We start from the raw sequence: 57671 nt of genomic DNA on the forward strand, positions 1-57671 counted from the left end.
AGAACAGTTGACTACCGGCTCGAGATAACGCAATCACTGCGAGTAACCCACCAACCAGCAACACCGGCCAGAGCCAAAGCGCTTGCTTAAATGGTGTAGCGCTGAGTAACAAAATCTTACCGACAAAGCCTGAAAATGGTGGCAATCCAGCAATTGAAATCGCCCCGACAAAAAACATCAAGCCTAGGGTACGGGCATTATCCATCAGTGGGCCACGCTGTAATAAGTCGGCTTTCTCGCCACGCTGGCTAATAATTAAGCCAGCCAATAAAAATAAGCCGGCACTGACTAAGGTACTGTGAATCAGGTAAAACAAGGTGGCGGCAATGACTTCAACACTGGCCATAGCAAAACCAGCCAAAATAGTACCTACCGACAACAACACTAAATAGGCAATTAACGTATTTAACCGCAACGCAGAAAAAGCGCCAATGGCTCCCACTAGCAAGGTCAGCAAACCCAGCACCCAAAATGCGTCTAAACCTAAGCCCTGAGACTGTGCAGCTTGCGCACCAAAAACCAAGGTGCTAAAACGCAAAATCGCATACAGCCCGACCTTGGTCATAATCGCAAATAACGCTGCGACTGAAGCCGTCGCGCTGGCATAGGCTTTGGGCAACCAAAAGTGCAGGGGTAAAAACGCTGCTTTTAGCCCAAACACAATAAATAACAATAAGCCCGCCGCATTTAACAAATAACGCTTATCCCCTTCGGCTACAGCCACAGCCTGGGCTAAATCCACCATATTTAAAGTGCCTGCAATGCCATAAAACACACCGGCAGCAATTAAAAATAAGGAAGAGCCTATTAAGTTCAAAATCACATAGTGTGTGGCCGATTGCACCTGTTCTTTACTGCGACCATGGAGCAAGAGCGCGTAGGAGGCAATCAGTAAAATTTCAAAAAATACAAACAGGTTAAATAAATCGCCAGTTAAAAAGGCACCATAGATCCCAGCTAACTGAAACTGAAAAAGCGGATGAAAGTACTCACCCTTTTGATCATCACCGCGCAGCGCATACAGCAAAGTGATAGCTGCCAACACCGCTGTGAGTAGCACCATTACTGCACTTAAGCGATCAAGCAATAAAATAATGCCAAAAGGCGCCGACCAATTACCGAGCGCATAGTATTGAATTTCACCACTGGCAGCCTGGATTAACAGATAGATAGCCACCGGCAGCATCGCTAAGGTTGCCAGTAAGGAAATTAACTGCGCCGTACGTTGCTGTAAACGTCCCAACAGCATTAAGGCTGCCCCAGTGAACAGCGGTAAAATAACGGGCACCACCAAGGTATGCATCATAAGGACGGCTCCTTCTGCTCAGGCTTGCCATCGACATGGTCACTGCCCAAGTCGGTTTGCCCACGTAGCGCTAATACCAAAACAAAAGCGGTCATGGCAAAGCCAATCACAATCGCCGTCAAAACCAATGCCTGAGGAATAGGATCCGTGTAACTGCTCCCCGAACCAATTACTGCCGGCTGGCCCGTCACTAAACGGCCCATGGAAAACAGCATAATATTGACTGCATAGGAAAAAAGCGTCAGGCCAAGAGCAACAGGAAAGGTGCGGGCCCGTAAAATCAGATAAATCCCGCAAGCGGCTAACACGCCGATTACGCTTGCTAATAACAGCTCCATAATTAGAGTTCCTCCTCAGATGAGTACCCTAGGCGGCCGACACTACTTAAAATTAGCAAGGTGCCCCCCACCACAGTGCAATACACGCCAAAGTCAAAGGCCATGGCCGAGGCAAGCTCTACCTCACCCACGAGTGGAATATTGAAATGGCCAAAGGTTGAAGTTAAGAACGGGTAACCCAAGAACCAACTCGCTAAACCAGTCACTCCAGCAATCAGCACACCGGCCCCGGCTAAGCGTACAGCACTGAATGGCAAACGCTCCATTACCCATCGTTGACCATAAGCAACCTGCAGCAACACTAAGGCCACAGATGTCACTAAGCCTGCCACAAAACCGCCACCTGGCTCGTTATGTCCACGTAAGAAAATATATACTGAGACTAACAGCGCCAAGGGTAAGGTAAAACGCGCCAGCACCTGCAACATCAGTGGCCGAGTTTCTGGTGACCAAGGGTTACCTGCAGGATCCAAGCTGGCTCGTGGTAAACGTAATCCTTGCAGTAATGCAGCGATCGCAATCGCCGTAATGGCTAATACACTAATTTCGCCCAAGGTATCAAAACCACGGAAATCAACTAAAATCACGTTCACTACGTTAGTCCCACCACCGCCGCTAACACTGTTGGCGAGGTAATACTCAGCAATACTGCTGAAATCGCGGGTCAGCACGGCATACATCAGCACACCAATTAACGTACCGCCAGCGACAGCAATCACAAAATCACGCGTGCGTTGCAAGCTACTGGACTCTACCGGCGTTTTATCCGGTAAAAAATACAGTACCAACAGCATCAGCAAGATGGTGACGACCTCAACCACTAGCTGAGTTAACGCAAGATCGGGCGCAGAAAAACGAGCAAATAACATCGCGGCCAATAGTCCAACCACACTCAACATCAGCAACGACAATAAGCGTTGTCGATGGTAGTACACGGTTAATAACCCTGCAGCGGCCATCACCAATAGTCCTAAACCCGTTAGCGGATCAATCACACTTAACGGAATATCACCCGTCATACGACTTAAAGGGGTCAGCGCCCAAGCTGTGACTACTATTCCAGCAATCAACATCCAGCTGGCGTAACGCTGTAATGAGCCATTTTCAAAGATTTGCATAATGCGCAAGGTCATCCGTCGCAGGCGAATAATACTGCGCTCAAACATCACCCGTGCGTTCATTGGCGGTAAGCCGTCATACCAGCGAAATAAAGGCGCACGTAAAGCGTAGACCAAGATTCCACCCAACAAGGCTAAAAAGCTCATTAACAGCGGCATATTAAAGCCATGCCAAATGGCCAAGTCATAAGCTGGCAAGCTATGGCCTAAGCTAGCGCCAGCAGCGCTGGCTAATAATGAGGCAACGGTAAAGGCTGGAACCATACCCACCAATAGGCATAAGAAAGCCAACACCTCAACCGGTACTCGCATATAGCGTGGCGGCTCATGGGGTGGAAACTTAGGTAAATTAATCGGCTCGCCATTGAAAAAGACATCATGGATAAAGCGCAGCGAGTAAGACACAGAAAACACGCCGGCTAAGGTGGCCATAGCAGGAATCAGCCAACTAAAACTACCCAGTAAGTGTTGGTGTAAAGTTTCTGAGAAAAACATTTCTTTACTTAAGAAACCATTAAGTAACGGCACCCCCGCCATGGCTGACGAAGCAACCATCGCCAGCACGGCGGTATGCGGCATATATTTCCACAATCCATTAATCCGCCGCATATCACGGGTACCGGTTTCATGATCAATAATCCCGGCCGCCATAAACAACGAAGCCTTAAAGGTGGCATGGTTAATAATATGGAAAATAGCTGCGACTGGCGCCAAATCTGAGTCCAGCCCAAATAGCAGCGTAATCAATCCTAGGTGACTGATAGTGGAATAAGCCAACAAGCCCTTTAAGTCGTGCTGAAATAGTGCCGTTACCGCACCGACTAGCAAGGTGGCTAAACCAGTAAAGGTGACTAAATAAAACCACCACTCGGTGCCCGACAATACCGGATAAAGCCGCGCCAGCAAAAACACCCCAGCTTTGACCATGGTAGCTGAGTGCAAATAAGCGGAAACAGGCGTCGGCGCGGCCATTGCATGGGGCAACCAGAAATGAAACGGAAACTGCGCTGATTTAGTAAATACCCCTAGTAGCACTAACACCAAAGCCACTGGATATAAGACATGACTCTTTAATAAGTCACCGGCGGCCAGCACCTCAGACAATTCAAAACTGCCTACCACTCGCCCAATAATTAATACCCCAGCTAATAGGGCTAAACCACCGCCGCCAGTAACCGCCAATGCCATCCGCGCGCCTTGACGAGCATCGCGACGATAACTCCAAAAACCAATCAATAAGAATGAAGATAAACTGGTCAACTCCCAGAAAATCATCATTAATAGCAAGTTGCTGGCCAGCACCACACCAAGCATCGCGCCCATAAAGAGCAATAAAAAGGCAAAAAAGCGCCCGGCCTTTTCTTGCGCGGATAAATAGTAGCGCGCATATAAAATGACTAATAAGCCAATACCAAAAATTAGTAGGGCAAATAAGAAACTAAGTCCATCTAAGCGCAAGCTAATGTTTAGCCCTAACTGACTCACCCAGGGCACAAAATAGGTGAGTACTTCGCCTCCCAATACCGCCTGACTTTGCATCAGCAGTAAAATAAGGCCTAGCGCAGGCGCTAAGGCAACCCCAGCTGCTAATACATTGCGTGAGCGATTGGCCAACACTAGAGGAATAACAACCGCCAAAAAAGGCAATAAAACGAGTAGTGGTAGAACCATGGGGGCTCCTTTTTTATTGTTCTGCCGGACGAACAGGAAACACCCAGCTTGCTGAAAAACGTAATCGCGCGACAGTATAAAGAAGCAAATTCAAGATTGGCGCGCAAATTAACCGGAAATTGTAACAAAAACCCTCGGCGACTTTATTTACTGCGACATTTTGAATCAGAAGCTTAAACATCTAACGTCTAAAATGCTTAGCTAATCATTGAAGACCTACACTTCATCTATTACACCGTTAAGACAATTCGCGCCCCTGGTGCGGTCTCTGCTTGCCAAGCTTGTGCCACTGCCGATAAGGGATAACACTGATATTCTGCCTGAAACAATCCTTCGGCTGCCTGGGCAAACAACTGGGGTAACTCCTGCTGCTGATAAGCCCGTAACTGCTGCGCTGAAATACTACCAATACCCGAGCCAAGCAAACAAATAGGCTGACTACGTAAATAGCTGGAAGGCAGATTGAGCTCAACCCCAGCCATTTGCCCGATGGTAATTAAGTTAACTGGTTTTGGACAATGTTTAGCTAACACCTGCAACAGGTACTCTGTGGGTGCGCCCCATAAATAATCGATGATTTGCTCAATCGGTGTTTCTTGCTGCACTAACGTCAGCTGACGTAAAATTTCAGTTGGCGAGGCGCACAGGGAAATAATTACATCCGCACCTAACTGCTGCAAATACGCTAAAGATTCTGGGTTACGGCCAGTCACAATAATTCGACTAGCACCACGGTATTTTGCTGCCTGTACCGCCATCCGCCCCGATACGCCCGTTGCACCATTAATCAACACCACCTGCCCTGGCTGCATCTGTCCACGACAAAGCAAAGCTGCATCCGAACCCAATAAGGCATTAGGTAAAATCGCCGCCAACTCTGGCGATAAGCCCTCGGGCACCTGCACACAGTCGGCGGTATTCACTAGCGCATATTCAGCCATCATGCCGGTAATGCCCATCGCATATACTCGCCGCCCATCAGCTAACCGCCCCACCCCATCAACACCCACAGCGCAAGGAAACTGGTTATAAGCGGTGTAGTGCCTGCCACTGACTTTAAGCTTATCGAGCTGTTTAATACTGGCAGCCTCAACTCTAATCAACTGCTGCTCCGCAGTTTGCACCTCAGGCTTAGCCAAGGGCGCGTAACAAGGAGTCTGTCCTAACTGATTTAATACGGCGGCGTACATAGCGGTTCTCTGGTCATGGTTTATCAGCAAAATAGAGTACCAAGCTTAGCTGCAGAGCTGTAGCTAAAAGAAAAACAAATGAACTGTCTTGCGCATGCCTAAGTTTTCACCCAGAAAAAACCACATACCCACTACCCAAGCGAGCTTATTATATCGCGCCTACGGCTATTATTCGCTAAGATAATCATTTCAAACAATCAAGTAACACTATCATCACCACATAATTACAGCGACTTCGTTTTTTTATCAATTGAAATGAGAATGTAGCGCTTAGAAGATGCATCGGCAGGTGGATTCTCAACATCCTCTACTTTTACTTTTAGCTTATAACGATAACCAGGCTCGTAATTAAACCCCTGAATATTGCTATAAAAGTAAGTCCACTCTTGATTACTATCGTCTCGAACCTGCATGCACTTCATTGGAGCAACCCCAACGCAATCAACCAAGCTTTCCTTAACGTAAAGTGTTTTATGAATACCATCAGAGTTACGCGGATTATCCCCGCTAACCTGACAACCCGCCAAGCTCCCCAAAAGAGCCGCTGTAATAAATAGACTGCGCTTTACCATGTCATTTCCTAATAACTAAATTTGATCCCGCTAAGAACCTTCAGCCTGCACAGTTGTTCACGCTATAGCAAGAGCGCCCCATAAGCTTTCTATGGCTCCTAAAGTAGCACAGCAGACACCCGTTCTGAACGCTAAAGAATCACTAACAGCTATTAATTATCCTTGACTTATGCAACTCCTGAAAACACTTTTAGCTAACACAATTAGACCAGCTATCTAGCTAATCCCTGCCCTTTTATAAACTCACTACTTTAAAGCACACACTAGGATTATAGAACGCAATGAATCTTACCTAATGAGCTGAGAACACGTAACGGATGCTTACTTGATAAGTAAAAAGCCTAGTAAGTACGCAGTCACTTTACGTTGATATCCCATAGAAAATCGCAGGCGTCCCAACGTCTGCATTTTAATTGCTAGGCTTGTGCGCCAAAGCCGGCACTAATAAAACAGAAGGCAGCGATGGTATTTGAAAGCAAGGAATCAATTAAGATATGCCACCGCCACAATGACAGAAGCTTATATTTGGCGACAGAAAAGGTAAAAAAGTTACCTCAATCTGATAAAAGCGCGGAAATAAATTAAGCATAAAAAAACCCGCTTACAATGTAAGCGGGTTTTTAGAATCCGTTCAACTAACCATGTTAGTTGATGGTGCCCGGGGCCGGAATCGAACCGGCACGGTATCAAATACCGAGGGATTTTAAGTCCCTTGCGTCTACCTATTTCGCCACCCGGGCTATTCGTTTAGCTGCTGCTTTCGCTGCGTTGCTTTGGAATGCGAGGTACTATAGCGGTTTATTTTTTTCGTGCAAGCTTTTTTTTCAAAAAACTGCAATTATTTTCAAAAAAGGCTAAAACTGCTTATTTATTAAACAGTTAGCCTGAATTTTGATTAAATTTCGATCAACCTCTCTCGCAGTTGCTGAATTTGATCTCGCAGGTTAGCTGCCTGCTCAAACTCTAAGTTTTTAGCCGCAGCGTACATTTGCTCTTCTAAAGCAGCAATTTGTTTTACCAACTGAGCGGGTGTTTTTAAACTTTGCTGATACTCAGCTAAAGCTTCGGCTGCTTGATCCTGTTGTTTACGGCGATTGGCCCGTGATCCAGAACCTGGCACCACGGCCCCTTCAAGAATATCTTGAATATCACGCACCACCCCTTTGGGCACAATGCCATGTTCTTGGTTAAAGGCTAACTGCTTCTCTCGGCGGCGCTCCGTTTCACTAATGGCCCGCTCCATTGAGCCGGTTATACGGTCAGCATACAAAATCGCTTTACCATTTAAGTTACGCGCCGCGCGGCCAATGGTTTGAATTAACGAACGCTCCGAGCGTAAAAAGCCTTCCTTATCAGCATCCAAAATCGCCACTAATGACACTTCTGGCATATCCAAGCCTTCACGCAGTAAGTTAATTCCGACCAGCACATCAAACACGCCAAGACGTAAATCTCGAATAATCTCAACACGCTCAACCGTATCAATATCCGAGTGTAAATAACGCACTTTCACCCCATGTTCGGCGAGATAATCACTTAAATCTTCCGACATCCGCTTAGTTAAGGTAGTCACCAGCACCCGCTCGCCCAACGCCACTCGCTGATGGATTTGTGATAACAAATCATCCACTTGTGTAGTGGCGGGACGCACTTCAATTTCCGGATCGACCAATCCCGTAGGACGCACCACCTGCTCTACAACTTGCCCCGAATGTTCAGCCTCATAGGGCCCAGGCGTGGCAGAGACTAAAATAGCTTGGGGGCTAGCGGCTTCCCATTCATCAAAGCGCATCGGCCGGTTATCCAATGCTGAAGGTAAGCGAAATCCATAGTTGACCAAATTTTCTTTACGTGAACGGTCACCTTTATACATAGCACCAATTTGCGGTACCGAAACGTGCGACTCATCAATGACCATTAAGGCATCGTCTGGTAAATAATCGTACAGCGTCGGTGGTGGCGCACCTTGTGGCCGCCCTGATAAGTAACGGGAGTAGTTTTCAATTCCGGTGCAATACCCCAACTCTAAAATCATTTCGATATCAAAGCGGGTACGCTGCTCTAAACGCTGTGCCTCGACTAACTTATCTTCTGCTCGCAAATACTCAAGGCGCTGCTTTAACTCCAGCTTAATTTCCTCTACCGCTTCAAGTAATGTCTCACGCGGCGTCACGTAGTGTGATTTGGGATAAAAAGTAAAACGTGGCAACTTACGAAAAACTTCACCGGTCAGTGGATCAAAGGCTGAAATACTTTCCACTTCATCATCAAATAGCTCGATCCGCACCGCCTCTAGCTCAGATTCCGCTGGATAAATATCAATCACATCACCACGCACACGGAAGGTTGCGCGGGCAAAATCCACATCATTGCGGGTGTATTGCAAGCCTGCTAAACGCTTTAATAACTCTCGCTGATCTAAATGATCACCGCGATCGACATGCAGCACCATTTTCAAGTAGCTTTCAGGGCTACCTAAACCATAAATTGAAGAAACTGTAGCAACAATTATGGTATCGCGCCGTTCCAAAAGTGCTTTAGTGGCAGATAGGCGCATTTGCTCGATATGGTCGTTAATTGAGGCATCTTTTTCGATAAAGGTATCGGAAGCGGCGACATAAGCCTCGGGCTGATAATAATCGTAATAAGAGACAAAATACTCAACCGCATTATGTGGAAAAAACGACTTAAATTCGCCATACAACTGCGCTGCCAAGGTTTTGTTAGGCGCTAAAACAATGGTCGGGCGCTGCACCTGCGCAATCACATTAGCAATACTAAAGGTTTTACCTGAACCGGTTACCCCCAGTAAGGTTTGATGCGCTAAGCCTGCCTCTAACCCCGCCACTAATTGCTCAATCGCTTTAGGCTGATCGCCGGCTGGCTGAAACTTAGTGACTAACTGAAACTCTTGCATCTGATCCTCTCTTTTGCCTATGGATTGCCAAAAGTTCTCTGGCCTACTCGCATTCATAATTTTTACAGCGCTATAATAAGCGGTATTTTTCTCTGCGTCCTACCGGCGAGTCTGGTAGGCTAAGTTCTTCCACCCTAACTTGTCGAGCTACCCGAACATGAGTCTGTTCTCTGCCGTTGAGATGGCCCCCCGCGATCCGATTCTCGGTCTGAATGAAGCCTTTAATGCCGACCCACGTCCTAACAAAGTAAATTTAGGCGTAGGTGTTTACTACGATGAAAATGGCAAGATTCCTTTATTAAAAGCCGTTGCTGCTGCTGAGCAAGCACGCGCTGCTGCACATGCACCCCGTGGCTACCTGCCCATTGATGGGATCAATAGCTATGATCTGGCGGTGCAGAAACTATTATTTGGGAACGACTCACCCCTTATTCAAGCTAAACGCGTGATTACCACCCAAGCCATCGGTGGGACTGGCGCACTAAAAATTGGTGCCGACTTTTTACAACAACTGAGCCCCCAGTCTCAGGTGGCTATCAGTAATCCTAGCTGGGAAAACCACCGCGCACTCTTCACTGCCGCCGGCTTTCCGGTCAGCCAATACCGTTATTACGATGCCAGCAGCCACGGGGTAGACCGCGAAGGGATGCTGGACGATCTGCGCCAACTGCCTGAGCAGTCGATTATTGTGCTGCATGCCTGCTGCCACAACCCAACCGGAGTGGATCTAACCCTCGATGATTGGCAAGCAGTGATCGAGGTTCTGGCAGAAAAAAATCACATTCCCTTTTTAGATATTGCTTATCAAGGGTTTGCTGAAGGTATTGCTGAAGATGCAGCGGCCGTACGTTTATTTGCCGAAACCGATTTGACCTTCTTTGTTTCCAGTTCTTTTTCTAAGTCCTTTTCATTCTACGGTGAGCGCGTTGGTGCGCTATCGATTGTGACGGGTTCAGAAGAAGAAGCCAGCCGCGTACTCTCGCAAGTTAAACGTGTGATTCGCACCAATTACTCCAATCCCCCGACCCATGGTGCAACCATTGTCGGCAATGTACTGAACAATCCCGAGTGGCGCCAGCTCTGGGAAGATGAATTAGCTGCGATGCGTGGCCGAATCAGGCAAATGCGTGAACTGTTAGTGCAACAATTAGCGGCTAAGGGAGCTAAACGTGATTTTTCCTTTGTTGCTAAACAGCGCGGCATGTTCTCTTACTCAGGCTTAACCCCCGAACAAGTTGAGCGCCTGCGCCACGAGTTTGGCATCTATGCGGTCAGTAGTGGACGTATCTGTGTTGCTGCGCTCAACCTGCACAACATTGATGCGGTGACCGACGCCATTGTACAAGTGCTTTAAATCATCTTATACAACTAGGCCGCCAAGCTTATCAGTTGCACCAATAAAACCGCCTACGGGCGGTTTTATGCTGTTAACTCGTCAGCCCTAGCGAATCACCATCATAAATCACCTGCCCATCCTTTAACTGCACAGTCCGCGGACATTGCTGGGCAATGCTTAAATCATGGGTCACCACCACAATTGAACAGTCTAGCGTTTGATTTAAGCGCTTAAATAAGGCAAATACCTCTGCTGAGGTTTCACTGTCTAAGTTTCCCGTTGGTTCATCGGCCAAAAGTAATTTAGGTCGATTAATCAGCGCCCGGGCAATCGCCACCCGTTGCTGCTGACCACCGGATAACTGTAACGCCGAGCGCTGCAGCACATCGCCCAGCCCCACTTCGGCTAACAGCTGCTTGGCATACTCAAGGTGTGCAGGTTTAGGTTTACCTTGGCGCAGCATCACAGGCAACAGCACATTATCTAACACACTAAAGGCGCTCAGTAAGTGATGAAACTGAAACACAAAGCCAATCAGTTGATTACGTAACTGGGTTTTCTCGGCATCGCTGAGCCCGCTAACCGGCTGCTGCTGAATATACAGCTCGCCACTGCTGGCTTGATCTAACAGGCCCATAATATTGAGCAAGGTCGACTTGCCTGATCCCGACTGGCCAATTAAGGCCACTAACTCGCCTGGCATCAGTGTTAAATTGATCTGGCTTAATACTGGCTTAAGCAAAATGCCCTGGTTGAAACTTTTACTAATATCACTTAACTGTAAAATCGGTAGCGTCTTAGACATAACGTATTGCCTCTACTGGATTTAAGCGCGCTGCACGCCGTGCTGGCAACCAGGCCGCTAGCAAACCACTGAGCATCGCAATCCCGATACTGGCCGCTACTAATGAGCCAGTTAATCGCACGCTAAATAATTGCGTCCCCCACTGGTTAAACAAGCCAATTAGTCCTGCCGCTAACCCACTGCCTACTAGTGCGCCCAAGAATCCCAGCACGGTTCCTTGCACTAAGAATACCCGCAAGATTTGTTGCTGATAAGCACCCATTGCCCGCAAAATACCGATTTCTCGGGTGCGCTGGGCGACACTGACGGCCAATACACTGGCAATGCCAAACGCCACAGAAATGGCAATAAAAAATCGAATTAAGCCGGTGGCCATTCGCTGCGACGTTAAGGCATTTAAAATTTGGGTATTTTGCTGCATCCAGCTTTCCACCTGTAAACCGGTGATGCGCTGCAACTGCTGGGCTTGTTGCTGAGCGGAAAAAATTTCCGCAGTTTTCAATTCAATCCGTGTCACGCCACCAGGCAAGCTCTGAATCGCTTGGGTTTGCTTTAAATTAAGGTATAAATAACGGCTATCCAGCTCTTTGCTGCCCGCATTAAAAATCCCTGCGATAGTTAACAGGTGTAGCTGCTGATTAGTCCCTTCAAGACGTAGTTTATCGCCAACCTTAACCCCCAAGTCTTCAGCTAGCTGCTGACCAATCAGGGTATAACCTGAACCGACGGCTAGCTGTCCGGCAATTAAATACTGATCTAATGGCGTTACTTGGATATAGCGCGCCAAATCTATACCAATGGTGGTTACCGCAACCCGTGCTTTACCCCGCAGCACGATCGCCGGCCCAGCAATAATCGGCGACACTGCAGTCAAACCAGCGGTTTGCTCTAAGCGTTCAACCACCGCCTGCCAGTTATAAATTGTACGCAGACGTTTAGGCCGTAAACTTTCATCGGTAAATACCGTGCTGGCAGCGCTAGACGGTGGCTGATGATTGATTTCTTGAGGCATTTCCAAACTGATATGTGGCAAAGCACCAAGGGTCCGCTCGACAATATTGGCCTGTAGTCCGCCCATCAGTGCGCTAATAAAGATAATTACCGCGGTTCCTAGGGCAATTCCCAGACTAATGAGCAATGTCTGCTGGCGATTTTGTTTCAGAAAATGCCAGGCAATCAGCCGCTCAGTCCATAACTCATTGAGTGTCATAGCGCACTCGCTGCCCGGCGCGCAAAGAGGGCTGGGGAATCACCACCCGCTGCTTGGGGGCTAAACCTTTAACCACCTCAACCGACTGCTGATTAGCTAAACCTAACTCAATCACTTGCTTATGCAAGCGCTGCGCTGCATCCAATACCCAGACGAAAGGCTGGTGCTGATCCCAAGCCAGCAGCGCTCGATCCAGCACTACGGCCTGCTGACGCTGGGCCACCTGTAAAGTAACCGAGGCGGTCATACCGTGTTTGGGTGTGATGCTAGCGGGCAACTGCTGCAATTGAATATGGATATCCAAGGTGCCACGACTGGCATCTACTTGCGGCGCAATAAAGCTGACCTGCCCGGTGAGTAGCTGTTCCGGCCAAGCGTCAATAATCACGCTAGCTCGCTGCCCTAAGCTAACCGGCGCGCTGTACTGCTCATCAAGCGCCATGATCACCTCTAAACTGTCGGTATCGGCTAAAGTCAGCAAACGCTGGCCAGGCTGTATCACATCACCCTGCTCGACTTCTTTACTTAAAATGACGCCGCTAAAAGGGGCGGTAATCTGAGTTTTATCTACGCTGAGTTGCGCCGCCGCTACCTGCTCTTGCAGCCGCTTTAATTCGGCGCCCTGTAACGATAAATCTTGATTGGCCAGTCGCGCTTGTTGCTGTTGCTGCTGTAAACGCTGTAACTGCAAACGCGCCTGTTCGACCGCTTCTTGACTTAAAAATCCGCGCTTTGCTAAATCAAGTCGCCGATCCAATTCTCGTTGGGCTTGCTGGCGCTGCGCAGTTGCCTCAGTTAGCGCAGCTTGCAACTGTGGCTGGCGACTTTTTAAGGCCTGGGTTAATAGCGCCTGCGCTTGCTTGAGCGCATTGTCTGGCTGTTGGCGGTCCAGCGTAATCAACAACTGTTCAGCCTGCACTTGATCTCCCTCACGTACCTTCCGCGCAGTGACTATACCTGTGATTTCTGCTGCCACCTGATGCACTTGCTGATAGCGCAATTCGCCACTGGCTACCACGCGCTGCTCAATCGCTGTTAGCTCAGTGGTGATCAACTCCACCCGTGTCAGGCGATAATGCCAAATCAGCGCCACAGCAACCACTAAGCTTAAGACAAGTACTGCCCATGCAAAGCGTTTTTTGGCCATGGCTTGATTCCCGTGCTGCTAGTTAAGCCGCGCTTAACTGTCTGTGCGCTCAATATAAGTGGGGTAGATGCTAATCAACTGTTGCTTATATAACCCCCCTAAGGCTTTTTTAAAGTTGCCCTTACTGACCCCAAATGCCTCAGCAATTTCAGCCGCGGGTGACTTATCGCTTAAAGCTAAACGTCCGCCTGCTGCATCAATTGCCTGCAAAATACGCTCGGCTAACTCATCTCGCATCTCAGCACCTTGGGGCTGCAAGCTTAAACTAATGCGACCGTCTTCACGGATTTCACGAATATAGGCGGTTTCTTGCATACCAGGGCGAATAAACTTAAACACTTCATTGTTATGAATAAGCCCCCAGTAAGTTTTATCAATAATCGCTTTATAGCCTAAATCGGTGCGCTCAGCGATCAACACCGATACCGCCTGCCCTTTGGCATAGGTATCGGCTTCAGCGGTATCTTGCAAAAAGCTATCAAGGTGGGCAGTCGCTACTAAACGGCCCGTGCGCTCATCTTGGTAAACATAAACCACCACATAATCATCTACCTGCAAGGGCTTTTTTTCTTCTGAGTGGGGTAACAGTAAATCTTTGCTCAGCCCCCAATCTAAAAAGAGCCCAACGCGGTTAATATCAACTACCTTTAAACTAGCAAACTCACCCACTTGAGCTTTGGGCTTACGCGTGGTGGCAATCACTCGATCTTCACTGTCTAAGTAAATAAATACATTCAGCCAGTCTTCTAGCTCTACCTCTGCATCTTTCGGCATTTCACGGTTGGGTAACAAAATATCCCCGTACTGATCACCATCTAAATACACGCCAAATTCAACCTGACGAATCACTTGCAGTGTATTCATGGTTCCCAAAACTGCCATATCAAACCTCGATTGGGTGCTTTGCACCCGAAAAATAAATTTATGCTAAGCCTAGCGCACGCTTCACTGGAGCAAAAGAACGACGATGAATCGGCGTTGCGCCTAAGGCTTTTAATGCGGCTAAATGCGCCGCAGTTGGATAGCCTTTATGTTGCGCCATGCCATAACCGGGATACATCTGATCCCAGTGCTGCATTTCCCGATCGCGGGCTACCTTGGCCAAGATCGATGCTGCGGCAATCGCTGGCTCTTCACTGTCACCCTGCACCACCGCACGACAAGGCACACTCAATTGTGGACAACGATTGCCATCAATTAATGCCAGCTTTGGAGTAATAGCCAAACCTTCGACTGCACGCTGCATAGCTAACATAGTGGCATGTAAGATATTTAGCTGATCAATTTCTGCCACTTCTGCTCGAGCAATATGCCAAGCAAGGGCTTTTTCTTGAATTTCGGTAAATAACAACTCGCGTTTTTTTTCACTGAGTTTTTTTGAGTCATTTAATCCGTTAATCGGTCGTGCTGGGTCAAGAATTACCGCTGCGGTGATGACTGGGCCACACAAGGGGCCACGCCCTACCTCATCTACCCCTGCCACCAACGATTCGACACGTTCAAAGTCTAAGCCGATTTGCATTACAGCAACTCCAGTACCGCTTTAGCTGCTTGATTTGAAGCATCTTTACGTAGCCCTTGATGGAGCTGCATAAAATGCTGGGTTTGGTGTTCAGGCTGAGCTAATACCTGTTGCAGGGCCTTAGCTAAGTGTTCTGGAGTGGCTTGCTGTTGAATAAACTCAGGCACCAAGGCTTGATTAGCCAATAAATTTGGCAGCGCAATATAAGGCGTTTTAACTAAGCGCTTTAAGATCGCAAAGGTTAAAGGTGCCAGTTTATACGCCACCACCATCGGTTTTTTAAACAGCATGGTTTCTAAGGTGGCTGTACCGGAGGCTATTAATACCGCATCACTGGCCTGTAACACTCGCTGCGACTGCCCTTGCACTAACTGAATATTAGCTTGGGCTTGGCTACGGGCTTCGAGTAAGGCGCTTATTTGCTCATAACGGGCAGCATTAGCGGCAGGTAAAACAAACTGTAGATTGGGTTGCTGCTGCGTTAAATACTCTGCTGTTTGAATAAACAACGGCGCTAGCTTGCCAACCTCTCCACCGCGACTCCCGGGCAACAAAGCAATCACCGGTTGCTCGAGAGACAGCCCCAGTGCTTGCTTAGCCGGCTGGCTATCATGGGTTAAGGCAATTGTGTCGGCTAGCGGATGGCCTACAAACTTCACCGGCACCTGATGGGCATGATAAAACTGCGCCTCAAACGGCAGCAGAGTCAGCATCAGATCACAGGCCTGCTTAATTTTAAACACCCGTTTTTGTCGCCATGCCCACACCGATGGACTGACATAATGCACGGTTTTAATGCCTTGCTGTCGCAGCTGCAACTCGATCTCTAAGGTAAAATCGGGAGAGTCAATTCCAATAAATACATCGGGACGCTCGGCCAACAAGTCTTTAATCAGCTGTTTACGACGCCGCGTCAACTCGCGAATCCGCCCTAGAATTTCGACTAATCCCATGACGGCTAAGCGCTCCATGGGAAAATAACTCGTTAGTCCTTGTTCTTCCATTAACGGCCCGCCGATTCCAACAAACTCAATGGGCGCTTGAGTTTGTTGTTTAAGTGCCGACATTAAGCCTGCACCTAAAATATCACCGGAAGCTTCGCCTGCTACCAAGGCTATTTTAAGCGGACGCATTACTAGCGAATAATGCCTCGCGTGGAGTTGCGAATCGAATCGCAAAACAAGTTAACTTCTGGAAACTCAAGGCATAAATCTTTCAGCTCCAGCAATGCTGCCTCAACGGTTAAACCATTGCGATATACAACCTTATAGGCGCGACGCAGTGCATGCATCGCTTCTTCGCTAAAACCACGGCGACGCATCCCTTCAAAGTTCATGCTGCGGGCTTCACCTGGGTTCCCAGCGGCGGTCACAAAAGCTGGCACATCTTTACCAATCGCTGTGCCCATGGCGGCAAAACTATGGGCCCCAATGTGACAAAACTGATGCACTAAGGTATAGCCAGACAAAATAGCCCAGTCATCGATATGCACATGCCCTGCTAGCGCCGTGTTATTCACTAAAATGCAATGATTGCCCACTACACTGTCATGACCAATATGGGCATAAGCCATAATCAGGTTACTGTTACCGATGGTGGTTTCATTGCGATCTTGAATGGTGCCACGGTGCATGGTCACCCCTTCGCGAATAATATTATCGTCACCGATAACTAAACGCGTAGGCTCGCCTTTGTATTTTCGATCCGGGGTATCTTCACCTAGGCTAGCAAACTGATAAATGCGGTTATTTTTACCAATGTGTGTTGGTCCCTTAATAATTACATGGGGACCAATCACACAACCGGACTCGATGACTACATCAGGACCAATAATTGACCAAGGGCCAATCTCGACGTCGTCTGCAATGTTAGCTGCAGGATCTATAATTGCACGAGCGTCAATTTCACTCATAATTTTCGTTCCGCACAAATAATTTCAGCTGAACAAACCAGTTTCCCTTCAACGCTTGCTTGGCAAGCGAACTTCCATATTCCGCGTTTGGCACTTAAGAAACTTGCCTCAAGTACTAATTGATCACCCGGCATCACAGGATGACGAAAGCGCAATTTATCTGAGCCCACAAAGTAGTACAGCGTACCTTCTTGGGACTCGGTATCCATCATTTTAAACCCGAGCACACCCGCTGCCTGTGCCATGGCTTCAACGATTAAAACACCCGGCATAATCGGATGCTGTGGAAAGTGTCCGGCAAAAAACGGCTCGTTAATACTGACATTTTTATAGCCACGGATAGACTTAGCGTCTAAATCAATCTCCGTCACCCGATCAATTAATAAAAACGGATATCGGTGAGGAAGGAGTTGGCGAATCTCATTAATGTCCATCATTTCAGCAGTAGCCTTAAAAAAAGCACAGATCACTGTGCAAAAATACTAATCAAACACACAAAATATAAAAGATGCTAATCACTTTAAGCTTAAGTGTCAGCTTGTTTTTTCTCTAATGCGCGTAAACGCTTGGCAAAATCATCCAGTTGACGAAAACGTACTGCATTCTTTTTCCATTCTTTCGCGGGCTGCATTGCTGTACCCGACGAGTAAGCCCCTGGTTCAGTAATCGAATGCGTCACCATGGTCATACCTGAAATAAAGACACCATCACAAATTTCGATATGTCCAACCAAACCAACGCCACCGGCGAGCATACAGTGCTTACCAATTTTCGCGCTACCGGAAATTCCCACGCAAGCAGCCATCGCGGTGTGATCACCAATTTGCACGTTATGGGCGATCTGAATCTGGTTATCAAGCTTAACGCCATTACCAATGACGGTGTCTTCAATGGCGCCGCGATCAATGGTGGTATTGGCCCCAATTTCCACATCATGGCCAATACTGACGCCACCTATTTGAGCAATTTTGTGCCATTGCCCTTGATGATTGGCAAAACCAAAACCTTCACCACCAATCACCGCACCACTTTGAATCGACACTCGATCACCCATGCTGACCCGGTGATAAATCGTGACATTCGGTGCAATCCAGCAGTCAGCACCCACCACAGAGTGCGCGCCAATCACTGTTCCAGCACCAATATAACTGCCAGCGCCAATTACTGCGCATGCTTCAATGACCGCATGCGCGGAAATTTTGGCCTCAGGATGCACCTGTGCTGTTGCATCCACCACCGCCGATGGATGAATCCCAGTCAAAGCCACGGGCTTATCATCAAACCAATGGGAAACCTTGGCATAGGCCAAGTATGGATCAGCCACAATCAGGCAGGGTCCCGAGTATCCCTCTGCGTCGTCTGCGGTCAACAACACACAACCTGCTTGGGTACTGTCTAGACTTTTACGGTATTTGCTACTGGATAAAAAACTCAGCTGATCAGGCTGAGCATGATCCAGTGCCGCTAATCCTGAAACGGTTGTCTCAGGATTAGCCTGTAACTTGGCCTGCAAAAATTCTGCTAGTTCGGCCAAGGTAATTTGCTTTTTTTTCATAATCTATTAGCGTGACTGGTTCATCTTCTCAATAACACGCAAAGTGATGTCATATTGTGGTTTAACATCAACCACCGCTGCACTATCAATCACTAAATCGTAATTACCGGCTTTTAAAATAGTCTCCACCGCTTTATCTAGCTGTGGTTTGAGTACTTGTAGCATATCGCGATCAGCTACGGCTTTGGCTTCATTTAATTGCTGCGACTTAATTTGAAAATCACGGGCTTTTTGTTTGAAGTCTAGCTCTAAGCGCTCAGCATCGGCTTGCTTCATCTTATCGCCTTCTTTAACTAAGCGATCTTGAATTTTTTTAGCATCCTGCTCGAGTTTTTTTAATTGGTTGAGCTGCGGACCGAATTTTTTCTCCGCATCAACCGCGTATTTTTTCGCTGCATTCGACTCCAGCAAAGCCATTTGGTAATCCAGTACCGCAATTTTCATCTGAGCAAACGCAGGGGCTGCCATAAGCGCCAAAGATACGACGACTAACTGAGTTAACTTACGCATGTATTACTCCTTCCTTTATTTAACTTATTCTACGGTTAAATTGACGCTTAGAATGTTTGACCCAGTGAGAACTGGAAGACTTGGGTATCGGCATTGTCAGGTTTCTTAATCGGTGTCCCTAAGCTAAAGCTTAAGGGGCCTAAAGCGGTCACCCAAGTTAAGCCAACCCCCACCGAACTGGCGACGTTGTCATAACTAAAGCTACAACCTGACTCATTTCGTTTTTTCTGCCATTTACTGCAGTTGGTATCAAATGCATTCCCCACATCCCAGAACAGTACAGTGCGGAATGAGCGCTGATCCTTAACAAAGGGCATTGGGAACATTAACTCCACTCCACCTTGCACCAACACGTTACCACCGAAGGGTAAAGGATCATTATCTGGATCAGCTTTATCGCCACGATCAATAGATCCATATCCATACGGAGTACTACGCGGGCCTAAGGTGCCGTCTTTAAAGCCACGGATTGAGCCAAAGCCTCCAGCATAGTAATGCTCATAGAATGGCAGTTCAGAAGTTGAGCCATAACTATCGGCATAGCCCAAGTCAGCATGGAAACGTAGCCCGTAATTTTCCGATAATGGCTTAAAGATTTGCCCACTATAGTCCAGACGATAAAACGACAGATCACTACCCGGCACAGTGGTTTCTAAGCTTAAGCTTTGTGAGTGACCGCGGGTCGGCAATAAACCACGGTTCAAGGTGGATTCAGACCAGCCAATAGAGGCTTTAAAGTTAGTGTAACTTTTGCCCTCTTCCTCGATAAACTCAGCAATTTCTTCTACTGGGTAGCGGCCAGTTTTAATCTTATCTTGCTGTACGGTTAAGCCATAATTTAAACGCGAAGTTTCACTGATTGGGTAACCAAGATTAACCCCAGCGCCTAAGCTATCGACCGAGTAGTTAGAAAGGTCAACATCAAGCTTATCGTAGTCAGTTTTACGGTAGTACATGTTGTACCCCAGACTCACACCATCTTGAGTCCAGTAGGGATCAACAAAGCTGAAGTTATAACTCTGCTGATATTCACTGCGCGTAAGACCTAAACTGACCTTATTACCGGTACCTAGGAAGTTACTCTGGCTAATCGAGCCACCTAAGATCAGCCCCGCATTCTGCGCATAACCAATACTGGCGGTAATCGAGCCAGAGGGCTGCTCTTCCACACTGATATTTACATCAACCTGATCATCAGCACCGGGTACTTGCGGGGTTTCAACTTTGACTTCCTTAAAGTAGCCTAAGCGCTCTAAACGAGTCTTTGACTGATCAATTAAATAAGCAGAAGCCCAGCCACCTTCCATTTGTCGCATTTCACGGCGCAGTACTTCGTCGGCAGTTTTAGTGTTACCACGGAAGTTAATGCGATTAACATAAGCACGCTTACCTGGATCAACTACGTAAGTTAAAGTCACCGTGTTGTCTTCATCATGGGTTTGCGGAATCGCATTAACGTTAGCAAAGGTATAGCCTTCGTTACCTAAACGCCGCATCACCAGCTCAGAACTACTGGTCATCACTTGGCGAGAGAACACCTGTCCTGGGCGCGATAAAATTAGTCCACGAATTTCATCTTCATCAACTTTCAAGTCACCTGAGAGCGCAATCTCACGAATTTTGTATTGCTTACCCTCATCAATATTGACCGTAATGTAGACATGCTTTTTATCTGGAGTAATGGATACCTGGGTTGAGGTTATATCCATATTGATATAACCGCGATCAAGGTAGTAAGAACGTAACCGTTCTAGATCGCCAGAGAGTTTTTCCCGCGCATACTTATCACTGCTGCTAAACAGTGAGTACCATTTTTTAGGCTTGAGCTCAAACAATGCTTCCAATTCTTCATTATCAAAAACACTGTTGCCCACGATATTAACATGCTGAATTTTTGCGATTGCGCCTTCGTTAACCGTAATTTTAATCCCTACACGGTTACGCGGTAACTCGTTAACTTCAGTTTCAATATTAGCTGAATAACGCCCTTGCGCTACATATTGGCGCTCTAACTCATTGCGAACCCCTTCTAGGGTAGCATTTTGAAAGATTTCTCCTTCAGCTAATCCAGACTGGCTTAAACCTTTCAGTAAATCATCTTTACTGATGGCTTTGTTGCCTTCAATTTCAATACTGGCAATTGAGGGGCGCTCAACCACCGAGATTACTAACACGCTGCCATCACGACCTAGCTCAATATCCTGAAACAGGCCTGTTTTAAACAGTGAGCGCGTTGCTTCAGCTAACTCTTGCGAGTCGGCCTCTTGCCCTACATTTAATGGAAGTGCTGCAAATACACTGCCTGCAGAAACACGCTGTAAGCCATTAACACGAATATCTGAGATGGTGAAGGACGCAGCGTGAACTTCAGCAATCATCATTGCGGTCATAGCCGCGGGGAGCAGAAGACGTTTCATGAAGTCCTTTCTATATCAATTGAAGGTTTAAACACTCTGCAGTCGGTGACAGCAGCCCAGTTACTATACATAGTTATAAGCGTCCAAGGTCATTAAACAGTGCCAGTAACATGACACCCAAAATTAAAATGACACCGACTTGCACACCAAAGTTTTGTATCTTATCTGAAAGTGGCCGTCCACGCGCCCACTCAATGCAATAAAATAATAAATGCCCGCCATCTAAGACCGGAATCGGCAGCAAATTTAGCACACCTAAGCTAATACTCAATAATGCTAAAAAACGTAAAAAGCTTTTTATACCATTTTCAGCACTATCGCCAGCGACTTTAGCAATGGTAATCGGCCCACTTAGATTTTTAACCGATAAATCGCCTACCAGCATTTTGCCCATAAACTGCAAGGTCATCAGGCTAGTGTTCCAGGTTTCAGCAACCGCGTGGGGTAACGCACTCCATGGACTAAAGCTGACCTCTCGCAACATACTCGCTGGCCATTCACCAGGTTGTACGCCCACGCCTAAAAAGCCTTGCTGCGGATTGTCGCTGGCACTACTGAGAGTAACAGCCAGCGTTTGCGACTGCCCGGCACGTACAATTGTTAAACTGACAGGCTGATTAGGGAGTTGACGAATTTTTTCAGTCAGCCCTTGCCAGTGCTCGTAAGGCTCACCATTGAGTGCAGTAATCTGATCGCCTAACTGCAGTCCAGCTACTGCTGCCGGCGATCCCTCTTGTACCTGAGCCACAATCGATGGAATTTCTGGCTGCCAAATGCTTAAACCAAATTCGATTAAAGGATTAACCTCGTCTGCACCACGCAACCAGCCTTGTAACGGCACCCGATGTTGCTGCTCGGTAGCAAAGGCCTCCGTTTTAGTGCTGATTTCTAAGGTTTTATGGCTGCCTGCTTGACGCATTAATGCCACGGCCACCTCCCCCCAGTTATGGGTGGGGGTTTGATCAACCTGCGTTAGCTCCATACCGGCCTGTAAACCTGCTTGCTCTGCTAAACTTTCAGGCGTGACACTCCCAATTACCGGGCGAATTTCTTGACTACCAAGTAGCGCTAGCAACCAAAAAAACACTATTGCCAACAGAAAGTTAGCAATAGGTCCGGCAGCTACAATAGCAATCCGTTGCTTAACGGTTTTTTGGGTAAAGGCTTGATTTAGCATGCTCTCTGCTACGGGGCCTTCACGCTCATCGAGCATTTTTACATAGCCACCCAAGGGAATCGCTGCAATCACAAACTCGGTGCCTTGCCGATCACGCCACTTAATTAACGGCATGCCAAACCCTACAGAAAAGCGCAACACCTTAACCCCACAACGCCTCGCCACCCAAAAGTGCCCGAACTCGTGAAAGGTAACCAAAATGCCTAATGCGATGAGTGTGCCAAATAAGGTATACAAGGATTTTCCTACCTATTAATGCCTATAGGCTGCATGTTGAGCCAACCACTGCTGAGCCTGTTCACGAGCGTAGTAATCAGCTTGATAGACCTTAGCTAAATCATCTGCTGCACTGTGTGGCGTGCTGGTCAATACCGCTTCAATTAGCTGAGGTATCTGAGTAAACTTAAGCTGCCCTGCTAAAAACTGCGCCACCGCCACCTCGTTGGCTGCATTTAAAATCGCTGGTGCTACCCCACCTGCATCCATCGCTTCACGGGCTAAGCGTAAGCAAGCAAAACGCTCGGTATCGGGTGGATAAAACTCTAGAGCTGCCAATTCAAAAAAATTTAGCGACTGAACGCCAGACTCAATTCGCTCTGGCCAAGCCATGGCATGGGCAATCGGTGTGCGCATATCAGGATTTCCTAACTGCGCCAAAATCGATCCATCCACATATTCCACCATGGAATGAATAATACTTTGTGGATGTACCACCACTTCAATTTGCGCCGGAGGTAAATTAAATAACCAACACGCCTCAATTAACTCTAAGCCTTTGTTCATTAAGGTGGCTGAGTCTACTGAGATTTTACGTCCCATCGACCAATTCGGGTGCGCACAGGCCTCAGCGGGTGAGACTTTCTCCAACTCGGCATAACTCATATGACGCAGTGGTCCACCAGAGGCAGTTAACAATAATTTACGTACCCCAACTTCCGCCAGCTGCTTGGGATAATGACTCGGCAAACACTGAAAAATTGCGTTGTGCTCACTATCAATCGGTAAAATCACCGCACCACTGCGCTGTGCCAACTCAATTAATAATTGTCCAGACATTACCAAGGCTTCTTTATTAGCCAGCAATAGTTTCTTGCCTGCCTTCACCGCAGCTAAGCTTGGCTTTAATCCCGCTGCACCAACAATCGCCGCCATCACCGCATCAACCTCAGGGGCACTGGCTACTTCAGCCAAGGCCTGCTCGCCACAGAGCACCTGCGTCACCGTCTCTGTTGCAGCTAACAGCCCATGTAATTGCTCTGCTGCTTGCTCGGTTGCCACCACGGCATACGCTGGCTGAAAACGTTGACATAACAGCGCAAGCTTTTCTACTTGCTGGTGGGCGGTAAGCGCGTAGACCTGATAACGCTCAGGGTGGCGCTCAATCACATCGAGGGTGCTACTGCCAATTGAGCCGGTTGCTCCCAGCACAGTAATCTGTTGCACGCGATTGTTGTTCACAACGCGCCCCAACCAGCCAGCCATAACACCACCACAAACACAGGTACGGCCGCAGTTAGACTGTCAATACGATCTAAAACCCCACCATGTCCAGGTAGTAAGTTACTGCTGTCTTTAATGCCTGAGTGGCGCTTAAACATACTTTCAGTCAAATCACCAATAATAGAAATCACTACTACTGGTAACACCATTAACACCAAAGCCCAGGCGCTTATAGACACATGACCCAATTGAGATGCCATACCGGCTGCCACTAACAAGCTAATCAGTACACCGCCAATCGCACCTTCCCAGCTCTTTCCGGGACTCACAGCGGGCGCTAGCTTACGCTTACCAAATTGCTTGCCAGTAAAGTAAGCGCCAATATCGGCACTCCAGATCAATAGCATGACCAATAAAATCAAGAGATTAGCTTGTGGCCAAGTTTTTAGCGTGATCAAACCTTGCCAGGCCGGCAATAAAATTAACCAGCCTATCAACAGTTGACCTAGCACGCCTCCCCAAGCCCGTACACTGCGCGGAAAAGTGAGCACCATTAACGTAGCCACTAACCACCACAACACTGCCAGCAATAGCACCGGTTTAGCCAGTTGAGGCAACTGATAAAGCCCAGTCAAAGCAGCGGCAGTTACCATAGCGTATACAATACGCACGACTGTGTGCTTAATTCCGGCTAAGGCGGCCCACTCCCAAGCCCCTAAACTAATCACCAAACCAATAAAAGCCGCGTAGGCAATGCCATCTAAATAAAAAAAACCTAATAGCGCTAAAGGCACTAACCAAAGCGCTGTAATTACCCGCTGTTTAAGCATGGTTATACTCCTTCTTTCTCAACTTGCTCGCTGGTTTTACCAAAACGACGCTGACGTTGAGCATAGGCAGCCAGGGCTTCACGCATGGCGGTATGCTTAAAATCGGGCCAATAAAGTGGCGAAAAGTACAGCTCACTGTACGCAAGCTGCCAGAGTAAAAAGTTACTGATGCGCTGCTCACCACCGGTACGGATACAAAGATCCGGAGCAGGTACACCTGCAGTTGATAAGCAGTTTTGTAGCAGATCAGGTGTTATCTCATCGATTTGCACATGACCGGCTTTCACTTCGCGGGCAATCCGTTGGGCGGCCTGGACAATATCCCACTGCCCACCATAGTTAGCTGCCACTTGCAAAATTAAGCGCTTATTCTCGGCCGTTTGCAGCTCTGCCTCGCTCATGGCTTTTTGTAGCTCTGGCTGAAAACGGCTACGATCACCGATGATCTTTAAACCAATCCCGTTTTCAGCCAGCTGCCGTACTTCTTTACGTAACGCATTGAGAAACAGCTTCATGAGCGCCCCTACTTCCTCTTCTGGGCGTTGCCAGTTTTCACTTGAGAAAGCAAACAAGGTTAACACTTCAACGCCAGCTTCGGCGCATACCTCAACCACTGCTCGAACAGCATCTACTCCGGCTTTATGCCCTGCTACACCAGGTAAAAAACGCTTTTTAGCCCAGCGATTATTACCATCCATGATAATCGCCACATGGCGCGGAATAGCTTGATTTGCTGTGGGTGTGCTCATAACTGATCCAATTACACTTCCATTAAGTCGGTTTCTTTGGCGGCCAACGCGCTATCTACATCGGCAATAAAGCCATCAGTAACCTTCTGTATTTCATCCGCTGCACGACGCTCTTCGTCTTCGCTGATCTCTTTTTCTTTCTCTAAGTCTTTCAGCTGGTTAATCGCATCGCGACGAATATTACGAATCGCTACCCGCGCGTTTTCTGCTTCTTGGCGCGCCTGACGGGTGTAACCCTTACGGGTTTCCTCAGTAAGCGCTGGCATCGGTACGCGAATGGTAGTACCTGCAGTAGCAGGGTTTAAGCCTAAATCTGAGGTTAAAATAGCTTTCTCTACTGCTTGGATCATGCTGCGATCAAACACGGTCAGCGCCAAAGTCCGTGAGTCCTCAGTAACCACGTTAGCCACCTGGCGCAGTGGTGTGTCCGCACCGTAATAGGAAACCATCACGCTATCTAAAATGCTCGGATGCGCACGACCGGTACGAATTTTGGCAAAAGCATGCTGTAACGACTCAAGGGATTTACTCATACGCTCTTTAGCGTCTTGTTTAATTTCATTGATCATTCTTTTACTTCCTCAATTAGGGTTCCTTCGGTGCCGCCCAGTACGCTGTTTAGTAAAGCCCCAGGCTTATTCATATTAAACACTCGCAATGGCATTTTATGATCGCGACACAGACAAATAGCGGTTAAGTCCATCACCTCAAGCTTACGATCTAATACTTCATCGTAGGTTAGGCGATCAAACTTCTCAGCATCAGCAAACTTAAAGGGGTCAGCAGTATACACGCCGTCAACCTTAGTGGCCTTTAACACCACATCGGCATTAATCTCAATTCCGCGCAAGCAAGCAGCTGAGTCGGTGGTGAAGAACGGGTTACCTGTTCCTGCTGAAAAAATCACCACTTCACCTTTGCGCAAGTGCCCCATGGCTTTGCGTCGGTCATAATGATCGGTAACACCCACCATTGAAATCGCTGACATGACCAACGCCGGAATATTCGAGCGCTCTAAAGCATCACGCATGGCTAGCGCATTCATCACAGTTGCTAGCATTCCCATATGGTCGCCGGTGACCCGATCCATACCAGCTGCCGAGAGTGCAGCACCACGGAATAAGTTTCCACCGCCAATAACAAGCCCAACCTGGACGCCAATACCAATTAACTGACCCACTTCAATGGCCATTCGGTCCAGCACTTTAGGATCAATCCCAAAGTTCTCAGAGCCCATCAAAGCCTCACCGCTGAGTTTAAGCAAGATGCGCTTATAACGTGGCTTACGGCCACTCTCTTGTTGAGACATGTGTAATTCTCCTGCGGTTTCTTTCAAATATATTTTAACAAAACGGGCGTATTATATACGGAACGCCCACAAACGGGGCGTGTTATTAAAAAAAAGGCTGCGCGCATAAGCGGGCAGCCTTTGGGTACTACATCAATTAAGCATTAGCTTACTTTTTAGCAGCTTCTAACTGAGCAGCAACTTCTGCAGCAAAGTCTTCTTCTGCGCGCTCAATACCTTCACCCACTTCATAGCGAACGAAAGATACGATTTCAGCGCCAGCGTTAGCCGCTAACTTACCAACAGTCACTTCTGGATCTTTAACGAATGGCTGCTCAACTAAGCTGCCTTCAGCCAAGAACTTGTTAATACGGCCTTTTACCATATTTTCCACGATACTTTCTGGCTTACCAGCGATCTTGTCAGCGTTTAACGCCATGAAGATCTCTTTCTCTTTAGCGATCATCTCATCAGAAACCTGAGAAGGATCTAAGAATTGTGGATTGCTCGCAGCAACGTGCATCGCGATGTCACGCGCTAGCTCTTGATCACCACCTTTCAAGGTCACCAATACGCCAATACGGTTACCGTGCAAGTAACCACCTAACACATCACCTTCAACGCGAGTTAAACGACGAATGTTAACGTTTTCACCACACTTGGCAACTAACGCTTCACGCGCAGGCTCTTGCACTTCGATCAGTGGAGCGGCATCAGTGTAGTTTTCTGCTGCTGCTTTTTCTAAGCTCTCAGCTACGAACGCTTTGAAATCATCTTGCAGAGCCAAGAAGTCAGTTTGCGAGTTAACCTCGATAATCACCGCACTCTTACCATCAGCCGCTACTTTATAGGCAATAGCACCTTCGGCAGCAATGTTACCCGCTTTTTTAGCTGCTTTAATTGCACCTGCTGCGCGCATATCGTCAATTGCTTTTTCGATATCGCCACCCGCAGCTTCGAGTGCTTTTTTACAGTCCATCATACCTTGACCGGTACGCTCGCGAAGCTCTTTCACCATTGCAGCAGTAATCTGCGCCATATTCATACCCTCTTTAAATCATTGATTGGCCAGCTTGCACTGAGCCACTGTATTAGGCAAAAAGGGGGCCAAGCCCCCTTCTTTTTAGTCGCTAAGCTTAGCTTAAATTAAGCTTCTGCTTCTTCAGCAACTTCTACAAACTCTTCTGCAGTGGTCGCTGAACCTTGACGCACGCGAATCACCGTATCAGCCACTGCACCTAAGTACAGCTGTACCGCACGGATAGCGTCATCGTTACCTGGAATAATGTAGTCTACGCCTTCTGGGCTGCTGTTGGTGTCAACCACACCAATAACAGGGATACCCAGCTTGTTTGCTTCGCTAATCGCGATACGCTCGTGATCAACGTCGATAACAAACATTGCATCAGGCAAACCACCCATTTCTTTAATACCACCTAAGCTGCGCTCTAGTTTTTCTAGGTCGCGAGTACGCATCAGCGCCTCTTTCTTAGTTAGCTTTTCAAATGTACCGTCTTGGGCTTGAGCTTCTAACTCACGCAGACGCTTAATTGAAGTACGGATGGTTTTGTAGTTGGTTAACATACCACCTAACCAACGGTGATCAACGTAAGGCATGCCACAACGCGCAGCTTCTTCACGCACGATCTTGCTTGCAGAGCGCTTAGTACCAACAAATAGAATTTTGTTCTTACCTTTAGCAGTTTTTTCAATAAAGCTTAATGCTTCGTTGAACATAGGTAAGGTTTTTTCTAAGTTGATGATATGAATCTTGTTACGTGCACCAAAGATGTACTTACCCATTTTTGGGTTCCAGTAGCGAGTTTGGTGACCGAAGTGTACGCCTGCTTTCAGCATGTCGCGCATAGAGACTGGTTGAGTCATGATAATTCCTAAATATGTATGGGTTATGCCTCCACGCATCCCGCATTCCAACCTACCAAAAGGCACCCAGAAAAGCGTGTCGATACGTGTGTGGATTTAAACCTACACAGTTAATTCTGTATAAGCGGCGCGTTTTATACCACAAAACCACCCATTAAAGCCAGCGGTTTCTACATTGATTACTGATTAAACGTAGATTGCACGATGCGCTCGGCGGGCTAATCGAGTTTCTGCTAAACTAAGTTTTTATTTACTTAGCTTAGCGCTAGCTTAGCGCTTGCACAGCGCTTACGTTAAAAGGTCAAAGAACTACCATGAGTGTTTCAATCAAAACGCCTGAAGAAATCGAAAAAATGCGCATCGCCGGTCGACTCGCGGCCGAAGTATTGGAGATGCTTGAACCACACGTCAAAGTAGGCGTGACCACCGAAGAACTCAACCGCATCAGTCATGAGTACATCACTCAGGTGCAACAGGCGATTCCCGCGCCGCTTAATTACAATGGTTTCCCTAAGTCAATCTGCACTTCTGTGAACCATGTGGTATGCCACGGCATTCCCAATGATAAGCCACTAAAAGATGGCGACATCATCAATATTGACGTGACTGTCATTAAAGATGGCTGGTATGGCGACACCAGCAAAATGTTTTTAGTCGGAAACACTCCGGAGTGGGCTGAGCGTCTCTGCCGCGTCACCCAAGAGTGCCTCTATAAAGGCATTGAAATTGTCCGCCCTGGCACACGTTTAGGTGATATTGGCGAAGTGATTCAAAAGTACGCTGAAAGTCAGGGTTACTCAGTGGTTCGCGAATACTGTGGACATGGTATTGGTAAAGTGTTCCACGAAGAACCGCAAGTACTGCACTATGGCCGCGCTGGTACCGGTCTTGAACTTAAAGAAGGCATGACCTTTACTATTGAGCCGATGATTAACTTAGGCCGCCCAGAAACCCGCCTCTTAGGTGATGGCTGGACCGCGATCACTAAAGACCGCAAGCTAACTGCACAATGGGAACACACCCTAACCGTAACTGCAGACGGCTATGAAATTTTCACCCTGCGCAATGAGGAAACCTTTCCTAAAATTGCCCCTTAAACAGTAGAAAACAACCTGATCTTTTCTTCTTTTGCTAGCGAGGAACTCTATGTCACCCATCACTGCCCAGCTGTTTGATGAGACAGCATTCGCAGCACTGGCTAGCGCTTCCGCTGCCGAGCGAATCAGCCTATTTCGCCAAGCAAAAGAAGAATCTGATCAGCGGCTAGATCAACTCTTTGCTGAAGGCCAGCCAATTACCCCACTGATCCATGCCCGCGCCTGGGTGATGGACCAATTGCTATTACAAGCTTGGCAATTATTTGCCTGGCCCGCTAGTGCCCAAATTGCCCTAGTTGCTGTGGGCGGCTATGGCCGTGGTGAACTGCACCCACACTCAGATATTGATATTATGTTGCTCACGGCGGACACCCCTTGTCCCCACACTCAAGAGCTAGCCAGCCAGTTTATTACGTTGCTTTGGGACTTAGGACTTAATATTGGTCACAGTGTACGCACCCTTAGCCAATGCAGTAGCGAAGCGGCAGATGATCTAACCGTAGTCACTACGCTGATGGAAAGCCGTACACTGGTCGGCGATCCCGCCTTACTGGCAGAAGTCAGCAAACAGATCGCTACCGAGCAGATGTGGCCCAGCGCAATTTTCTTTTTAGCCAAACTTGAAGAGCAGCGTAGTCGCCACCTTAAATATAACGACACCGAATACAACCTAGAGCCCAATGTTAAAACGTCTCCAGGCGGTCTACGGGATATCCAAACGGTGTTGTGGGTAGCACGTCGCCAGTTTAACTTTAACTCCCTTGAAGATTTGCAACGCTCTGGTTTTTTAACCGACACCGAATACAGCTTATTTCACTCGGCTCGCGAGTTCCTCTGGCAAGTGCGCTACGCTTTGCATGTGTTAGCTGGCCGCGAAGAAGACCGCCTCCTGTTGGATTATCAACGGAAAATCGCCGAGCAGTTTGGCTATAGCGATAATGAACACCTGCTGGCCATCGAGCAGTTTATGCAAAAGTACTACCGCACCGTCATGGGCATTAGCAAGCTGTGTGATTTACTCAGCCAGTACTTTGAAGAAACCATTTTACGCGATGATGAGAGCCATCCGCCGCTGTGTCTCAATAAACGCTTTCAGGTACGTGCGGGTTACCTTGAGGTTACTCATCCTAAGGTATTTCGCGAAACACCTTTTGCTCTCTTAGAGGCCTTTGTCTTACTGGCACAAAATCCAGAAATTAAAGGCGTGCAATCGGCCACTATCCGCCTGTTGCGTGATAGCCGCCACCTGATTGACGAGAACTTCCGTCAAGATATTCGCAACACCAGCTTATTTATCGAGCTATTTAAAAGCAAAGAAGGCATTCACATGAATCTGCGGCGGATGCACCGCTACGGAATTTTAGGCCGCTATTTACCAGAGTTTGGCGCGATCACCGGGCAAATGCAGCATGACCTGTACCATATCTATACTGTAGATGCCCACACCCTGAACCTGATTAAACACCTACGCAAATTGCGCCACCCTGATTTTGCCGAAAAGTTCTCACTGGCCAGCGCGATTTTAGCGCGCCTGCCTAAGCCGGAACTGATTTATCTGGCAGGGTTGTACCATGACATCGGTAAAGGCCGCGGCGGCAACCACTCAGAACTGGGCGCGGTGGATGCCGAAGCCTTTTGCATTCGCCATCGCCTACCGATCTGGGATACGCGCCTGATTACTTGGCTAGTTAAAAGCCATCTCATTATGTCGGCTACCGCCCAACGCAAAGATATTTCAGATCCACAAGAAATTCATAACTTTGCCCGCTTAGTAGGGGATCAAACTCGCTTAGATTATTTATACGTCCTAACCGTCGCGGATATTAATGCCACCAATCCGACACTCTGGAATTCATGGCGAGCCCAGTTATTGCGTCAGCTGTATAGCGAAACACGCCGTGCTTTACGCCGCGGCCTAGCTAATCCTCTGGATCGTGAAGAGCAAATTAGCACCCGCCAAAGTACTGCCCTTAGCTTACTCTGCAGCGAAGGTGTTGATGCCGATGCAGTTAAAAAACTGTGGAAGCAATTAGGCGAAGAGTATTTTTTACGCCACAGCGCAGGTGACGTCGCTTGGCATACCCAAGCTATTTTAGAGCATGCCAATCCTAAGCAACCCTTGGTGCTGATTCGTGAGTCGACTTACCGCGAAACGGAGGGCGGCACTCAGCTGTTTATCTATGCCCCCAATCGCATCGACTTTTTTGCCGTCACCGTTGCTGCCTTAGATCAGCTTAACCTGAGCACCCAAGATGCGCGGATTATTACTGCAAGCAGTGGCTTTACCATTGAAACCTATATTGTGCTGGACGCAGATGGCGAGCGCATTGGTGATAATCCTGAGCACATCGAAAGAATTCGCCAAGGGGTACTGGATGCGCTGCTAGATACTGATAACTACCCCAGCATTATTCAACGCCGTGTGCCAAGACAACTGAAGCACTTTGCCTTTACCCCTCAGGTGAGCATCCACAACGATGCCCAAGGCCCACACACGGTCATTGAAATTATTGCTCCCGACCGCCCTGGTTTATTGGTGCGCATTGCACGCTTATTGCTCGCCTTTGAGCTTTCACTGCATAGCGCTAAAATCCTAACCTTAGGCGAACGAATTGAAGACGTGTTCTTTATTACGGATCAACATGAACAGCCTTTATCCGACCCAGAGCTATGCGAGCAACTGTATCAGGCGCTGATGGAAATGCTAACCACCGCCGAAGATTTACAGCCACGCTCCCCAGCCTTACACGGCATTTAATACTGCTCAATGCCACACTCATTTTACTGACAGCTAAGGAATAACATGGACAACCCACTCAACGTAATGACTGTACTGATCTGCTGCGGCATGTTTTTACTGACGCTCGGCTATAGCTGGCGTGAGAAAGGCTGGGGAGTATTGTTAATGATGATCGGCATGGCCAATATGTTCGGCGCCATTGTTTATCGAATTTATCTAGCGATTAATTAGGAGACAAATATGAGCCAGTTGGTAATGTATGGCATTAAAAATTGTGACACCATCCGCAAAGCTCGTAAATGGTTAACTGAGCATGGGATTGAGTTTGAATTTCATGACTACAAAGCTTTAGGAGCTGATGCTGAACGACTAGCCCAATGGTGCAATGAACACGGCTGGGAAAAAATTCTTAATAAAGCAGGCACCACCTTTCGCAAGCTAGATGAGGCGCAAAAAAGCGACCTTAATCAAGACAAAGCAATTGCCCTTATGCTAGAAAACCCTTCTATGATTAAGCGCCCTATTTTGGCGCTGAAAGATAGAGCGCTGGTAGGCTTTAAGCCTGAATATTATGCCGAGGCATTCGCTTAGTTGCCCTCTTTTCCTCTGTATGCAAAAGGACTCTTCTATGTCGCAATCGTTGTTTAGCTTAGGCTTTGGCGTCGGCTCAAAAAACCTTCAAGGGGATTGGTTAGAAACCTTTTACCCCCAACCTCTGCTCAACCCTGACCCGGCTATTGTACAAGCAGTAAAACAGGTTCTGGGCTATAACGGCGGCAACACCATTATCCCATTTAACTGGGATAAAGCCTCGGAGCTGGCGCACTTACTCAAGCATATTGCGCCCCAACAAAGCGCTCTTTTGGTCAGACTGGCCGAAAGTCATCGCCCAACGGTTGCCACCTTACTGGAACACGACGATGCCCCACAAACAGTCCCTGGCGCTTACTTAAAGCTACACTTAATTTCTCACCGCCTACTCAAATCACAACAAACAAATCTGGAAGGCTTATTTGATCTTCTGCCTAATGTCGCCTGGACTAATCTAGGTGCGGTAGATTTAAACGAAGTGGCGGCTTTACAACTTGAGGAACGGATTAAAGGCCGTTTACTGGATGTGTTCTCGGTAGACCAGCTACCCAAAATGACCGACTACGTAGTGCCCCTTGATGTGCATATTGCCGACAGTGCGCGAGTGCGCCTTGGCGCTTATCTTGGAAGCCATACTCGCGTGTTACATGATGGTTGCATTGAAGCCAATATGGGCGTTGATGAGCAAAGCTGGGTAGAGGGCAGCGTCCTTAATCAACAACTCCTGGCGATGACGGGTGAACACTGCTCAATTGGTGCTCACGCCCACGTGTCGATTATTTTAGGTGATCGTAATCATGTAGAGTCAGGTCTACACATTGAAGCCAGCACCTTAATTAATTTGCTAGATGCTGAGCAAAACTTAATCCGCACCGTGAAAGCCGAAAGCCTTGCCAATACCCACGATCTAAGTTTTCGCCGTAACGCCCAAACCGGTGCAATTGAGTGCCTAGCCTTAGCCACCCCAAAACCGTTGTAACCCTTATTAGTTGACCTTTAATTCCTAGCTCAGCCAATGCTGAGCTAGCAGTGTAAACACTTCTATGCATTTAACTTCTCCTTGGCGCCAGCACTTTCCTTGTTTTGAGTTATTCGATCAGCAAGGAGTTACCTACTTAGACAGCGCCGCCACTGCGCAAAAACCACATATACTGCTGCAAGCTTTACAGCAGCACTACGCGAGTGGCGTGGCTAACGTACACCGTGCACAGCACGCACTGGCTAACCGGATCACTGCAGAACTAGAACAAGCGCGCGCTACCGTACTGCAGTGGCTAGGTGCCACTGATAATGATCAGTTAATTTTTACTAAAGGAGCCACTGATGCATTAAATCTGGTCTGTCACGGCTTAAGCCACCTGTTTCAACCTGGTGATGAAATTGCAGTCAGCCTCTATGAACACCATGCCAACTTGATTCCTTGGCAACAGCTGTGTCAGCGCTTACAATTAAAATTAGTGGTGCTGCCCTTTAATTCCAGTGGTGCCTTAGACCCAATCGCAGCCAAGCAGCTAATTACCCCTAACACCAAGTTGCTAGCACTTAGCCCATTGTCCAATGTGTTTGGTATCACTCAAGATCTCACCCCCACGCTACAACATGCTAAGCAGTGTGGTGCTTTACGCGTACTCGACTGCACCCAATATGCAGTACACCAACGCATTGATCAGCAATTGTTGCAGCACTGTGACTTTTTAGCGCTGTCTTCACACAAGCTGTTTGGTCCTGATGGCGTGGGCATCCTCTGGGCTAGTCAAGCCCAGCACAGCCTACTGCACCCCTATCAGTTTGGTGGCGAGATGGTGGCCCACTGCAGTATTGAGCAGTCTAGCTTTTTACCAGCGCCGCTAGGCTTTGAACCAGGCACCCCTAATATTGCCGGCATTTTAGCCTTTGCCAAGGTCCTGCAATGGTTAGCCGATCTTGATCAAACTGCAATCCAGCACTATGAACAGGCCCTGCATCAACAGCTAATCGAAGGTTTAGAGCAGCGAGCTGTCAAATTTGCTGGCAGCCCTAATTGCGCGCTGGCCAGCTTCTCCCACCCGCAGGTACATAGCGCTGATCTAGCCGCTTTACTGGCAGAGCAAGGCATTGCCATTCGAGCCGGTAGTCACTGTGCCCAGCCCTTACTTAAAGCCCTCGGCGCTGAACAAGGCTTGCTGCGGGTATCGCTTGGTTTTTATAATGATAGCCAAGATCTAACCCGTTTTTTTAGCGCCTATGATGCTGCACTGGAGCTGTTGCTATGACTCCCCTAGCCGAACAAACCTTAGCCTCTTTTATCGCATGTAACAGCTGGGAGCAGCGCTCGCGCCTAGTACTACAAGCTGCCAGTTTATTGCCGGCCTACCCAGAAGCCTTACGCACATCAGCACATTTAGTCGAAGGCTGCACCGCTAAAGTGTGGCTCAGTATCCAATCCACAACACCTGAACTCAACTACCTGATAGACAGCGAAGCCCGCTTACTCAAAGGTTTATTAGCACTAATGCACATAAGAATTAACGGCTTATCACCCAGTGCATTACAGCGGGTTGATTTGCTGCAGTGGTACCAGCAACTAGGTCTTAACCAACAGCTTACGCCCTCACGAGCAAATGGCTTGCATACCGTATTTCAACAGCTTTTAGCCCACAGCCTAAGCTAAGTACTTTTATCAAAAAGCATTTTCAGCTAAGGTATGCGCCCGCTTCGGAGTCGCTATGTCACGCTTGTCTTGGTCTACCCACGCTTATTTCCTTATTGTTCCCGACGAGCAACTGGACTTGTTTGCCTGTAAAGAGCCACGCCTGCACTTAGCCACCCGCCAACTGGATCTAACTTTTCCAGCTGATCAAACCCTATGCCAGAGTTTATTTCCAGCTTACCCCGAGCTGATTCCGTTAACTAAGGAACTGCTTAAACAATATCGCAAAACCTTGTGCCCCCACTGCTTACAACAATTGCAACTAGATAAAAAATATAAACAAGCACGGGTTCAATTGACCTTTAGTACTGCCTCGACTCTGATTAGCAAGCAAGCCTAAACCGCAGCACTTGACGCACAGAAAATTCTCTATATAATACGCGACCATTGTAGGCACATAGCTCAGCTGGTTAGAGCACCACCTTGACATGGTGGGGGTCGTTGGTTCGAATCCAATTGTGCCTACCAAATTATTAAAAAGCGCATCTGTAGATGCGCTTTTTTTATACCTCAATTTTTTATAATCAATAAAAAAGCCTCAGTACCCGAAAGAACTGAGGCTTACTCTTAATCAACTAAACCGTCTTAAAACGCTAAGCCTACTTTCACACCGTACTCATCATTCTTAAGTTCTGAGCCTGTGATGTCACGCTTAGTTTTCAACTTATAATTGTGCTGGGTATAGTACAAACCTGCAGTAATAGGTAGATCGTTATAGCCTTTATCCCACATGAAAGTTAATTCGGCATAAGGATTATGCTTATTTTTCATGTCTACTTTTTCGTTACCTAGCCCTTGTACGTGCACCTTGGTGGTAGCATCAATATTGTAACGTGACCCCACTTCTAAACGGGTCAGCACCGTATCGCCTTGGTGGTTAAACCCAACACCTGCTTTCGCAAATGGCATCTTATTGGTAAGACGAACATTGGTGCCTTTTTTGTCATCGTAACGGCTGTGCTCGTAACCTACACCTAATAAACCGTCCACATAGTTACGCTCGTCAATACTTAAACGGTAACCACCATCTAAATCCAGCTGTGCTTCACGGTTTTTTACATCACCTTTTTTACCGTACTGCGCATGAGCGCCCGCTTGGTAAATAAAGCCCTCTTCACCGGTTAGCTTGTTACCAAAGTTATAATAAATACCGCCTTTAGGCATACGCTCTTTTGAATTATCCAAATCTTCAATTTTTGAGGTTAACTTGTAACGGTTATGGCTACCCATTAAACCAATATTAGAAATAGGATCAGCTGCCTGAGCCATGAAAGGGGCCAGTAAAATCGTGGCAGCAGAAGCACCCATTAATACTTTTTTCATCGTCATAAATCTGTCTCCTAGCTCGTTTAATTTAGTATGAAGCTACCTATACCGACTAAAGTCCTGCATAAAAAGTTCAGAAAAATTCTTGATGAGCTGAGAATCAGTGCGCTAAAAAACAACAAAGCCCGACTAATAATCTTAGTCAGGCTTGGTATAGCGTTTAAGCAAAGCTATGATTTATAAAGGATTTCCACGGTTGCCATGCTGTGTGACAAAATCCTGTACTGCTGCTAAGTTATTAGCTAACACCGCGCAACGTTCTTCACGCTCAAACAAATCAGCCATATGAGGCGGCAACTTTGATTTGACACTCGGCACTGCTTTTTCAACTGCCTCCGGGAATTTAACTGGATGCGCTGTACCTAAAATCACCATCGGAGTTAATACACTACGGCGGCACTCACGGGCAGCTTTTACTCCAATAGCAGTGTGTGGATCCAACACCTCACCGGTTTGCTGATAAACCTCAGCAATGGTGTCACAGGTTTGCTGATCATCCACCGCTAGCGAATCAAACAGTTTACGGGTTTCAGTCCAACGGTCATCTTCTACCGACATTTTTCCTGTTGCGCGGAAAGTATCCATCAGCTCGGCCACCAAAGCACCGTTGCGACCATGCATATCAAACAGTAAGCGCTCAAAGTTAGAAGACACCATGATATCCATCGACGGTGATAAAGTCGGATGTAAAGTATCTTTATCGTAACGATTACCGCTCATAAAGCGATGCAAAATATCATTGCGGTTAGTCGCAACAATCAGCTGATTAATTGGTAGCCCCATATTGCGCGCTAAGTATCCGGCAAAAATATCACCAAAGTTACCAGTTGGCACTGAAAATGCCACAGATCGCTGAGGAGCGCCCAATTGGATTGCAGCATGGAAGTAATAGACAATTTGCGCCATGATTCGCGCCCAGTTAATCGAGTTCACCGCCACTAAGCGCGTACCCTTCAAAAAACCCTGATCCGCAAAGCTGGCTTTTACCATCTCTTGGCAATCATCAAAATTACCTTCAATGGCAATATTATGAATGTTATCGCTAATGGCGCTGGTCATTTGCCGGCGCTGAACTTCTGAAACACGCTGATGTGGGTGCAAAATGAAAATATCAACATTTTCACAACGGCGGCAACCTTCAATGGCAGCCGAACCGGTATCACCGGAAGTAGCCCCCATAATGACCACCCGCTCACCACGCTTAGTCAGCACATGATCAAGCAGACGACCGAGCAATTGCAGAGCAAAGTCTTTAAACGCAAGGGTCGGCCCATGGAATAATTCCATCACCCACTCATTACCTGCTAACTGACGCAAAGGAGCTACCGCTGCATGCTCAAACACACCATAGGTGTCTTTTAAGATGGCTTTAAAATCAGCATCTTCAATGCAGCCCGCAACAAAGGGCCGCATCACATTGAAAGCGAGCTCGTGGTAAGGCAAACCAGCCCAAGATGCCATCTCTTCCACGGTAAAACGCGGCAAATTTTCTGGCACATACAAACCGCCATCACTGGCCAAACCCGCCAGCAATACTTCCTCAAAATTCAGCGCGGGGGCTGCACCGCGAGTACTGATATAACGCATGGGATACCTATGCTCCAAATAATTGATGATTAGGCCAGTTGCTCTACGCGAATACGGACCACCGCGCCAGAAATGCTGTCGAGCTTTTCAAGCTCAGTTACAGCTTCGTTAATCAACTGCTCCTGGACTCGATGGGTAACCAAAATCATTGGCACTAAGCCTTCTTGCTCTTCGGCTTCAAGCTGCATGATTGACTCTATATTTATACCACGCTCAGACATGATACTCGCTACCTGAGCCAGTACGCCTGGATGATCTTGAGCTTGAATACGCAAGTAGTAAGCGCTTTCACACTGTTCTATCGGTAAAATTGGATGGCTAGAAAGCGCATCGTCTTGGAAGGCCAAATACGGTACACGTGCTTCAGGAGCAATTGATAATGAACGCGCCACATCAACAATATCTGCCACTACCGCTGACGCAGTGGGCTCCATGCCGGCGCCAGCACCGTAGTACAAGGTGCTACCGACCGCATCGCCATTCACCATGACTGCATTCATCACGCCATTGACGTTAGCAATCAAACGATCGGCTGGAATCATCGTCGGATGCACCCGCAACTCAATACCGTCGGCCGTACGGCGTGCAACGCCTAAATGCTTAATCCGATAACCTAAGGCCTCAGCATAATTCACATCAGCAGTCGTCAACTGAGTGATACCTTCGGTATAGGCTTTATCAAACTGTAACGGAATCCCAAAGGCAATCGAGGCCAAAATAGTGAGCTTATGCGCCGCATCAATACCTTCCACATCAAACGTAGGATCTGCTTCGGCATAGCCTAAAGCCTGAGCCTCGGCTAACACATCAGCAAAATCACGGCCTTTTTCACGCATCTCACTTAAAATAAAGTTACCAGTACCGTTAATAATACCTGCTAACCAATTAATCCGGTTACCGGCTAAGCCTTCACGAATCGCTTTAATCACTGGAATACCGCCCGCTACGGCAGCTTCAAAACTAACACTCACGCCTTTTTCGCGAGCTTTAGCGAAGATTTCATTACCGTGCACAGCAATCAAGGCTTTGTTAGCAGTCACTACATGCTTACCGTTTTCAATTGCCTGCAGCACCAAATCTTTAGCGATAGTATCGCCACCGATCAATTCCACCACGACATCGACTTCAGGGTTAGTGACTACAGCAAAAACATCATCGGTAATCAGCGTGTTACTGGTATCGCAGTGCGGGTTACGCGCACGGGTGGCTACCTGAATCACTTCAATAGCACAGCCCGCACGGCGCGTAATTTCTTCTGCATTTCGCTTTAAAACGTTAAAAGTTCCGCCACCAACAGTGCCGAGTCCACAGATCCCTACTTTGACCGATTTCACGCAGTTTGATCCCCATGACAGTAACAGCGCAGGATACGCCATTGATTAATAATTTTTAGCCTAAGGCCAAGCGCATTAGCGGCGCCTTGTAACCTGATAAACGCTTGGGCGCCCAACACTGGGCACCCAGGCAAAATAACGTTAAAGCCTACCACATTTCCGCCGCTAACGAACAATATCACAGCAGTTATTAGCGGTTTTATCCCCGCGGGTGATGTTGCGCATGCAATTGCTGTAAGCGCACATTAGCCACATGGGTATAAATTTGCGTGGTAGACAGATCGGTATGCCCTAGCAGCATTTGCACCACCCGCAAATCAGCACCATGATTAAGCAAGTGGGTAGCAAATGCATGCCTCAAGGTGTGCGGTGATAATGGCTTGGTGATTCCCGCAGCAGCCGCATGGCGCTTAATTCGATGCCAAAACGTCTGCCGCGTCATTTGACTGCCACGCAAACTAGGAAATACCACATCCGATAGTTTTAGCCCCAATAAAATAGGTCGGGCTTGCTGCAAATAACGCTCTAACCACTGAATTGCTTCCTCACCTAAGGGCACCAAGCGCTCTTTGCCCCCCTTACCGATTACTCGAATCACACCTTGACGAAGATTGAGCTCATCTAGACGCAAAGCCACTAACTCACTGACACGCAAACCACTAGCGTACAGCACCTCAAGCATGCAACGATCACGCATGCCCAAGGTATCTTCACAGTCCGGAGCAGACAATAATTGTTCTACATCTTGCTCAGTTAAGGTATCTGGCAAGGCGCGCCCTAGCTTTGGCATGTCAATCAATAGTGTGGGGTCTTCGTCAATCAAGCGCTGCTCAAGTAAAAAAGCATAGAATCCACGGACACTGGATAAAAAACGAGCAGTAGCGCGAGCGCTATAACCTTGCTGCAAACGCCAGGCTAAATAAGCCAATAGTTGATCACGACTGACTCGCTGCAGCTCAGGCTGCCGTGACTGTGCCAGCCAACTGGCAAACTGCAACAGATCGGTGCGATAAGCCATCCGAGTATTTTTTGCCAACCCTCGCTGTAACCAAAGCGCATCTAAATAACGCTCAATTAGCTCTGCTGCAGCCATATTTTTCTAATCCTAGGTTTTGATTCATAACTTATATTTATCACCTGCTTAACTAGGAATTCGCTGGCGAATTCTCAACGCACTTAATACTGCCCCTAACACTGCCAAGCCACAGGCTACACTAATTGCAAGTTGCCCGGCATTTGCCGGATACCAAGTAAACAATAAGGCCACCAAAGAAGCGCCCAAGGTTTGCCCAGTGAGGCGCGCCGTACCAAGCATACCGCTGGCACCGCCACTGCGATTAGCCGGAGCCGAACTAATTAAGGTGTAATTATTAGGCGATTGAAAGAGCGCAAAGCCTGCCCCACAGAGTGCCACCCGCCAAGCAAAGTCGGCATTGCTCACTTGCTCACCTAACACCGCCAACAGGCCTAAGCCTAATGCAAACAGAGCCAAACCTAAGGCCCCCAAAATTCCAGCATGCACCTTACCCACTAAACGCCCAGCGATCGGCGCCACAATCATCACTGCAATTGGCCAAGGCGTTAATAAAAGCCCCGTCTCAACCACACCGCGCTGCAATACACCCTGCAAATAGAAAGGCAAGGAAATCATGACTAACATCTGTGCAGTAAAGGAACTCATGGAAGTGATAATTGATAAGCGAAAAATAGGTATACGCAATAAATCCAAAGGTAATAACGGCACGCTTGAGCCTTGCTGCTGACGCACAAAAAGAGTGCCTATCAACCCACAACCCACAACTGCACCGACAATTAAGCCACTGCTTAGTTGATGCGCTAATCCACTGACGGCTAAGAAGAACAAGCCAAAAGTTAACGCATTAAATACCGCGCCTAAGTAATCGTAAGCATGCTCTGGCTTCTGTGGAGTCCGTCGTGGTAAAAACTTAAAGGATAAAATAGCAGCAGCTAATCCCACTGGCACATTAATCCAAAATAACCAGTGCCAACTAGCAACGGACAATACCGCAGCGGCGATACTCGGCCCTGCGGCAGCTGATAAAGCGACGACCAATGAGTTAATCGCCATCCCACGCCCAAGCTTTGCCTTTGGATAAATTTGCCGCACCAAAGCTGTGTTGACACTCATCACTGCTGCAGCTGAAACGCCCTGCAGGGTGCGAGCTGCAACCAAGGAGCCTAAACTGGGAGCAAAACCACAAAGTAATGAGGTAAAAATAAAACCGACAATACCGGTTAAGTAAATGCGATGGTAACCCAATCGATCACCCAGCGATGACAAAGGCAGCAGACTAATTAAAACCGCCAGCTGGAAGGCATTTACTGCCCAAATCGAGTGTGCCTCGGTGGTTTGTAACTCTCGGGTAACAGTAGGTAGCGCTACGTTGACAATGGTGCCATCCAGCACCGACAGCATAATCCCCAAGCCTATCGCGACTATTGCGCCATAGCGTTGCGGGGTAGCTAATCCATCCGGATACGGTTGACGCATACTCTACTCCTTCAACAATGACTGAATCAGAGATGGACAACAGTTTCGCCGATTGTTCACCCATCACCCAGCTTACTTCAGCTGATTACGCGCCAAGTTTTGAACCAGCAGCCACGCTTAAAAATACATTCGATAATGCACCGTGTAGTTTTCCACCCCATCATTGGGACGCTTAATTCCCGCATTCGAGTAATGGATCACCCGCACCCCAACTTCTTGCTGGGCAAAACGTAGCCCCATACCGATACGGTCCTCAAACTGCAAAGCCGTGCTGAGTTTTTGCTTTTCTAAACGAGTCTTACTAAAAGCAGCTAAACCGATACCCGCTTCGACATAAGGCTTAACCGCACGTGCGTTAAACTCGTAGCGAAAAACCGGACTCAGCGACAAACTGTGATTGTCTACCGTCTTATCGCCTTGCCAATAGGTGTAAGCGCCATCCCAATACCCTGATAACTGCCCAGTATCGGTGACCCACCAGCTGCGCTTAAAGTCGGACTGGGCAGCTAATCTTAACGTCCAAGTAGACTCTCCAGTAAAGCCCACTGCAGCAGTAACATCCAGCGCATTGGCTGGTAGGCAATATAAGCTTAGCAATGCCCCAAGCAATGAAGCTAAAGATTTTTTTAGTGGTATGTGCTGCATAGATCTTACTCCTCCATCATAAAATATCTGCTGCGCCATCACTCCAGTGACAACGGCTGCACGGCAGTACGTATGTTTAGCAATAGATGCAATACCTGTTCAAATTGTGCGGGCCAGCCGGTGGTATAAAACGCTGGTAAGTGAGTGCTTGACTGATCAGCTAACAGTCCACGTTGAAACAAAACTGTACGCAGCTGCCGAGCAATCGCTGGCCCCGTATCAAATACCTTAATCGAATCATCTAGTAACTCTTCCAGCAAAGGCTTGATAAAGGGGTAATGAGTACAACCCAAGACTAAAGCATCGCACCCCGCCTGCTGAATAGGTTGCAGGTAGCGTTCTAATAGAGCGCGGGTCTCGCTGGTGGTGAGTAGCCCACGCTCAATTTGATCTGCCAAGCCTATACAAGGCTGACTAACTACTTCAAGTGCGGCGGCATAACGCTCTAATAACGAAGCAAAACGCTGGCTAGACAAAGTGCCTTGCGTCGCCAAAACGCCAATTTTTCCTTGCTTGCTGTAGCTAGCAGCTGGCTTAACCGCAGGCTCCAAGCCAATAATAGGTAGCTCTGGCCAACACTCCCGTAAATACCCAGCTGCGGCAGCCGTCGCGGTATTACAGGCAACAATAACTGCTTTAGCTTGCTGCGCTAACAGGTATTCGGTTAGTTTTACACTGCGTTCAATCACTAACGCATTGGGCTTATCGCCATAAGGCAAGTAGTGACTATCGGCAATATAAATTAAACGCTCATTGGGTAATAACGCTTGCACCTCGGTTAATACCGATAAGCCACCTACCCCAGAATCAAAAATCCCAATTGGCGCTTGCATTACTTGACGCCTAACGACCCATGAGTGGTAGCACAGACCGGACACTCAGGATCACGTTTAACTTTTAGCTCGCGAAATTCGGTAGTCAGGCCGTCAACCAATAACAGGCGCCCGACCATTGAGCGACCAAATCCAACCAGTTGCTTAATCGTTTCTAAAGCTTGCAAGCTACCAATCGTGCCTACCAATGGCCCTAACACACCCGCTTCACTACAGGTCAGCTGTTGCTCATCACCGGCCCCATACAAACAAAAATAACAAGGGCTATTGTCAACTCTGGGGTCAAATGCCGTAAGCTGACCATGCAAACGAATCGCCGCCCCACTAATCCAAGGTGTTTGCTGGGCAATACATACTTGATTGAGCTGCTCACGAATTAAAAAATTATCCGTACAATCTAAAACGATCGTCGCCTGCTGCACCCACGCCGCCAAGCTGTCTGTATCCAGTTGTTGATCAATGCTGTGCAGCACAATTTCTGGATTAAGTGCCCGTAAACGCGCTTGGGCCGACTCAGTTTTTAGCTGCTCAACCGTTTCTGTGGAGTGCAAAATTTGCCGCTGTAAATTAGTGTGATCGACCCGATCAAAATCAGCTAATAATAAACGTCCCACTCCCGCTGCTGCTAAATACAAAGCCACAGGTGAGCCTAGACCACCTAACCCAACAATCAACACCGTGCTATTTTTTAGCGCCAGCTGCCCTTCAATATCAACCTGCTGCAGCAGCACTTGACGACTGTAACGCAGTAACTCAGCATCGCTTAACATGGAACTCACACCTCTAAATGCCCTCTGCAATGCTTAGTTTATGCACCACTGCCCGAAGGTAATACGATCATTACGTCCTAGATCTTGCTTAGTCTCAACCGCTAAAAAACCTTGTGCCAACATCAAGGCTTGCACCGCTTCGGCTTGATCATAACCATGTTCCAACAGTAGCCAACCGTGTCTAGCTAAATACTTAGGCGCCTGCTGAATAATATGGCGGATATCGTCTAGCCCATCAGCGCCTGAAGTCAGCGCAGAAATCGGCTCAAAGCGCACATCGCCTTGGGCTAAATGGGGATCCTGCTCCGCAATATAGGGCGGATTACTGACAATCAACTGGTAACGACTTCCAGCCAGTGAGTCAAACCAGTGACTGGTTAAAAAGCGCGTATTAGTTAAGCCCACTTGTTGCTGATTTTGCTGCGCTAAAGCCACCGCTTCAGGCACGCGATCCACTCCTGTCACTTGCCAGTTTGGGCGCTCACTCGCTAAAGCCAAGGCAATGGCGCCCGTACCTGTACCTAAATCCAACACCTGTAGCCCTTCTGCCTGCGCCTTTAAGGGCAGTTGCAGCGCTTGCTCGACCAAGGTTTCAGTATCTGCACGAGGAATCAAAGTACTGGGCTCAACGCTTAAGTCGAGGCTCCAAAAACCTTGTTTACCCACAATATAGGCAATCGGCTCCCCGGCCACTCGCCGCGCCAACAACTGCTCAAAGTGTGCCAACTGCTCGGCAGTCAGCACTTGCTCTGACCACGCAAACAAATAGCTACGTGGCTTGCCCAGCACCTGACACAGCAATAACTCAGCATCTAACTGCGCAGTGTCTGACTCAATCACTGCGCTGCTTTGCGTAAGCAGCGTCTGAATGGTGGTTAGCATTACAATCAGTCGCCTAAAGCCGCTAATTGATCGGCTTGGTACTCCAGCAACAGAGGGGCCAACACTTGCTCTAACTCACCATTAATCACATCCGCTAATGAATAGAGCGTAAGGTTAATGCGATGATCAGTGACTCGACCCTGCGGATAGTTATAGGTACGAATACGCTCTGAGCGATCGCCCGACCCCACTAAAGAACGACGCGTATCAGAAATTTCTTGTTGAGCAGCGCTACTTTGCTGATCTTCTAAACGAGCCGCTAACCAGGCCATGGCCCGCGCTCGGTTTTTATGCTGTGAGCGCTCTTCCTGACACTCCACCACCGTACCCGTGGGTAAGTGAGTAATACGTACCGCAGAGTCTGTTTTGTTAACGTGCTGACCACCAGCGCCTGAGGCTCGATAGGTATCAATCCGTAAATCAGCTGGGTTAATTTCAATCGCCGCTTGCTCATCCGGCTCTGGCAGAATCACTACCGTACACGCTGAAGTATGTACCCGACCTTGAGATTCGGTCTCTGGCACTCGCTGCACGCGGTGCGCACCGGATTCAAACTTAAGCTGACCGTACACATTATTACCTTCAACCCGTGCAATCACTTCTTTATAGCCGCCGTGCTCGCCCTCATGCTCCGACAAGATTTCTACACGCCAGCCTTGATTTTCAGCGTAGCGTAAATACATGCGAAATAAGTCGCCAGCAAAAATAGCTGCTTCGTCCCCACCGGTACCCGCACGCACCTCTAAAAACACGTTACGACTATCATTGGGGTCTTTTGGCAACATTAAGCGTTGCAGCTCATCTTCTAATTGCTCGATCTGCTGTTTAGCGGTTGCGGCTTCTTCTTCCGCCATCTCACGCATTTCTGGATCGCTGTCTTTTAACAGTAATTGTGCTTCGGCAAGATTGGCTTGATTGTCTTTCCAGTCTTGAAACGTTTTAACCACTGGCTCAACCTCAGCGTACTCTTTAGAGCAGGCACGAAACTGCTCTTGATCGCTGATAATTTGTGCATCGCCCAGCATGGCGGTTAATTCTTCAAATCGCTCTTGAAGAATCTCCAGTTTTTTCACTAATGACGCTTTCATTTGCTGGGTTCACCCGTATTAAGTCCAAATAATTCCTGAGCCAAGTTCAGCGCTTCATTGCGCCCATCGGCTGTCAAGCGTTTAAGCTGCACACTGGGTGCATGTAAAAATTTGTTAGTTAACCCACGGGCTAACTGCGCCAGCACTTCCTCTGCAGGTGTACCATTGGCTAACGAGCGTTGGGCTTTCTCTAACTCTTCATCACGTAACTGCTCGCCTTGCTGACGAAATGCTCGCAGTACATCAACTGCACTCAACTCTCGTAGCCGCTGCATAAAATCTTGAGCGCCACGTACCACTAAATCTTCTGCAGCCTTCGCTGCGCCTTGGCGACTTTTTAAGTTTTCGCTAACTACTTCATGTAGATCATCGACACTGTATAAATACACATCACTGAGCTCACCAACCTCAGCTTCAATATCACGGGGTACGGCAATATCCACCATAAAAATGGGTTGGTGTTTGCGTTGTTTTAGTGCACGTTCAACCGCACCTTTACCTAAAATAGGCAACTGACTGGCGGTTGAACTGATCACAATATCGCTTTTAACCAGCTCATCGGGAATATCAGATAATAAGACCGCCTCGCCAGCAAACTCTTGGGCCAGCTCTTCAGCACGCGCTAAAGTACGGTTGGCCACTACTATTTTTTTAACGCCCTGCTCATGTAAATGACGGGCCACCAAGCTAATGGTTTCACCAGCACCAATTAACAGTGCCCTACTGGTCGATAAGTCACTAAATATTTGCTTAGCCAAACTGACTGCCGCAAAAGCTACTGAGACTGGGTTCTCACCAATAGCCGTATCAGTACGTACAGTTTTTGCCGTGCTAAAGGTGGCCTGAAACAAACGCCCCAGTAAAGGCCCCATGGTTCCTGCATCACGCGCATAGTTATAGGAGTCTTTAATTTGCCCTAAAATTTGTGGCTCGCCCAACACCAAAGAATCTAAGCCACAGGCAACCCGCATCATGTGCCGTACCGCTTCTTTATCGGTGTAAACATAAGCACACTTTGCTAAGTCGGCAAACTCTAACTGATGGTATTCAGCCAACCACTGCAAAATTGATTCAGGGTTAATCTGCTCTACATCTAAATACAGCTCACTGCGGTTACAGGTTGACAGAATAGCCGCTTCTCGCCCCTTAACGTGCTGGCACAGTTGCTGTAAAGCCCCAACCAATTGATCAGGACCAAACGCCACGCGCTCACGCACCTCAACCGAGGCTGTTTTATGATTAATACCTAGAGCAATAAAAGCCATGTACAGTCGCTAAACAGTTAAATAAAGTGGGTAATTCTCCTACTTTCAACCGCTCAGAACAACCTCCCCTGATTAACTTCAATATAAAAGACTAAACGAGGTATTTTACACACTCTCTAGGTTTTCGGGTAACTGCAGAATTTCTGCTAGGGTTAAGGTGTCTTCAGCGACACAACTCGCGTCTCATAGCTTAGTGAAACAAACTCTGTACGCTATTATGCAAAGACACTGAATTGTGGCTAGAATCTGTTGCACCTGAACTTAGCCCTGTGTTTTTTCTCTGATAAAATTCACCGTGCATGGATTTAGTGGCAGCATTCGGCTATCTGCGGCTGTTCACTTTCATGATCAATAACCTAATACACGTGATGCAGGCTCTATGAATCGTCTTTTTACGCTGTTACCTCTTTGCTTAGCTCTTACCGCTTGCCAAGCGGTAACCTCTACTCCGCAATCTGAGCCTTCCGCTCAAACAGCTGCGAGCACGCCAAGCACTGCTGCTCCTACAACGCCTGCCAGCAAAAGCTTCAGTCAAGACACCCTCTTATCTTTATTAGTGGCTGAAATTGCGGGGCAGCGTGAAGAGTTCGATTACGCCCTGCAAAGCTATAGCGCAGCCGCACAAGCTACCAAAGACCCTGCAATTTCTCGGCGTGCGTTTTTTATCGCCGAGTACATGAATGCCCCTGAGTACCTACTAAGCACTGCAGAAACTTGGTCGCAAGCAGCCCCAGATGACGTAGAAGCCCAGCGCGCATTCGCCATTCAGCTCGCCAGTCACGGACAGCTTACTCGCTCAATGACCATCATGGAGCAATTGCTGCAAGCTGACGCTGAAACCAACTTTGATTTTTTAGCGCTATCAGCCAGCCAAGCCAGTGACAGCACCCTACAAAATTTATTAGGCACTTTTAAGCAGCTAAGCCGCAAACACCCGCAGAATTTACAAATTATCTATGGCTATGCCTTACTGCTCAATCAAGCAGATCGCCCAGAGCGTGCCCTCAAAGTACTGCAGCGACACCCTGCTGCATCGCAGCACACCGCCCCCCTATTATTACAAGCCTCATTATTGGCGCAACTGGATCGAAAATCTGAGGCGGTGCCGGTCTTAAAACAAGCAGCAGAACTACGGCCAAATGATATTCGCGTACGCTTGAACTATGCCCGCCTACTCATTGAGCTGGAGCGCTTAGAAGAAGCGCGCAGCGAATTTTTAGATCTACACAATCGCTACCCCGAGAATGAAGATATTCGTCTATCTTTAGGCTTAGTCAATTTAGACCTTGAAGCTTGGCAAGAAGCTGAGGTGTATTTAACTCAACTGATTGACGATGAGCTACTAGTAGATGCCGCCCATTTTTACTTAGGCCTCACCTATGAGGGCATGCAAGAATATAAAGCTGCACTAGAAGAACATAAGCTCGTTACCCCCAGCCCTTACTTTCTTAATGCTCAGCAGCGGGTAATGGAGCTGATGTTGCAATTGCAACCCACTGCTGACACCTTGGCCTACGCTGAACTCCAGCGCCAACGTCATCCTGATCTAGCGGTAGATCTGTATATGCTACAGGTTGCTAGCCTCAAAGAGCATGACGCTACAGAAGCGGCTTGGACTTTGATTAACCAAGGCCTAAACGATTATCCGGATGATATTCCACTGCTTTATAGCCGTGCGATGCTGGCAGAGTCTGCCGGTGACCTCAAGCAAACGGAGCAAGATTTAAAGTTAATTTTACGTTTAGAGCCAGACAATGCCATGGCAATGAATGCACTAGGCTATACCTTGCTCGAACAAACACCGCGTCTAGAAGAAGCCAAAACCTTAATTGAGCAAGCGCATAAGCTCAACCCAGAAGAGCCAGCCACCCAAGACTCTCTTGGCTGGCTGTACTTTAAACTGGATCGTTTAGATGAAGCTGAACACTGGCTACGCCAAGCCTACAATGCATACCCTGATCCAGAAGTAGCCGCGCACCTAGCTGAGGTACTCTGGCAACGCAATAAGCAACGTGAGGCACGCAAATTATTAAAGCAAGCTTTACAAGAAAGCCCTGAGCACCCTATTGTTTTAGACACCTTGCAACGTTTAACTGGAAAAGATCAGCGCTAATGCTTAGATATTTAGTACTCGCCGCACTTGGTTTAACCCTCGTTGGTTGCTCCAACCTGACCCCAAAGCCCGATCAGCCAACAGGTCATTCGGCTTTAACTTGGCAGACCCATGAACAAAGTGTGCGCCCAATCAGCCAGTGGAATTTATCCGGTAAATTAGGCCTACGCAGCCCAGCTCAATCCGGTAGTGCACTGCTAACTTGGTACCAAGATCAGCAATATTTTGATATTCGCCTGAACGGCCCACTTGGCCAAGGAGCTACCCGACTATCTGGACAACCTGGCCGAGTACGCCTAGACATTAGCAGCAAAGGCTCGTTTGTTGCCGAATCTGCAGAAACCCTAATGCAGCAAGAGTTAGGCTGGTCACTGCCAGTAGAGTTTTTATTATCTTGGGCTAAAGGCTTACCTGTGCCCAAACTGGCTGCCCATACTGAGTTTGATGAGTTCGCGCGCCTGAGCCGCCTACAACAAGCTGGCTGGGACATTCACTACCTAGACTACGAGTCTGAAGCCCAAGGTGCCCTACCTACACGGATGAAAGTTAGTGGCCACAACTTACAACTAACCTTAGTGATTAAAGAATGGAACGCCCAAAGCGCGTTATAACAAGCCCGCACAATGAGTTAACATGACCCACCCACTCATAACCCTAACCTCTCCGGCCAAGCTTAATTTAATGCTGCATATTATCGGCCGGCGCGCTGATGGTTACCATCAACTGCAAACGGTGTTTCAGTTTTTGGACTATGGCGACAGCATGCAATTTAAGCTGCGCACTGATCATCAACTGATCCTGCATGACTCGTTACCCGGTGTCCTGCCTGAGCAGAACCTCATTTTACGTGCGGCGCATCTGCTACAACAGCACAGTAATTCTCAGCAAGGCGCTGAAATCTGGCTAAATAAACAATTGCCAATGGGCGGAGGGGTCGGCGGTGGCAGCTCCAATGCCGCCACTACGTTACTGGCGCTCAACCAGCTTTGGCAGTGCCAATTACCCCTCACCAAGCTGGCCCAGCTAGGCTTGCAACTCGGTGCCGATGTGCCAGTATTTATTCAAGGTCAGTCCTGTTTTGCTGAAGGCGTCGGTGAGCAAATGACTCCTTTAGTGTTACCGGAGCCCTGGTTTTTAGTGGTAACGCCTAAGGTCTGCATTAGTACCGCTGAGGTATTTTCCGCCCCTGAGTTGACAAGGGATAGTCAGCCGATTACTATACGCACCGTTCTTGAGCAAGGTCATCGTAATGATTGCCAAGCTGTAGTCGAGAGGTTATATCCTGAAGTGCATGAAGCACTAAACTTACTTGGTCGAGTCTGCCAAGCAAAGTTAACAGGAACCGGTAGCTGTGTATTTGGAAGTTTTCCAAGTCAAGCAGCAGCAGAAAGCGCTGCCAGAACACTACCTAACTCTCTCCCCTACTTTATTGCTAAAGGTGCCAATACTTCGGTTACGCATCGCCAGCTTAATAAACTAAAAGAACTTGGGTAAAACCCTTTAGGGGCGTCGCCAAGCGGTAAGGCAGCAGGTTTTGATCCTGCCATGCGTTGGTTCGAATCCAGCCGCCCCTGCCACATTACGAAACCTTCGAGGTTTCGCGAAAGCGAAGTCTCGAAGGTTTTTTTCGTCAGGCCCACCCTCAGTAACAGGTACTGCGCGTGTCCAAGATGATGATCTTTACGGGGAACGCAAACCCCGACTTAGCGCGCCGCGTCGCGCAACAACTACATATTCCTTTGGGCGATGTGTCCGTAGGTAAATTCTCTGACGGTGAAGTCAGCGTTGAAATTAACGAAAACGTTCGTGGTAAAGACGTGTTCTTAATTCAGCCAACGTGTGCGCCAACTAACGATAACCTCATGGAGCTTATCGTGATGATTGACGCCTTCCGTCGTTCTTCCGCTTCGCGCATTACTGCGGTTGTGCCCTACTTCGGTTATGCACGCCAAGACCGCCGTCCACGCTCCGCTCGAGTTGCAATCAGTGCCAAAGTAGTGGCTGATATGCTAACCGGCGTAGGTGTAGATCGCGTGTTAACGGTAGACTTACACGCTGACCAAATCCAAGGTTTCTTTGATATTCCTGTCGATAATATTTACGGCTCGCCGGTATTAGTTGACGATATCCAAGCCCAACGCTTTGAAAACACCATGATCGTTTCGCCCGATATTGGTGGTGTGGTACGTGCCCGTGCTGTTGCTAAATCCTTAGGTGTTGACCTTGCCATTATTGACAAGCGTCGCCCTAAAGCGAACCAATCAGAAGTCATGCATATTATTGGTGATGTCCAAGACCGCACCTGTATTTTGGTGGATGACATGGTAGATACGGCCGGCACCTTATGCACCGCAGCTCAAGCGTTGAAAGACCGTGGTGCGCAAAAGGTATTAGCCTACTGCACTCACCCGATTCTGTCGGGGCGAGCAATTGAGAATATTACCGGCTCACAGCTAGATGAATTAGTTATTACTAATACCATCCCACTATCTGCAGCTGCACAAGCCTGTGGTAGAATCCGCCAGCTGGATATTGCACCAGTAGTCGCTGAAGCGGTTCGCCGTATCAGTAACGAAGAATCCATCAGCGCGATGTTTCGCTCATAAACAAAGCATCGAACTGATTTAACCGCCAGCCAAACTGTTAACTGATGTTTGGCTGGTCTTTACAACCCTGCACTAAAAACTGGTCGCAAGTTTTAGTGACAGTGTTTTTATGGAGATACCCATGTCTGAATTTACGCTAAACGTTACTGCACGTAACGACTTAGGGAAAGGTGCGAGCCGCCGCCTACGTCGTAACGCTAACTTAATTCCTGCTGTGATCTACGGCGGTGAAGAAGCTCCTTTATCTGTAAGCTTAGAAACTCGCGAAGTCGCTAAACTACTGTTAAACGAAGCCGCTTTCAGCAGCATCTTAACCTTAAAGTTAGATGGTAAAGATCAACTGGTATTGATCAAAGACTTACAACGTCACCCATCTAAAGGCTTTGTGATGCACGCTGACTTCATTCGCGTAATCGCAGGTCAAGTACTCACCGCTATCGTACCGGTTCACTACCTGAACGAAGAAGAGTGCGTAGGTGTTAAATTAGGTGGTGGTGACTTACTGCGCTCAACCCCTGAGCTAGAAGTTTCTTGCTTACCACAAGATTTACCAGAAGCAATCGAAGTTGACGTACTCAACCTTGAAGTGGGCGAAACCCTGCACTTATCACAAATCGCAGCGCCTAAAGGTGTTGAATTCGTTGCATTAACCAACGAAAACGATTTACCGATCGCCACTGTTCAACCTCCACGTGCTGAGGAAGAAGAGGAAGAAGCGGTAGAAGGCGCAGAAGAAGCACCTGCAGCTGAAGAAGCTAAAGAGGACTAATCCTCTCTTGCTTAGCTAAATCTAAGAGGAGCCCCATTGTGACTGCTGTGAAACTGATCGTTGGACTTGGTAACCCTGGCCCAGAGTACGACCAGACTCGGCATAACGCTGGGGCTCTTTTTGTTGAATTACTGGCTAGGCATATGGGTGTTAATTTAGCACCTGAAAAAAAATATTTTGGTTTAACCGCTAAATTTAGCCATAAGGGCCAAGATATTCGTCTGCTCATTCCTACCACTTATATGAATCGTAGCGGACAAGCAGTGAGCAGCTTGGCAAATTTTTTTCGAATTAAGCCAGAAGAAATTCTCGTCGCCCATGATGAGCTTGATATGCCGCCTGGTGTAGCCAAACTCAAGCAAGGTGGTGGTCACGGCGGTCACAATGGACTACGTGATATTATCGCCAGCCTTGGCAACCAAAATAATTTCCTCCGCTTACGCTTAGGCATTGGCCACCCTGGCCATAGCAGCCAAGTAAGCAACTATGTACTCAGTCGTGCTCCACGTACTGAACAAGAGCAATTAGCATCCAGTATTGATTTTGCCCTTGGCGTGCTGCCAGATCTTCTTGACGGCAACCTGTCGCGCGCTATGCAACAGCTGCACAGCCAAAAGGCCTGACTTTTCCCGAGGGACCCATTATGGGATTTAATTGTGGCATCGTTGGATTACCAAACGTTGGTAAATCCACTTTATTTAATGCATTAACTAAATCAGGCATTGCTGCCGAAAACTTCCCCTTCTGTACCATTGAGCCTAACAGCGGTGTAGTGCCAATGCCAGATCCGCGCCTCAGCGCCTTAGCTGAAATTGTTAAGCCCGAGCGTGTCCTGCCCACCACCATGGAGTTTGTTGATATTGCTGGGTTAGTTGCCGGCGCCTCTAAAGGTGAAGGTCTAGGTAACAAGTTTTTAGCTAATATCCGCGAGACTGATGCCATCGCCCATGTGGTGCGCTGCTTTGAAGACGATAACATTATCCACGTCTCCAACAGCGTTGACCCTAAGCGCGACATTGAAATCATTGACCTTGAACTCATTTTTGCTGACCTCGATAGCGTTGAAAAACAACTGCAAAAAGTGGTCCGCACAGCTAAAGGCGGTGATAAGGATGCAGTAGCGCAAAAAGCCCTGCTAGAACAGCTACAAGCACACTTTACCGATGGCAAGCCAGCGCGTAGCCTAATCAAAGACTTAAGCGATGAAGAAAAACGTATTGTGCGCGGCTTTCACTTACTAACCAGTAAACCGGTTATGTACATTGCCAACGTAGCGGAAGATGGCTTTGAGAATAACCCGCACCTAGACACTGTACGCGCCATTGCTGAGGCAGAAGGCGCTGTAGTAGTGCCAGTGTGCAATAAAATTGAAGCCGAAATTGCCGAGCTTGAAGACGGCGAAGAAAAAGATATGTTCTTAGAAGCGCTCGGCCTTGAAGAGCCCGGCTTAAATCGTGTGATTCGCGCTGGCTATCAGCTGCTCGATCTACAAACCTACTTTACCGCCGGGGTTAAAGAAGTACGCGCCTGGACCACTAAAGTAGGCGCTACTGCGCCCCGCGCGGCGGCGGCGATTCATACTGACTTTGAAAAAGGCTTTATTCGCGCCGAAGTGATCAGCTACGACGACTTCATTCAGTACCAAGGCGAAGCCGGTGCTAAAGAAGCCGGTAAATGGCGTCTAGAAGGCAAGGAATACATCGTTAAAGATGGCGATGTAATGCACTTTAGATTTAACGTCTAAAGCACTGCCTGCCAAAAACTTAAGCATAAAAAAGGGCGAGTGACTCAACATCACTCGCCCCTTGCTTTAGCCAAACTGACCGCACTTAATGATCGGCCAACTTCACCAACATCCGCCCGGTATGTAGCCCTGATAAAATTTGACTAATCGCCGCTGGCACTTGCTCTAAGCTAATTTCAGTGACCAGTTGCTCTAAAGCAGGCACACTCCACTCCGTAGCTAACTTATCCCATACCGCTTGTTTTTCTGCTAGCGGTAGCTCAACGGAGTCCACCCCCAGCAAATTCACGCCCCGTAAAATAAATGGCAAAATGCTAGCATCAAAATTAACTCCAGCTGTTAAGCCACAGCAGGCTGCACTTGCACCGTAGTTCAGGGCTTTAATCGCATTAAACAACAGATCACCACCTACGGTATCCACCACTCCAGCCCAGAGCGGGCGAAGTAATGGCTTATTTAGCCCTTCAGCCAGCTGTTCGCGACTAAGCACCTGCTCTGCCCCTAAGCTTTGCAACCACTCTGCCTGCTCTGCTTTACCTGTGACCGCAGCTACTTTAAAGCCCAATTTACTCAATAACGCCACTGCAATGCTACCAACGCCACCCGTAGCACCTGTAACTAATACAGTGCCCTGCTCAGGCATTAAACCGGCTTTTAAGAGCTTATTAATACATAATCCAGCCGTTAGTCCAGCAGTGCCATAACTCATTGCCTGCTGCGCGGTTAAACCCACAGGGCGTTTAATCGCCCACGCTGCTGGCACCCGAATATAACCAGCTAAGCCACCCGCAGTATTCATCCCTAAATCATAACCAGTCACAATCACTTCGGTGCCTGGCTGAAAATCGGCCACACTGGATTCAACCACTGTACCTGCGGCATCAATCCCGGGTGTATGGGGATAATGCTTGGTCACCCCACGATTCCCCGAAGCCGACAACGCATCTTTATAGTTTAAACAGGAGTATTCCACCTTAATCAGCAGCTCGCCCTCAGGTAAGTCGGCTACTGAACGCTCGATAATTTGCTGCTTAAATTCAGGGGTTTCAGTAACCCATAACGCCTTAAAGTGCTTCATAATAACTCCTTAGTCAGCAGCTATTGCCCGCTGCGTTGCTCTTGATTAAGTTTGAGTAGCTTGCTCCAAAGTGTATCAAACACGCTGCAAGCAGCTACCCCTAATTTCTGTGCCAGCTTTTGTTTGCGAGTAAAACGCAACAAATACACCGATTTTTCTTTTGCTTGCGTGACCAAATACTCTTCACTGGTCATCACCTCATCCACTAAATTCAGCAGCTTGGCATCTAGCCCTAGCCAAGTTTCACCGGTAGCAATTTGCTCAATATCAAGGCTCGGGCGATAATCGCTGACAAAGCGCTTAAATAGTTGATGGGTGACCTCTAGCTCTTCAACGAACTTCTGCCGCCCTTCTTCAGTATTTTCTCCTAGCATGGTCAGCGTACGCTTATACTTGCCGGCAGTTAATAGCTCCACATCGACATCATGTTTTTTTAATAAGCGATGGATATTAGGCACCTGAGCCACCACGCCAATCGAGCCTAAGATCGCAAAAGGGGCTGATAAAATACGGTCACCAATACAGGCCATCATATAGCCACCACTGGCCGCTACCTTATCGACACAAATGGTTAAAGGCACGCCTGCTTGCTTAATTCGTGCCAGCTGGGAAGCCGCTAAACCATAACTGTGCACCATGCCACCAGCACTTTCTAAACGCAGCACAATTTCATCTTGCTCTGTTGCAATGGTCAGCGCTGCGGTAATCATTTCACGTAAATTATCAGTGTCTGAGGCTTTAATATCACCATCAAAGTCCATGACAAACACCCGCGCAGTGCCAGTGCTGGCTTGAGTGTTGGCTTTGGCTTGTTTTTTCGCTGTTTTCTCTTGTTTGGCGAGCTGCTTATGCTTGCGCTTGAGCTCATCCTTATCAAGCACTTCGTGCTCAAGGGTATCTTGTAAGTCTTCAAGGTGCTCATTAAAACTAATCACTTCTAACTCACCTTGCGCTTCGCCACGTCCTCGCCCGCGGGCACCTAGCACTAACGACAAGAGCAAGACCAAGGCTAACAACAAGGTGCCAACCTTAGCTAAAAAAACTAAATATTCGTACACGAAGGCCATATTACTTCCTAGTTCAAGGTAAACAGCCGACCATGATACGT

At 47.9% G+C, this 57671-nt stretch carries 54 protein-coding genes and 3 tRNA genes (1 of these 57 cut by a window edge); 18 read left to right on the top strand and 39 right to left on the bottom strand.

What is annotated here, in order from left to right; translation table 11 throughout:
* The 7 genes from AKN87_RS03925 to uvrB all read right to left on the bottom strand — a co-directional run.
* A protein-coding gene (locus tag AKN87_RS03925; protein ID WP_053102542.1) for a monovalent cation/H+ antiporter subunit D crosses the window boundary here: on the bottom strand, positions 1-1306 show its 5' portion. It extends 191 nt beyond the left edge of the window; only the first 1306 of its 1497 coding nucleotides appear in the window; it begins with the start codon at positions 1304-1306; the stop codon falls past the left edge of the window.
* On the bottom strand, positions 1303-1644 hold the full coding sequence (locus AKN87_RS03930) for a Na+/H+ antiporter subunit C (RefSeq protein WP_053099743.1): 342 nt from the start codon (positions 1642-1644) through the stop codon (positions 1303-1305). The genes AKN87_RS03925 and AKN87_RS03930 overlap by 4 nt, the downstream gene beginning before the upstream one ends.
* A gap of 2 nt (positions 1645-1646) precedes the next feature.
* Positions 1647-4433 carry a monovalent cation/H+ antiporter subunit A gene (locus AKN87_RS03935; RefSeq protein WP_053102543.1) on the bottom strand — a complete coding sequence of 929 codons (2787 nt, stop codon included), beginning with the start codon at positions 4431-4433 and terminating at the stop codon, positions 1647-1649.
* Between the two features lie 230 nt (positions 4434-4663).
* Complete coding sequence (locus AKN87_RS03940; protein WP_053102544.1) at positions 4664-5623, bottom strand: quinone oxidoreductase family protein; 960 nt, start codon at positions 5621-5623, stop codon at positions 4664-4666.
* Between the two features lie 224 nt (positions 5624-5847).
* A complete protein-coding gene (locus AKN87_RS03945; protein WP_053102545.1) occupies positions 5848-6195 on the bottom strand; it encodes a DUF4377 domain-containing protein in 348 nt (115 codons plus the stop codon).
* Positions 6196-6847: 652 nt separating this feature from the next.
* Positions 6848-6935: transfer RNA gene (locus tag AKN87_RS03950), tRNA-Leu, on the bottom strand.
* Between the two features lie 155 nt (positions 6936-7090).
* Entirely contained in the window at positions 7091-9112 is a 2022-nt protein-coding gene (uvrB, locus tag AKN87_RS03955) for an excinuclease ABC subunit UvrB (RefSeq protein ID WP_053102546.1), read from the bottom strand.
* A gap of 157 nt (positions 9113-9269) precedes the next feature.
* On the opposite strand from uvrB, the gene AKN87_RS03960 reads away from it, so the two are divergent.
* Positions 9270-10466 (top strand): amino acid aminotransferase, encoded by a 1197-nt coding sequence (locus AKN87_RS03960; protein ID WP_053102547.1) that lies wholly within the window; start codon positions 9270-9272, stop codon positions 10464-10466.
* A gap of 73 nt (positions 10467-10539) precedes the next feature.
* On the opposite strand, the gene AKN87_RS03965 is transcribed toward AKN87_RS03960, so the two are convergent.
* The 19 genes from AKN87_RS03965 to rpsB all read right to left on the bottom strand — a co-directional run bounded on the left by AKN87_RS03965 (position 10540) and on the right by rpsB (position 28894).
* Positions 10540-11253, bottom strand: coding sequence for an ABC transporter ATP-binding protein (locus tag AKN87_RS03965; RefSeq protein WP_053102548.1), 714 nt, complete (start codon positions 11251-11253; stop codon positions 10540-10542).
* The gene (locus AKN87_RS03970) at positions 11246-12463 is read right to left on the bottom strand and encodes an ABC transporter permease (RefSeq protein WP_053102549.1); all 1218 of its coding nucleotides are present in this window, start codon (positions 12461-12463) and stop codon (positions 11246-11248) included. The genes AKN87_RS03965 and AKN87_RS03970 overlap by 8 nt, the downstream gene beginning before the upstream one ends.
* On the bottom strand, positions 12450-13610 hold the full coding sequence (locus AKN87_RS03975) for an efflux RND transporter periplasmic adaptor subunit (protein ID WP_053102550.1): 1161 nt from the start codon (positions 13608-13610) through the stop codon (positions 12450-12452). Before AKN87_RS03975 ends, AKN87_RS03970 begins: the two co-directional genes overlap by 14 nt.
* A 33-nt stretch (positions 13611-13643) precedes the next feature.
* A complete protein-coding gene (locus AKN87_RS03980; protein ID WP_053102551.1) occupies positions 13644-14492 on the bottom strand; it encodes a CvfB family protein in 849 nt (282 codons plus the stop codon).
* A 40-nt stretch (positions 14493-14532) separates the two neighbouring features.
* Positions 14533-15132: a ribonuclease HII gene (rnhB, locus tag AKN87_RS03985; RefSeq protein ID WP_053102552.1), complete on the bottom strand. Its 600-nt coding sequence runs from the start codon at positions 15130-15132 to the stop codon at positions 14533-14535.
* Positions 15132-16265, bottom strand: coding sequence for a lipid-A-disaccharide synthase (lpxB, locus tag AKN87_RS03990; protein WP_053102553.1), 1134 nt, complete (start codon positions 16263-16265; stop codon positions 15132-15134). Before lpxB ends, rnhB begins: the two co-directional genes overlap by 1 nt.
* Before the next feature lie 2 nt (positions 16266-16267).
* The gene (lpxA, locus tag AKN87_RS03995) at positions 16268-17044 is read right to left on the bottom strand and encodes an acyl-ACP--UDP-N-acetylglucosamine O-acyltransferase (RefSeq protein WP_053099755.1); all 777 of its coding nucleotides are present in this window, start codon (positions 17042-17044) and stop codon (positions 16268-16270) included.
* Positions 17041-17481, bottom strand: a complete 441-nt coding sequence (gene fabZ / locus AKN87_RS04000) for a 3-hydroxyacyl-ACP dehydratase FabZ (RefSeq protein WP_053099756.1) — start codon at positions 17479-17481, stop codon at positions 17041-17043. Before fabZ ends, lpxA begins: the two co-directional genes overlap by 4 nt.
* Positions 17482-17570: 89 nt before the next feature.
* Complete coding sequence (gene lpxD / locus AKN87_RS04005) at positions 17571-18599, bottom strand: UDP-3-O-(3-hydroxymyristoyl)glucosamine N-acyltransferase (protein ID WP_053102554.1); 1029 nt, start codon at positions 18597-18599, stop codon at positions 17571-17573.
* Between the two features lie 6 nt (positions 18600-18605).
* Positions 18606-19109 carry an OmpH family outer membrane protein gene (locus tag AKN87_RS04010; protein WP_053099758.1) on the bottom strand — a complete coding sequence of 168 codons (504 nt, stop codon included), beginning with the start codon at positions 19107-19109 and terminating at the stop codon, positions 18606-18608.
* 47 nt (positions 19110-19156) lie between these two features.
* A complete protein-coding gene (bamA, locus tag AKN87_RS04015) occupies positions 19157-21526 on the bottom strand; it encodes an outer membrane protein assembly factor BamA (RefSeq protein WP_053102555.1) in 2370 nt (789 codons plus the stop codon).
* Positions 21527-21599: 73 nt separating this feature from the next.
* Positions 21600-22940 carry an RIP metalloprotease RseP gene (rseP, locus tag AKN87_RS04020; protein ID WP_053102556.1) on the bottom strand — a complete coding sequence of 447 codons (1341 nt, stop codon included), beginning with the start codon at positions 22938-22940 and terminating at the stop codon, positions 21600-21602.
* Between the two features lie 15 nt (positions 22941-22955).
* A complete protein-coding gene (gene ispC, locus AKN87_RS04025; RefSeq protein WP_231692616.1) occupies positions 22956-24161 on the bottom strand; it encodes a 1-deoxy-D-xylulose-5-phosphate reductoisomerase in 1206 nt (401 codons plus the stop codon).
* The gene (locus AKN87_RS04030) at positions 24158-24973 is read right to left on the bottom strand and encodes a phosphatidate cytidylyltransferase (RefSeq protein WP_053102558.1); all 816 of its coding nucleotides are present in this window, start codon (positions 24971-24973) and stop codon (positions 24158-24160) included. The genes ispC and AKN87_RS04030 overlap by 4 nt, the downstream gene beginning before the upstream one ends.
* Before the next feature lie 2 nt (positions 24974-24975).
* On the bottom strand, positions 24976-25722 hold the full coding sequence (locus tag AKN87_RS04035) for an isoprenyl transferase (protein ID WP_053102559.1): 747 nt from the start codon (positions 25720-25722) through the stop codon (positions 24976-24978).
* Between the two features lie 11 nt (positions 25723-25733).
* Complete coding sequence (gene frr, locus AKN87_RS04040; RefSeq protein ID WP_053099764.1) at positions 25734-26291, bottom strand: ribosome recycling factor; 558 nt, start codon at positions 26289-26291, stop codon at positions 25734-25736.
* Positions 26288-27031 carry a UMP kinase gene (gene pyrH, locus AKN87_RS04045; protein WP_053099765.1) on the bottom strand — a complete coding sequence of 248 codons (744 nt, stop codon included), beginning with the start codon at positions 27029-27031 and terminating at the stop codon, positions 26288-26290. Before pyrH ends, frr begins: the two co-directional genes overlap by 4 nt.
* Positions 27032-27179: 148 nt before the next feature.
* The gene (tsf, locus tag AKN87_RS04050; RefSeq protein WP_053102560.1) at positions 27180-28049 is read right to left on the bottom strand and encodes a translation elongation factor Ts; all 870 of its coding nucleotides are present in this window, start codon (positions 28047-28049) and stop codon (positions 27180-27182) included.
* A gap of 107 nt (positions 28050-28156) precedes the next feature.
* Complete coding sequence (rpsB, locus tag AKN87_RS04055) at positions 28157-28894, bottom strand: 30S ribosomal protein S2 (protein ID WP_053099767.1); 738 nt, start codon at positions 28892-28894, stop codon at positions 28157-28159.
* Positions 28895-29208: 314 nt separating this feature from the next.
* On the opposite strand from rpsB, the gene map reads away from it, so the two are divergent.
* From map to AKN87_RS04095, 9 genes are all read left to right on the top strand, one after another.
* Positions 29209-29991 (top strand): type I methionyl aminopeptidase, encoded by a 783-nt coding sequence (gene map, locus AKN87_RS04060; RefSeq protein WP_053099768.1) that lies wholly within the window; start codon positions 29209-29211, stop codon positions 29989-29991.
* Between the two features lie 49 nt (positions 29992-30040).
* On the top strand, positions 30041-32749 hold the full coding sequence (locus AKN87_RS04065) for a [protein-PII] uridylyltransferase (RefSeq protein WP_053102561.1): 2709 nt from the start codon (positions 30041-30043) through the stop codon (positions 32747-32749).
* A 45-nt stretch (positions 32750-32794) separates the two neighbouring features.
* Positions 32795-32962 carry a hypothetical protein gene (locus AKN87_RS12355; RefSeq protein WP_096334874.1) on the top strand — a complete coding sequence of 56 codons (168 nt, stop codon included), beginning with the start codon at positions 32795-32797 and terminating at the stop codon, positions 32960-32962.
* 9 nt (positions 32963-32971) lie between these two features.
* Positions 32972-33322: an ArsC family reductase gene (locus AKN87_RS04070; RefSeq protein WP_053099770.1), complete on the top strand. Its 351-nt coding sequence runs from the start codon at positions 32972-32974 to the stop codon at positions 33320-33322.
* Positions 33323-33359: 37 nt separating this feature from the next.
* Entirely contained in the window at positions 33360-34301 is a 942-nt protein-coding gene (locus AKN87_RS04075; RefSeq protein ID WP_053102562.1) for a hypothetical protein, read from the top strand.
* 64 nt (positions 34302-34365) lie between these two features.
* Positions 34366-35574: an aminotransferase class V-fold PLP-dependent enzyme gene (locus AKN87_RS04080; protein ID WP_053102563.1), complete on the top strand. Its 1209-nt coding sequence runs from the start codon at positions 34366-34368 to the stop codon at positions 35572-35574.
* The gene (locus AKN87_RS04085; protein ID WP_053102564.1) at positions 35571-35972 is read left to right on the top strand and encodes a SufE family protein; all 402 of its coding nucleotides are present in this window, start codon (positions 35571-35573) and stop codon (positions 35970-35972) included. The genes AKN87_RS04080 and AKN87_RS04085 overlap by 4 nt, the downstream gene beginning before the upstream one ends.
* Positions 35973-36027: 55 nt before the next feature.
* A complete protein-coding gene (locus AKN87_RS04090; protein ID WP_053102565.1) occupies positions 36028-36351 on the top strand; it encodes a hypothetical protein in 324 nt (107 codons plus the stop codon).
* Positions 36352-36402: 51 nt separating this feature from the next.
* Positions 36403-36479: transfer RNA gene (locus tag AKN87_RS04095), tRNA-Val, on the top strand.
* Between the two features lie 117 nt (positions 36480-36596).
* On the opposite strand, the gene AKN87_RS04100 is transcribed toward AKN87_RS04095, so the two are convergent.
* The 11 genes from AKN87_RS04100 to hemA form a co-directional block, all read right to left on the bottom strand.
* The gene (locus AKN87_RS04100; RefSeq protein ID WP_053102566.1) at positions 36597-37340 is read right to left on the bottom strand and encodes a hypothetical protein; all 744 of its coding nucleotides are present in this window, start codon (positions 37338-37340) and stop codon (positions 36597-36599) included.
* A 174-nt stretch (positions 37341-37514) separates the two neighbouring features.
* Positions 37515-38924 carry a threonine synthase gene (gene thrC / locus AKN87_RS04105; RefSeq protein WP_053102567.1) on the bottom strand — a complete coding sequence of 470 codons (1410 nt, stop codon included), beginning with the start codon at positions 38922-38924 and terminating at the stop codon, positions 37515-37517.
* Between the two features lie 29 nt (positions 38925-38953).
* Entirely contained in the window at positions 38954-40258 is a 1305-nt protein-coding gene (locus AKN87_RS04110; RefSeq protein WP_053099777.1) for a homoserine dehydrogenase, read from the bottom strand.
* Between the two features lie 199 nt (positions 40259-40457).
* Positions 40458-41351, bottom strand: coding sequence for a site-specific tyrosine recombinase XerD (gene xerD, locus AKN87_RS04115; RefSeq protein ID WP_053102568.1), 894 nt, complete (start codon positions 41349-41351; stop codon positions 40458-40460).
* A gap of 48 nt (positions 41352-41399) precedes the next feature.
* Positions 41400-42770, bottom strand: coding sequence for an MFS transporter (locus AKN87_RS04120; RefSeq protein ID WP_053102569.1), 1371 nt, complete (start codon positions 42768-42770; stop codon positions 41400-41402).
* Positions 42771-42887: 117 nt separating this feature from the next.
* Positions 42888-43415, bottom strand: coding sequence for an acyloxyacyl hydrolase (locus AKN87_RS04125; protein ID WP_053099780.1), 528 nt, complete (start codon positions 43413-43415; stop codon positions 42888-42890).
* A 38-nt stretch (positions 43416-43453) separates the two neighbouring features.
* The gene (gene murI, locus AKN87_RS04130) at positions 43454-44248 is read right to left on the bottom strand and encodes a glutamate racemase (protein WP_053102570.1); all 795 of its coding nucleotides are present in this window, start codon (positions 44246-44248) and stop codon (positions 43454-43456) included.
* Positions 44248-45018, bottom strand: coding sequence for a molybdopterin-synthase adenylyltransferase MoeB (locus tag AKN87_RS04135; RefSeq protein WP_053099782.1), 771 nt, complete (start codon positions 45016-45018; stop codon positions 44248-44250). Before AKN87_RS04135 ends, murI begins: the two co-directional genes overlap by 1 nt.
* 33 nt (positions 45019-45051) lie before the next feature.
* Complete coding sequence (gene prmC, locus AKN87_RS04140) at positions 45052-45900, bottom strand: peptide chain release factor N(5)-glutamine methyltransferase (RefSeq protein WP_053099783.1); 849 nt, start codon at positions 45898-45900, stop codon at positions 45052-45054.
* A 5-nt stretch (positions 45901-45905) separates the two neighbouring features.
* Positions 45906-46988 carry a peptide chain release factor 1 gene (gene prfA / locus AKN87_RS04145; protein WP_053102571.1) on the bottom strand — a complete coding sequence of 361 codons (1083 nt, stop codon included), beginning with the start codon at positions 46986-46988 and terminating at the stop codon, positions 45906-45908.
* Positions 46985-48253, bottom strand: coding sequence for a glutamyl-tRNA reductase (hemA, locus tag AKN87_RS04150; protein ID WP_053102572.1), 1269 nt, complete (start codon positions 48251-48253; stop codon positions 46985-46987). Before hemA ends, prfA begins: the two co-directional genes overlap by 4 nt.
* Positions 48254-48632: 379 nt before the next feature.
* Here hemA and AKN87_RS04155 point away from each other — a divergent pair, with 379 nt between their 5' ends.
* The 8 genes from AKN87_RS04155 to ychF all read left to right on the top strand — a co-directional run bounded on the left by AKN87_RS04155 (position 48633) and on the right by ychF (position 55485).
* Positions 48633-50366 (top strand): tetratricopeptide repeat protein, encoded by a 1734-nt coding sequence (locus AKN87_RS04155; protein WP_053102573.1) that lies wholly within the window; start codon positions 48633-48635, stop codon positions 50364-50366.
* Complete coding sequence (lolB, locus tag AKN87_RS04160; RefSeq protein WP_053102574.1) at positions 50366-50977, top strand: lipoprotein insertase outer membrane protein LolB; 612 nt, start codon at positions 50366-50368, stop codon at positions 50975-50977. The genes AKN87_RS04155 and lolB overlap by 1 nt, the downstream gene beginning before the upstream one ends.
* A gap of 22 nt (positions 50978-50999) precedes the next feature.
* On the top strand, positions 51000-51860 hold the full coding sequence (gene ispE, locus AKN87_RS04165) for a 4-(cytidine 5'-diphospho)-2-C-methyl-D-erythritol kinase (protein ID WP_053102575.1): 861 nt from the start codon (positions 51000-51002) through the stop codon (positions 51858-51860).
* 8 nt (positions 51861-51868) lie between these two features.
* Positions 51869-51943, top strand: a tRNA-Gln gene (locus AKN87_RS04170).
* A gap of 84 nt (positions 51944-52027) precedes the next feature.
* A complete protein-coding gene (locus AKN87_RS04175) occupies positions 52028-52972 on the top strand; it encodes a ribose-phosphate pyrophosphokinase (protein ID WP_053099789.1) in 945 nt (314 codons plus the stop codon).
* Between the two features lie 121 nt (positions 52973-53093).
* Positions 53094-53741 (top strand): 50S ribosomal protein L25/general stress protein Ctc, encoded by a 648-nt coding sequence (locus AKN87_RS04180; protein ID WP_053102576.1) that lies wholly within the window; start codon positions 53094-53096, stop codon positions 53739-53741.
* Between the two features lie 38 nt (positions 53742-53779).
* Positions 53780-54364 carry an aminoacyl-tRNA hydrolase gene (pth, locus tag AKN87_RS04185; RefSeq protein WP_053099791.1) on the top strand — a complete coding sequence of 195 codons (585 nt, stop codon included), beginning with the start codon at positions 53780-53782 and terminating at the stop codon, positions 54362-54364.
* Positions 54365-54384: 20 nt separating this feature from the next.
* On the top strand, positions 54385-55485 hold the full coding sequence (gene ychF / locus AKN87_RS04190; protein ID WP_053099792.1) for a redox-regulated ATPase YchF: 1101 nt from the start codon (positions 54385-54387) through the stop codon (positions 55483-55485).
* Positions 55486-55570: 85 nt separating this feature from the next.
* Here the strand turns inward: ychF and AKN87_RS04195 are convergent, their stop codons facing one another.
* Positions 55571-56563, bottom strand: a complete 993-nt coding sequence (locus AKN87_RS04195; RefSeq protein WP_053102577.1) for a YhdH/YhfP family quinone oxidoreductase — start codon at positions 56561-56563, stop codon at positions 55571-55573.
* Between the two features lie 20 nt (positions 56564-56583).
* A complete protein-coding gene (gene sohB / locus AKN87_RS04200) occupies positions 56584-57630 on the bottom strand; it encodes a protease SohB (RefSeq protein WP_053102578.1) in 1047 nt (348 codons plus the stop codon).
* Positions 57631-57671: the final 41 nt, after the last annotated feature.

Source organism: Thiopseudomonas alkaliphila (assembly GCF_001267175.1).
GTDB classification, from domain to species: Bacteria; Pseudomonadota; Gammaproteobacteria; order Pseudomonadales; family Pseudomonadaceae; genus Oblitimonas; species Oblitimonas alkaliphila.

Excerpts from the sequence above, each read along its gene's own strand:
- murI (WP_053102570.1), bottom strand. The coding sequence starts at position 44,248 with ATGCAAGCGCCAATTGGGATTTTTGATTCTGGGGTAGGTGGCTTATCG.
- rnhB (WP_053102552.1), bottom strand. The coding sequence starts at position 15,132 with ATGCAAATCGGCTTAGACTTTGAACGTGTCGAATCGTTGGTGGCAGGG.
- AKN87_RS03975 (WP_053102550.1), bottom strand. The coding sequence starts at position 13,610 with ATGGCCAAAAAACGCTTTGCATGGGCAGTACTTGTCTTAAGCTTAGTG.
- AKN87_RS04065 (WP_053102561.1), top strand. The coding sequence starts at position 30,041 with ATGTCACCCATCACTGCCCAGCTGTTTGATGAGACAGCATTCGCAGCA.
- rpsB (WP_053099767.1), bottom strand. The coding sequence starts at position 28,894 with ATGACTCAACCAGTCTCTATGCGCGACATGCTGAAAGCAGGCGTACAC.
- AKN87_RS04085 (WP_053102564.1), top strand. The coding sequence starts at position 35,571 with ATGACTCCCCTAGCCGAACAAACCTTAGCCTCTTTTATCGCATGTAAC.
- AKN87_RS03945 (WP_053102545.1), bottom strand. The coding sequence starts at position 6,195 with ATGGTAAAGCGCAGTCTATTTATTACAGCGGCTCTTTTGGGGAGCTTG.
- thrC (WP_053102567.1), bottom strand. The coding sequence starts at position 38,924 with ATGCGTTATATCAGTACTCGCGGTGCAGCCCCCGCGCTGAATTTTGAG.
- hemA (WP_053102572.1), bottom strand. The coding sequence starts at position 48,253 with ATGGCTTTTATTGCTCTAGGTATTAATCATAAAACAGCCTCGGTTGAG.
- AKN87_RS04100 (WP_053102566.1), bottom strand. The coding sequence starts at position 37,340 with ATGACGATGAAAAAAGTATTAATGGGTGCTTCTGCTGCCACGATTTTA.
- AKN87_RS03940 (WP_053102544.1), bottom strand. The coding sequence starts at position 5,623 with ATGTACGCCGCCGTATTAAATCAGTTAGGACAGACTCCTTGTTACGCG.
- bamA (WP_053102555.1), bottom strand. The coding sequence starts at position 21,526 with ATGAAACGTCTTCTGCTCCCCGCGGCTATGACCGCAATGATGATTGCT.
- AKN87_RS04030 (WP_053102558.1), bottom strand. The coding sequence starts at position 24,973 with ATGCTTAAACAGCGGGTAATTACAGCGCTTTGGTTAGTGCCTTTAGCG.
- frr (WP_053099764.1), bottom strand. The coding sequence starts at position 26,291 with ATGATCAATGAAATTAAACAAGACGCTAAAGAGCGTATGAGTAAATCC.
- AKN87_RS03970 (WP_053102549.1), bottom strand. The coding sequence starts at position 12,463 with ATGACACTCAATGAGTTATGGACTGAGCGGCTGATTGCCTGGCATTTT.
- fabZ (WP_053099756.1), bottom strand. The coding sequence starts at position 17,481 with ATGATGGACATTAATGAGATTCGCCAACTCCTTCCTCACCGATATCCG.
- AKN87_RS04155 (WP_053102573.1), top strand. The coding sequence starts at position 48,633 with ATGAATCGTCTTTTTACGCTGTTACCTCTTTGCTTAGCTCTTACCGCT.
- AKN87_RS04010 (WP_053099758.1), bottom strand. The coding sequence starts at position 19,109 with ATGCGTAAGTTAACTCAGTTAGTCGTCGTATCTTTGGCGCTTATGGCA.
- lpxA (WP_053099755.1), bottom strand. The coding sequence starts at position 17,044 with ATGAGTGAAATTGACGCTCGTGCAATTATAGATCCTGCAGCTAACATT.
- AKN87_RS04125 (WP_053099780.1), bottom strand. The coding sequence starts at position 43,415 with ATGCAGCACATACCACTAAAAAAATCTTTAGCTTCATTGCTTGGGGCA.
- AKN87_RS12355 (WP_096334874.1), top strand. The coding sequence starts at position 32,795 with ATGGACAACCCACTCAACGTAATGACTGTACTGATCTGCTGCGGCATG.
- AKN87_RS03965 (WP_053102548.1), bottom strand. The coding sequence starts at position 11,253 with ATGTCTAAGACGCTACCGATTTTACAGTTAAGTGATATTAGTAAAAGT.
- lolB (WP_053102574.1), top strand. The coding sequence starts at position 50,366 with ATGCTTAGATATTTAGTACTCGCCGCACTTGGTTTAACCCTCGTTGGT.
- AKN87_RS04080 (WP_053102563.1), top strand. The coding sequence starts at position 34,366 with ATGCATTTAACTTCTCCTTGGCGCCAGCACTTTCCTTGTTTTGAGTTA.
- sohB (WP_053102578.1), bottom strand. The coding sequence starts at position 57,630 with ATGGCCTTCGTGTACGAATATTTAGTTTTTTTAGCTAAGGTTGGCACC.
- tsf (WP_053102560.1), bottom strand. The coding sequence starts at position 28,049 with ATGGCGCAGATTACTGCTGCAATGGTGAAAGAGCTTCGCGAGCGTACC.
- AKN87_RS03980 (WP_053102551.1), bottom strand. The coding sequence starts at position 14,492 with ATGGCAGTTTTGGGAACCATGAATACACTGCAAGTGATTCGTCAGGTT.
- pyrH (WP_053099765.1), bottom strand. The coding sequence starts at position 27,031 with ATGTCTCAACAAGAGAGTGGCCGTAAGCCACGTTATAAGCGCATCTTG.
- AKN87_RS04075 (WP_053102562.1), top strand. The coding sequence starts at position 33,360 with ATGTCGCAATCGTTGTTTAGCTTAGGCTTTGGCGTCGGCTCAAAAAAC.
- AKN87_RS03935 (WP_053102543.1), bottom strand. The coding sequence starts at position 4,433 with ATGGTTCTACCACTACTCGTTTTATTGCCTTTTTTGGCGGTTGTTATT.
- AKN87_RS04180 (WP_053102576.1), top strand. The coding sequence starts at position 53,094 with ATGTCTGAATTTACGCTAAACGTTACTGCACGTAACGACTTAGGGAAA.
- map (WP_053099768.1), top strand. The coding sequence starts at position 29,209 with ATGAGTGTTTCAATCAAAACGCCTGAAGAAATCGAAAAAATGCGCATC.
- AKN87_RS04120 (WP_053102569.1), bottom strand. The coding sequence starts at position 42,770 with ATGCGTCAACCGTATCCGGATGGATTAGCTACCCCGCAACGCTATGGC.
- AKN87_RS04070 (WP_053099770.1), top strand. The coding sequence starts at position 32,972 with ATGAGCCAGTTGGTAATGTATGGCATTAAAAATTGTGACACCATCCGC.
- AKN87_RS04090 (WP_053102565.1), top strand. The coding sequence starts at position 36,028 with ATGTCACGCTTGTCTTGGTCTACCCACGCTTATTTCCTTATTGTTCCC.
- lpxD (WP_053102554.1), bottom strand. The coding sequence starts at position 18,599 with ATGAAAAAAAAGCAAATTACCTTGGCCGAACTAGCAGAATTTTTGCAG.
- AKN87_RS04135 (WP_053099782.1), bottom strand. The coding sequence starts at position 45,018 with ATGTTAAGCGATGCTGAGTTACTGCGTTACAGTCGTCAAGTGCTGCTG.
- AKN87_RS03930 (WP_053099743.1), bottom strand. The coding sequence starts at position 1,644 with ATGGAGCTGTTATTAGCAAGCGTAATCGGCGTGTTAGCCGCTTGCGGG.
- prfA (WP_053102571.1), bottom strand. The coding sequence starts at position 46,988 with ATGAAAGCGTCATTAGTGAAAAAACTGGAGATTCTTCAAGAGCGATTT.
- AKN87_RS04195 (WP_053102577.1), bottom strand. The coding sequence starts at position 56,563 with ATGAAGCACTTTAAGGCGTTATGGGTTACTGAAACCCCTGAATTTAAG.
- ychF (WP_053099792.1), top strand. The coding sequence starts at position 54,385 with ATGGGATTTAATTGTGGCATCGTTGGATTACCAAACGTTGGTAAATCC.
- AKN87_RS04035 (WP_053102559.1), bottom strand. The coding sequence starts at position 25,722 with ATGAGCACACCCACAGCAAATCAAGCTATTCCGCGCCATGTGGCGATT.
- xerD (WP_053102568.1), bottom strand. The coding sequence starts at position 41,351 with ATGGCTGCAGCAGAGCTAATTGAGCGTTATTTAGATGCGCTTTGGTTA.
- AKN87_RS03960 (WP_053102547.1), top strand. The coding sequence starts at position 9,270 with ATGAGTCTGTTCTCTGCCGTTGAGATGGCCCCCCGCGATCCGATTCTC.
- uvrB (WP_053102546.1), bottom strand. The coding sequence starts at position 9,112 with ATGCAAGAGTTTCAGTTAGTCACTAAGTTTCAGCCAGCCGGCGATCAG.
- ispE (WP_053102575.1), top strand. The coding sequence starts at position 51,000 with ATGACCCACCCACTCATAACCCTAACCTCTCCGGCCAAGCTTAATTTA.
- prmC (WP_053099783.1), bottom strand. The coding sequence starts at position 45,900 with ATGCTAACCACCATTCAGACGCTGCTTACGCAAAGCAGCGCAGTGATT.
- lpxB (WP_053102553.1), bottom strand. The coding sequence starts at position 16,265 with ATGCGTCCGCTTAAAATAGCCTTGGTAGCAGGCGAAGCTTCCGGTGAT.